Annotated in this window: 33 protein-coding genes and 2 pseudogenes; 18 read left to right on the top strand and 17 right to left on the bottom strand. The window is 70.6% G+C overall.

Annotated features, from left to right (window positions below; genetic code table 11):
• The first annotated feature begins 69 nt into the window (after positions 1-69).
• Genes HYE82_RS06705 through HYE82_RS06690 form a run of 4 tightly spaced genes read left to right on the top strand, consistent with a single transcriptional unit; the run spans position 70 to position 4,830 of the window.
• Entirely contained in the window at positions 70-1,575 is a 1,506-nt protein-coding gene (locus tag HYE82_RS06705; protein WP_179173003.1) for a bifunctional cytidylyltransferase/SDR family oxidoreductase, read from the top strand.
• A gap of 2 nt (positions 1,576-1,577) precedes the next feature.
• Positions 1,578-2,384, top strand: coding sequence for a rhamnogalacturonan acetylesterase (locus HYE82_RS06700; protein ID WP_179173002.1), 807 nt, complete (start codon positions 1,578-1,580; stop codon positions 2,382-2,384).
• 12 nt (positions 2,385-2,396) lie between these two features.
• Positions 2,397-3,218: an Ig-like domain-containing protein gene (locus HYE82_RS39215; RefSeq protein ID WP_179173001.1), complete on the top strand. Its 822-nt coding sequence runs from the start codon at positions 2,397-2,399 to the stop codon at positions 3,216-3,218.
• Between the two features lie 13 nt (positions 3,219-3,231).
• On the top strand, positions 3,232-4,830 hold the full coding sequence (locus HYE82_RS06690) for a glycosyltransferase family 2 protein (RefSeq protein ID WP_179173000.1): 1,599 nt from the start codon (positions 3,232-3,234) through the stop codon (positions 4,828-4,830).
• 43 nt (positions 4,831-4,873) lie between these two features.
• Here HYE82_RS06690 and HYE82_RS06685 read toward each other — a convergent pair whose 3' ends face one another.
• Positions 4,874-6,022 carry a hypothetical protein gene (locus HYE82_RS06685; protein WP_179172999.1) on the bottom strand — a complete coding sequence of 383 codons (1,149 nt, stop codon included), beginning with the start codon at positions 6,020-6,022 and terminating at the stop codon, positions 4,874-4,876.
• A 126-nt stretch (positions 6,023-6,148) separates the two neighbouring features.
• On the opposite strand from HYE82_RS06685, the gene HYE82_RS06680 reads away from it, so the two are divergent.
• The gene (locus tag HYE82_RS06680) at positions 6,149-7,219 is read left to right on the top strand and encodes an LCP family protein (RefSeq protein ID WP_179172998.1); all 1,071 of its coding nucleotides are present in this window, start codon (positions 6,149-6,151) and stop codon (positions 7,217-7,219) included.
• 123 nt (positions 7,220-7,342) lie between these two features.
• Here HYE82_RS06680 and HYE82_RS06675 read toward each other — a convergent pair whose 3' ends face one another.
• From HYE82_RS06675 to acnA, 10 genes are all read right to left on the bottom strand, one after another.
• Positions 7,343-8,842, bottom strand: a complete 1,500-nt coding sequence (locus HYE82_RS06675; protein WP_179172997.1) for an amino acid permease — start codon at positions 8,840-8,842, stop codon at positions 7,343-7,345.
• A 196-nt stretch (positions 8,843-9,038) separates the two neighbouring features.
• Positions 9,039-10,955 (bottom strand): 1-deoxy-D-xylulose-5-phosphate synthase, encoded by a 1,917-nt coding sequence (gene dxs, locus HYE82_RS06670; protein ID WP_179172996.1) that lies wholly within the window; start codon positions 10,953-10,955, stop codon positions 9,039-9,041.
• A gap of 253 nt (positions 10,956-11,208) precedes the next feature.
• Positions 11,209-12,468 (bottom strand): sugar ABC transporter permease, encoded by a 1,260-nt coding sequence (locus HYE82_RS06665; RefSeq protein WP_179173008.1) that lies wholly within the window; start codon positions 12,466-12,468, stop codon positions 11,209-11,211.
• 29 nt (positions 12,469-12,497) lie between these two features.
• Positions 12,498-13,286, bottom strand: coding sequence for an ATP-binding cassette domain-containing protein (locus HYE82_RS06660; RefSeq protein ID WP_179172995.1), 789 nt, complete (start codon positions 13,284-13,286; stop codon positions 12,498-12,500).
• 296 nt (positions 13,287-13,582) lie between these two features.
• Positions 13,583-14,704, bottom strand: coding sequence for a sugar ABC transporter substrate-binding protein (locus tag HYE82_RS06655; protein ID WP_179172994.1), 1,122 nt, complete (start codon positions 14,702-14,704; stop codon positions 13,583-13,585).
• A 118-nt stretch (positions 14,705-14,822) separates the two neighbouring features.
• A complete protein-coding gene (locus tag HYE82_RS06650) occupies positions 14,823-16,025 on the bottom strand; it encodes an ROK family transcriptional regulator (RefSeq protein WP_179172993.1) in 1,203 nt (400 codons plus the stop codon).
• Between the two features lie 220 nt (positions 16,026-16,245).
• Positions 16,246-17,169 (bottom strand): carbohydrate ABC transporter permease, encoded by a 924-nt coding sequence (locus tag HYE82_RS06645; protein WP_179172992.1) that lies wholly within the window; start codon positions 17,167-17,169, stop codon positions 16,246-16,248.
• Between the two features lie 12 nt (positions 17,170-17,181).
• A complete protein-coding gene (locus HYE82_RS06640) occupies positions 17,182-18,126 on the bottom strand; it encodes a carbohydrate ABC transporter permease (protein WP_179172991.1) in 945 nt (314 codons plus the stop codon).
• Positions 18,127-18,151: 25 nt separating this feature from the next.
• Complete coding sequence (ngcE, locus tag HYE82_RS06635) at positions 18,152-19,576, bottom strand: N-acetylglucosamine/diacetylchitobiose ABC transporter substrate-binding protein (protein ID WP_179172990.1); 1,425 nt, start codon at positions 19,574-19,576, stop codon at positions 18,152-18,154.
• A gap of 306 nt (positions 19,577-19,882) precedes the next feature.
• Positions 19,883-22,597 (bottom strand): aconitate hydratase AcnA, encoded by a 2,715-nt coding sequence (gene acnA / locus HYE82_RS06630; protein ID WP_309144221.1) that lies wholly within the window; start codon positions 22,595-22,597, stop codon positions 19,883-19,885.
• 287 nt (positions 22,598-22,884) lie between these two features.
• Here acnA and HYE82_RS37735 point away from each other — a divergent pair.
• From HYE82_RS37735 to HYE82_RS06595, 7 genes and pseudogenes are all read left to right on the top strand, one after another.
• Positions 22,885-23,112: pseudogene (locus HYE82_RS37735) on the top strand (hypothetical protein); the annotation flags it as partial.
• 893 nt (positions 23,113-24,005) lie between these two features.
• Positions 24,006-25,133, top strand: a complete 1,128-nt coding sequence (locus HYE82_RS06620; RefSeq protein ID WP_179173007.1) for an AI-2E family transporter — start codon at positions 24,006-24,008, stop codon at positions 25,131-25,133.
• Positions 25,134-25,230: 97 nt separating this feature from the next.
• Entirely contained in the window at positions 25,231-25,908 is a 678-nt protein-coding gene (locus HYE82_RS06615; RefSeq protein WP_179172988.1) for an HdeD family acid-resistance protein, read from the top strand.
• A 223-nt stretch (positions 25,909-26,131) separates the two neighbouring features.
• Positions 26,132-27,046 carry a diacylglycerol kinase family protein gene (locus tag HYE82_RS06610; protein WP_309144220.1) on the top strand — a complete coding sequence of 305 codons (915 nt, stop codon included), beginning with the start codon at positions 26,132-26,134 and terminating at the stop codon, positions 27,044-27,046.
• A 1,046-nt stretch (positions 27,047-28,092) separates the two neighbouring features.
• Entirely contained in the window at positions 28,093-28,755 is a 663-nt protein-coding gene (locus HYE82_RS06605; RefSeq protein WP_179172987.1) for a GPP34 family phosphoprotein, read from the top strand.
• 90 nt (positions 28,756-28,845) lie between these two features.
• Positions 28,846-29,636 (top strand): annotated as a pseudogene (locus HYE82_RS06600) (IS5 family transposase).
• An 844-nt stretch (positions 29,637-30,480) separates the two neighbouring features.
• Positions 30,481-31,821, top strand: coding sequence for an arylsulfotransferase family protein (locus tag HYE82_RS06595; RefSeq protein ID WP_218782323.1), 1,341 nt, complete (start codon positions 30,481-30,483; stop codon positions 31,819-31,821).
• A gap of 426 nt (positions 31,822-32,247) precedes the next feature.
• On the opposite strand, the gene HYE82_RS06590 is transcribed toward HYE82_RS06595, so the two are convergent.
• On the bottom strand, positions 32,248-32,547 hold the full coding sequence (locus tag HYE82_RS06590) for a hypothetical protein (protein ID WP_179172985.1): 300 nt from the start codon (positions 32,545-32,547) through the stop codon (positions 32,248-32,250).
• A gap of 484 nt (positions 32,548-33,031) precedes the next feature.
• Here HYE82_RS06590 and HYE82_RS06585 point away from each other — a divergent pair, with 484 nt between their 5' ends.
• Both HYE82_RS06585 and HYE82_RS06580 read left to right on the top strand, forming a co-directional pair.
• Entirely contained in the window at positions 33,032-33,892 is an 861-nt protein-coding gene (locus HYE82_RS06585; RefSeq protein WP_179172984.1) for an alpha/beta fold hydrolase, read from the top strand.
• Positions 33,893-34,166: 274 nt separating this feature from the next.
• Positions 34,167-35,696 carry a UDP-N-acetylglucosamine 1-carboxyvinyltransferase gene (locus HYE82_RS06580; RefSeq protein WP_179172983.1) on the top strand — a complete coding sequence of 510 codons (1,530 nt, stop codon included), beginning with the start codon at positions 34,167-34,169 and terminating at the stop codon, positions 35,694-35,696.
• 65 nt (positions 35,697-35,761) lie between these two features.
• On the opposite strand, the gene HYE82_RS06575 is transcribed toward HYE82_RS06580, so the two are convergent.
• From HYE82_RS06575 to HYE82_RS06555, 5 genes are all read right to left on the bottom strand, one after another.
• Positions 35,762-37,456 (bottom strand): DUF885 domain-containing protein, encoded by a 1,695-nt coding sequence (locus HYE82_RS06575; protein ID WP_179172982.1) that lies wholly within the window; start codon positions 37,454-37,456, stop codon positions 35,762-35,764.
• 111 nt (positions 37,457-37,567) lie between these two features.
• Complete coding sequence (locus tag HYE82_RS06570; RefSeq protein ID WP_179172981.1) at positions 37,568-38,173, bottom strand: response regulator transcription factor; 606 nt, start codon at positions 38,171-38,173, stop codon at positions 37,568-37,570.
• Between the two features lie 240 nt (positions 38,174-38,413).
• Positions 38,414-38,920: a GNAT family N-acetyltransferase gene (locus HYE82_RS06565; RefSeq protein ID WP_179172980.1), complete on the bottom strand. Its 507-nt coding sequence runs from the start codon at positions 38,918-38,920 to the stop codon at positions 38,414-38,416.
• Entirely contained in the window at positions 38,913-40,199 is a 1,287-nt protein-coding gene (locus tag HYE82_RS06560; protein ID WP_179172979.1) for an MFS transporter, read from the bottom strand. The genes HYE82_RS06565 and HYE82_RS06560 overlap by 8 nt, the downstream gene beginning before the upstream one ends.
• A gap of 9 nt (positions 40,200-40,208) precedes the next feature.
• Positions 40,209-42,392, bottom strand: coding sequence for a YcaO-like family protein (locus HYE82_RS06555; protein WP_256986965.1), 2,184 nt, complete (start codon positions 42,390-42,392; stop codon positions 40,209-40,211).
• Between the two features lie 497 nt (positions 42,393-42,889).
• Here HYE82_RS06555 and HYE82_RS06550 point away from each other — a divergent pair, with 497 nt between their 5' ends.
• The 4 genes from HYE82_RS06550 to HYE82_RS06535 all read left to right on the top strand — a co-directional run.
• Complete coding sequence (locus HYE82_RS06550) at positions 42,890-43,990, top strand: M20 family metallopeptidase (protein ID WP_179173004.1); 1,101 nt, start codon at positions 42,890-42,892, stop codon at positions 43,988-43,990.
• 576 nt (positions 43,991-44,566) lie between these two features.
• A complete protein-coding gene (locus HYE82_RS06545) occupies positions 44,567-44,767 on the top strand; it encodes a ferredoxin (RefSeq protein WP_179172978.1) in 201 nt (66 codons plus the stop codon).
• The gene (locus HYE82_RS06540) at positions 44,764-45,267 is read left to right on the top strand and encodes an NUDIX domain-containing protein (RefSeq protein ID WP_179172977.1); all 504 of its coding nucleotides are present in this window, start codon (positions 44,764-44,766) and stop codon (positions 45,265-45,267) included. Before HYE82_RS06545 ends, HYE82_RS06540 begins: the two co-directional genes overlap by 4 nt.
• A 397-nt stretch (positions 45,268-45,664) precedes the next feature.
• Positions 45,665-46,406, top strand: a 742-nt coding sequence (locus tag HYE82_RS06535) for a cytochrome P450 (protein ID WP_179172976.1), incomplete at its 3' end; no start/stop codon positions are given.

Raw genomic sequence — 46,406 nt, 5'->3', positions numbered from 1 at the left:
GTCCCACCCGCGCGCCCCCACCGCGTCCGCACCGCCACACCGCACCACCAGCTCAGGAAGCAGGAGCCCGTGTCCTCCAGACCCGTCCCCCACCGCACCATCGCCGTCGTGCTCGCAGGGGGCACCGGCCAGCGCATCGGGCTCGAGATACCCAAGCAACTGCTCAAGATCGCCGGAAAGTCGATCCTGGAGCACACCCTCCACATCTTCGAGAACGCGCCGGACGTCGACGAGGTCATCCTCCTCATGACGCCCGCGTACGTGGACGACGCCCGCCGCATCGTCGAGAACGCCCGCCTGCGCAAGGTGACGGAGATCCTCCCGGGCGGCTCCACCCGCAGCGAGACCACCCTGGCCGCCATCCGGGCCGCCACGGCGCGGCTCGGCGAGGGCGAGGACTGCAACCTCCTCTTCCACGACGCGGTGCGCCCGCTGCTCTCCCAGCGCGTGGTGCGCGAGTGCGTCGAGTCCCTGGAGCGGTACCAGGCCGTCGACGTCGCCATCCCGTCCTCCGACACCGTCATCGTGACGCGGACCCACGGCGACGACGGCGAGTTCATCACCGAGGTCCCCGACCGCTCCCGACTGCGCCGCGGCCAGACCCCGCAGGGCTTCCGGCTCTCCACCATCCGCGCCGCGTACGAGCGGGCTGCCGCCGACCCGTTCTTCCAGGCCACCGACGACTGCTCGGTGGTGGTCAAGTACCTGCCGGACGTCCCCGTCCACGTGGTCGCCGGCGACGACTACAACATGAAGGTCACCCAGCCGGTCGACGTCTTCATCGCCGACAAGCTGTTCCAGCTCGCCTCCCACGCCGCGCCCGCCCAGGCCGGCGAGGAGGCCTACCGCGCGCAGCTGTCCGGCAAGACGATGGTGGTCTTCGGCGGCTCGTACGGCATCGGCGCCGACATCTGCCGGATCGCCGAGGGCTTCGGCGCCCGCGTCTTCGCGCTCGGCCGCTCCACCACCGGCACGCACGTCGAGAACCTCGACCACGTCGAGGCTGCCCTCGCCTCCGCCTACGCCGAGACCGGCCGGATCGACTACGTCGTCAACACCGCGGGCGTGCTCCGCGTCGGCCGTCTCGCCGAAACCGACAACGAGACCATCCGGGAGGCGCTGGAGGTCAACTACCTGGCCCCGGTGAACATCGCCCGCGCCTCCTACAAGTACCTCAGCGAGACCGAGGGTCAGCTGCTGCTGTTCACCTCCAGCAGCTACACCCGCGGCCGCGCCGAGTACAGCCTGTACTCCTCGACCAAGGCCGCCATGGTGAACCTGACCCAGGCGCTCGCCGACGAGTGGGCCGAAGACGGCATCCGCGTCAACTGTGTGAACCCCGAGCGCACCGCCACCCCGATGCGCGCCAAGGCCTTCGGCCGGGAGCCCCGGGAATCGCTGCTGACCTCCGAGTCGGTGGCCCTGACCTCCCTGGACGTCCTGGTCTCCGAGATGACCGGCCATGTGATCGACGTCCGCAAGCAGGATCCGACGGCGTCCCCGGCGCAGCGCTCCGGCTTCGAGGCGGCGCTCGCCTCCGTCCTGATCCAGACGTCGGAGGACCAGGGAGTCTAGGCATGTCGTACGCATCCGTTCCGCAGCAGGGCCGCCGCCCCAGGATCTACGTGGCCGGCGGCTCCAACGCGGTCAGCCGCCCGTACAGCTTCCTGCCGATGGCGGGCTGGACGCAGGCGCTGCCGCTGTTCCTCACCGACGCGGTGGAGGTGGTGAACTGCGCCCGCGCGCGGGCCAGCTCCAAGAGCTTCCGCGAGCGCGGCCGGCTCCAGTGGATCCTGGAGGACATGGCGCCGGGCGACTACCTGCTGTTCGGCTTCGGCCAGAACGACATCAAGCCGGACCCGGGCCTGCACACCGAGCCGTTCTCCACCTTCACGGAGCAGATGGCCGCGTACGTGCACGGCACCCGGGAGCGGCAGGGCCACCCGGTGATCCTGCTGCCCTACGAGCGGCGGCGCATCGACCGGCACGGCAACGTCGCCCGCTTCCTCGGCGACTACCCGGTCGCGGCCCGGCAGCTGGCCGAGGACGAGCACGTGCCGGTCGTCGACCTGTACGAGCAGAGCCTGCTGTGGTGGGAGGAGCTCGGGGCGGAGGCGTCCAAGGCCGCCTTCATGTACCTGCGCCGCGGAGAGCCCCTGCAGAAGCACATCCTGGACGGGGACAACGTGCACACACGGGCCGAGGGCGCGATCGAGTGCGCCCGGTTCATCGCCCGCAGCATGCTGGAGCAGGGCGTCATCCCGGCCCACTGGGGCCGGGACCTGGACCGCACGCGCTTCGACTACGACGAGATGGGCTGGCTGGACGAGGAGACCTTCCGGCACCGCACCACGTCCCGCGTCTCCACGTTCCCCGGCGCCTGAGGAGCCCCGTCCGTGAACAACCTCCTGTGCCGGGGCCGGGCCCTCGGCGAGACCCCCGACGGGGGCGCCGTGTACGCCGCCCTGTACTGCTCGGCCGACCCGCGGCGCGGCGTCGCGCCCGGGGAAACGGTCCAGCTCGGCCTGTCCGTGGCCCCCGACCAGGGCGCCTCGCGCGGCTGCGGCTACCTGCTGCAGGCACCGCTGGCCGAGTCCGCGGACATCGTCGGCGTGCAGGGCCTGGAGTACTTCCCGCGGCAGGGCTGGTTCCGGGTCCGGGCCGACTCGGGCGAGACCGGCACCGGCATCCTGCAGCTGCGCGTCCACGACACCGCCTCGGCGCCGCGGATCCGGCCGCAGATGATGGTGGCCGTCCCCGACGCGACCGGCCGCAAGCTCGTCCGCACGGCCCGGCTGGACGCCGAGGCGCTGCCGGTCCGCCGGGCCACCGCCCGGGGCCTGCGCCTCACCGCCGAGCCGGGCGGGTCCGGTTCGGTGAACGTGCTGTCCGCGTGCCCGGCGGGGAGCACCGCCGTGGCGGTGACCGCGCCGCGCCACGGCGAGGCGCAGCTGTCGTACGACGGCTGGGTGACGTACAGCCCGGCGCCCGGCTTCACCGGCTACGACCGGTTCGCTTACACGGTGGGCACCCCTGCGGGGGAGCAGCTGACGTCCCACGTGAACGTGTTCGTGGGATCCCTGGACTTCGCCCCGGGCGCCTTCCCCGCTCAGCCCTCGGGCGTCGCCTTCCGGCCCTGGCAGTGGCCCGAGCTGACCGGGGAGATGCCCTGGCCCCGCCCCGACCGCCCCGCGTCCGCGCCCCGTCCCACTGCCTGAGGAACCCACCAGCATGAACACCGCCGTCGCGCTCCCCGCCGACCTCAAGGACGTGTCCGTCGCGGTCCGGGTCAGCAACCAGGCCCAGGCACTGGAAGCCTGCCTGGCCTCGGTCGCCGCCCAGACCATCGGCACGGACCGGCTGGAGATCATCGGCGTCGACGACGGTTCGACGGACGAGAGCGGCTCCGTCCTGGCCCGGGCGGCGCACCAGTACCCCGGGTTCGTCCGCATCGGGCAGGTCTCGCACGGGCTGAGCCCGGCGGCGGCCCGCAACTGGGCCCTGAGCCAGGTGCGCGGACGGTACGTCATCTTCCTGGAGGCCACGGACCGGCTGGCGCCCGACGCACTGCAGCGGATGGTGGCCGCCGCCGATGCCAACGAGGCCGACGTGGTGCTCGGCAAGCTGGAGAGCTCGGGCCGGCACACGGTCCCGACGGCGATGTTCCGCAAGAACCAGGCCTACACCGACGCCTTCAGCTCGCGCGTCTACTGGTCGCTGACCCCGGACAAGCTGTTCCGCACCAGCCTGCTGCACCGGCGCGGCCTGGTCTTCCCCACCGACATGCCGACGGGGGACGAGCAGGTCTTCACCGCGGGCGCGTTCATCGGCGCGGACAACGTCTCCGTCGTCGGCGACGCCACCTGCGTGGTCAAGGGCCCCCCGCCCGTCCAGGGGGCCCCGGCCGACCGGGTCGCCCTGGCCTCCCGGATGCTGGCCCTGGTCGCCTCGCAGCTGCCTGAGGGGCCGCGCCGGGACCGGCTCCAGTCCCGGCACCTGGAGGTGGAGCTGGGCGGTGCCACCGCGCAGGCGCTGCTGTCGGCCGCCGACCCGGCGGAGCGGGACCAGACGCTGTGGGCCGCGTCCGAGGTGTTGCGCACCCAGGCCTCCCCGGGGGCGCTGGCGCTGCTGCCGCGCATGGTCGCCGTGCGGTTCGCGCTGCTGGCCCAGGGCCGGTTCGCCGAGGCCGGGCAGATCGCCGCCTTCGAGGCGGACAAGGCCCGGCCGGTCGTCCGCAAGACGGTGGAGTACGGGCGGGTGTTCACCACCCTGCCGTTCTTCCGGGACCCGCAGGTCGGGCTGCCCGACGAGCTGTTCGACATCACCGGTGACATGACGGTCTCCCAGCAGTTGCAGAAGGCCCGCTGGGACGGGCCGATGCTGCTGCTGGACGGGTACGCCTTCTTCGAGCAGCTGTCGACGAAGGACCGCGCGACCCGGGTGGTGCTGCGCGAGCGGACCAGCGGCACCCAGGAGACCCACGCGGTGACGGCCCGCCGGGACGACACCCTCACCAACGCCAAGGGCAAGACCCGGGCGATGGGCCGGTTCTCGGCGCGGATCAACCTGGCGCAGACCTCCAGCGGCTGGCCGCTGCCGCCGGGCACCTGGGACCTGTACCTGTCGGTCAGCTTCGAGGGCGTGACCCAGGAGGTGCGGCTCGGCACCCGCCGGGCGGCCGACCTGGACACCACGGCCCGGATGCCGGTGCGGATCTCGGACGCGCCGGGCACGCAGGGCATGGAGCTGACGGCGACCCCGTACTACGCGGAGGACGGCGGCCTGACCATCGAGGTCGCCCAGCGGGTCCCGCTGCCGGGCCGCGCCTGAGCCCGCTCCACCGCGCGGGCGGCCGGGCGGCCGGCCGCCCGGATCAGACGAGGAACTCCCAGGGGCCGAACGCGAGTCCCTGGACGCTCGTGTCCTGGCGGGCGCACAGGGGTGTGCCGCTCTCGTCGAACGCGGCGACGACGACCCGGCCGGCCGCGTCGACGTCCACCTGCGGGGCGTACGCGCCGCGGCCGCCGATGGAGGCCCACCAGATGCCGTAGCCCTCGTTCTCGGTGACGTAGGCGGTGACCTCGATGTCGCCGTCGGCTCCGGTCTGCGCGAGCACCGTGCAGTCGTAGCCGCCGAGGACGGCCCGGGCGACGCCGGGCGCGCCGCGGCCGCCCGCGCCGCCCAGGCCCACGAGGCCGCCCTGGACCCCCTGGCGGGCGGCCCGCCAGGCGACCAGCGAGCCGTCGCCCGGGTAGCGCCAGAAGTAGGTGGCCCGGCGCGGGCCCGTCTCGTACGCGACCGGGGTGCCGGGGACGACCGGCGTGGGGATGCGGTCGGCGAGGCCGAAGCGGCCCTGGCCGACGCCGCTCCAGCGGTCGGGCCCCGACGGGCCGACGGCGAGCACCTCCAGCACGCCGCCGGTCGGCATGAGCGGCACCACCTCGCCCGGGTAGGGCTGCGCGGTCACCTGCTTCCAGGCGCCCCACGCGCCCTCGGCGTTGCGGCTGCGCCGCAGGATGCCCGAGTGGCGCAAGGACACGAGGACGTGGGTGGAGCCGGAGCGCTGGTTGACGGTGATCCGCGGCGGGCCGGTCAGCCGGTCGCCCTCGGGGCCGCCGCGCAGGGCCGGGGCGCCGAGGCCGTACCAGTCGATCATGGGGCGGCCGGGCTGGAACTGGGTGGAGACGATGACCTCGGGCAGGCCCGAGCCGTCCTCGGCGGCCCGCAGACCCGCGAAGTGCACGTACCCCTCACGGGTCCGCGCCATGGAGGCGGCTCCCAGCCAGCCCGGGACCTCGAAGGCGTCGGGGCCGGTCCAGCCGGTGAGCGGGGCGGCCGCCTCGGTCCAGCGGAGCAGGCCGCCCGGGGTGCAGGCGTAGGCCGTCAGACGGCCGTCACCGCCCTTGAACAGCCAGGTGCCGGCCGGCGGAGTGGACTGGCGTTCCCCCGGTCCGCCGGTACGGGCGTCCTGCGCCCCGCGAGCCGAAGAGGCGGCTCGGCTACCGTCTTTGCCGCGGATCACACCGCATACCACCCTTCTGCCCGATATGTTCACGTCCGAGGGGCGGGGCCGTTCACCCGACAGAACCAGCCACTCGAAAGGGTGTCCTATGATGCACCCCATCGATAATAGAAGGGCACTCCCTCCATGACCGACCGCCCCTCGGCCACCCCACCCTCCACCCGGCGCAAGCCGCGGCGCGGCGGACGGCGCGTCCTGCGGATCGTGCTGCTGGTGGTGGCGGTGCTCATCCTCGCAGCCGGCGGCGCGGGCTGGTGGGCGTACAGCCACCTCAACGGCAACATCGACAGCGTCGACCTCGACCAGGCCATCGGCGACAACCGCCCGAAGAAGGTCGTCCCCGGCGCGCAGAACATCCTGGTCCTCGGCTCGGACTCGCGCGACGGCGCCAACGGCGACCTCGACCACGGCAACGTCAGCGGCGCCCGCTCGGACACCGCGATGCTCGTCCACCTCCCCGAGGGGCGGTCCCGCGCCACCGCCGTGAGCATCCCGCGCGACACCCTCATATCCCGGCCCGATTGCAAGGACGGCGACGGCAAGACCGTCCCGGCCGCCGACCGGGTCATGTTCAACTCCGTCTACACGCTGGCCGGGCCGGCCTGCGTGGTCAAGACCGTCGAGCAGTTGTCCGGGATCCGCGTGGACCACTTCGTCGAGGTCGACTTCGCCGGCTTCAAGGGCCTGGTCGACGCGCTCGGCGGAGTCACCGTCACCCTGGACAAGCCGATGACCGGCGCGAAGGGCGGCCTGAAGCTGGACGCCGGCACGCACCGGCTGAACGGCACCGACTCCCTCAAGTTCGTCCGTACCCGCTACGGCTACGGCGACGGCAGCGACCTCGGGCGCATAGGCCTGCAGCAGCAGTTCATGATGGCGATGCTGTCGGAGATCAAGAAGCAGGACGCCCTCGGCAACCCGGCCCGGCTCTACAAGCTCGCGGACGCCGGCACCAAGTCGCTCACCACCGACTCCGAACTCGCCTCCCTCACCGCGCTCGCCGACTTCGCGCAGAGCATGAAGGGCGTGGACCCGGACACCATGGAGACCCTCATGCTCCCGGTGGCCTACGACAAGATCGACCCCAACCGGGTCGTCGTCGCGCAGCCGCAGGCCGACCGGCTGTGGGAGGCGCTGCGCACCGACCAGAAGATCCCGGCGGACGCGAAGAAGTCCCCCGCCACGGCCAAGGGCTGAGCCCGGCCGCCCACCGCCGCACGCGTCGGGCCCGTACGGGGAGCCTCCCGTACGGGCCCGACGCTGAGCGGTGCCGGGCGTGAACTGCAGGGACGGTGCCGGACGTGGAGGGCCGGCGGCCGGTCAGTACTTGGCGTTCGCGCCGAGCCTGCCAAGGCGGCTGTTGCGGCGGCTGTAGGCGAAGTACACGATGATGCCGATGACCATCCAGATGCCGAACCGGGCCCAGGTCTCGGCCGGCAGGTTGAGCATCAGCCAGAGCGAGGCCGCGATCGACAGGATCGGGATGAACGGCACCCACGGGGTGCGGAACGCCCGGTGCAGGTCGGGGCGGGTCCTGCGGAGGATGATGACGCCCAGGGCGACCACCACGAACGCGAACAGGGTGCCGATGTTCACCAGTTCCGCGAGGTTCTCCAGGCTGGTGAAGCCCGCGACGACGGCGATGACCACACCGAGCAGGACGGTCGCCCGGTAGGGGGTGCGGTACTTCGGGTGGGTGACGGAGAAGACGCGCGGCAGCAGCCCGTCCCGGCTCATCGCGAAGAACACCCGGGTCTGGCCCAGCAGCAGGATCATGCACACGGTGATCAGGCCGACGGACGCCCCGAGGCTGATGGCGCCGGCGAAGAAGGGCTGGTTCACCGACTTGAAGGCCTCGGCGAGCGGGGCGGTCGGCGACATCTCCGTGTACTTCTGCATGCCCGTGACCACCAGGGTCACGGCGACGTAGAGGATCGTGCAGATGAGCAGCGAGCCCAGGATGCCGCGCGGCATGTCGCGCTGCGGGTTCCTGGTCTCCTCGGCCGCGGTGGCCACGACGTCGAAGCCGATGAAGGCGAAGAAGACGAGCGAGGCGGCCGTGAAGATGCCCATGATGCCGAAGTTGGTGGGCTCGTAGCCGAACAGCAGCTGGACCAGCGGCGCCTTCCAGCCGCTGACGCCCTCGGGCTGCGGCTGGGCCGGAGGGATGAACGGCGCGTAGTTGTCGGACTTGATGAAGAACAGCCCCGCGATGATGACCAGCATCACGACGGTGACCTTGATGGCGACGACGATCGCGGTGATCCGGGCCGACAGCTTCGTCCCGATGACGAGGATCGCGGTCAGCACCAGGACCAGCAGGAACGCCAGCAGGTCGAAGGTGCCGCCCGCATCGGGTCCGGAGAGTGCGACGGGCATGTCCCAGCCGAGGTTGGTGTTCATCAGGTGCCGGACGTACCCGGACCAGCCCACGGCCACGACGGCGGTGCCGAGCGCGAACTCCAGCACCAGGTCCCAGCCGATGATCCAGGCGGGCAGCTCGCCGATCGAGGCGTACGAGAACGTGTACGCCGAGCCCGCCACCGGAACGGTGGACGCGAACTCGGCGTAGCACAGGGCCGCGAGGGCGCAGACGACGCCCGCCGCCACGAAGGCGAGGGAGGTGGCCGGACCGGCGTTGTTGCGGGCGGCGATGCCCGTCAGGACGAAGATGCCGGTACCGATGATGACACCGACACCGAAGACGGTCAGGTCCCAGGCCGAGAGCGACTTCTTGAGGGCGTGTTCCGGCTCCTCCGTGTCGCGAATGGACTGCTCCACCGTCTTGGTGCGGAAGGGGCTGTTGATATCCGTTCTCACCGACGCACCTCCGAACAGGTGTCGACGCACACGAACGGGCCGGGAGGCCCACTCTCCAAGAGTGATCTCCCGGCCCGTGACGTGCAACCGCGCCTCGCTCCACGCAGCGTGCGCGGGCCGGTTTCCGGACAGGCCCGCCCGGGCGGCCGGACGGAGGCGACCGAACGGACGGAGGCGACCGGCCGGACGGAGGCGGCTAGTCGACGGCGGCGGCCGGCTCGCTGTCGAGGCGCCCGTCCAGCTTGGCGACGAGGCCGGTGACCTGCCGTGCGATGGCCGGGGCGGTCAGCCCGATCTCGGCCAGGATCTCCTTGCGCAGGGCGTGGTCGAGGAAGCGCTGCGGGATGCCGAAGTCCCGCAGCGGCACGTCGACGCCCGCGTCGCGCAGCGCCTGCGAGACCGCGGAACCCACACCGCCGGCGCGGCCGTTGTCCTCGACGGTGACGACGACGCGGTGCCGCTCGGCCAGCGGGGCGAGGGCCTCGTCCACCGGCTTGACCCAGCGGGGGTCCACGACGGTGGTGCTGATGCCCTGCTTGTCGAGGAGGTCGGCGATCTCCAGGCACATCGGGGCGAGCGCGCCGACCGAGACGAGCAGCACGTCCGGCCGGGTGACCTCGGGGGCCGGCTCGCGCAGCACGTCCATGCCGCCGATGCGGCCGACGGCCGGGACGGCCGGGCCGACGACGCCCTTGGAGAAGCGCACCACGGTCGGGGCGTCCTTGACCTCGACGGCCTCGCGCAGCTGGGCGCGCAGCTGCTCGGCGTCGCGGGGCGCGGCGAGCCGCAGGCCGGGGACGACCTGGAGGATCGACATGTCCCACATGCCGTTGTGGGAGGCGCCGTCGTCGCCGGTGACGCCGGCCCGGTCCAGGACGAAGGTGACGCCGCACTTGTGCAGGGCCACGTCCATCAGGACCTGGTCGAAGGCGCGGTTGAGGAAGGTGGCGTACACGGCGAAGACCGGGTGGACGCCGCCCGTGGCGAGGCCCGCGGCGGAGGTCGCGCCGTGCTGCTCGGCGATGCCGACGTCGTAGATGCGCTCGGGGAAGGCCTCGGCGAACTTGTTGAGGCCGACCGGGTGGAGCATGGCGGCGGTGATGCCGACGACGTCCGGGCGCTCGTGGCCGATCTTCACCATCTCGTCGGCGAAGACGGAGGTCCAGCTGGCGGCGGCGGTCTTCACCGGCAGGCCGGTGTCGGGGTGGATGACGCCGACCGCGTGGAATCGGTCCGCCTCGTGCTCCAGGGCCGGGGTGTAGCCGCGGCCCTTCTGGGTGAGGCAGTGGACGATGACGGGGCCGCTGAAGCGCTTGGCGCGCTGCAGCGCGGACTCCAGGGCCTCGATGTCGTGGCCGTCGATGGGACCGATGTACTTCAGGCCCAGGTCCTCGAACATGCCCTGCGGGGCGATGAAGTCCTTCAGGCCCTTCTTGGCCCCGTGCAGGGTCTCGAAGAGCGGCTTGCCGACGACGGGCGTGCGCTCCAGGATCTCCTTGCCGCGGGCCAGGAAGCGCTCGTAGCCGTCCGTGGTGCGCAGGGTGGCCAGGTGGTTGGCGAGGCCGCCGATGGTGGGGCCGTAGGAGCGCTCGTTGTCGTTGACGACGATGACCAGCGGGCGGTCCTTGGCGGCGGCGATGTTGTTCAGCGCCTCCCAGGCCATACCGCCGGTCAGGGCGCCGTCGCCGATGACGGCGGCCACGTGGTGGTCGGCCCGGCCGAGCACCTCGTTGGCCTTGGCGAGGCCGTCGGCCCAGCCCAGCACGGTGGAGGCGTGGGAGTTCTCGATCACGTCGTGCTCGGACTCGGCGCGCGACGGGTAGCCGGACAGACCGCCCTTGGTGCGCAGGCCGGCGAAGTCCTGGCGGCCGGTGAGCAGCTTGTGGACGTAGGCCTGGTGGCCCGTGTCGAAGAGGATCCGGTCCTTCGGCGACTCGAAGACCCGGTGCAGGGCGATCGTCAGCTCGACCACACCGAGGTTGGGGCCGAGGTGCCCGCCGGTCTTGGAGACGGCGTCGACGAGGAAGGACCTGATCTCGGCGGAGAGCTGAACCAGCTCCTCCTGGCTGAGCCGGTCCAGATCGCGCGGTCCCTTGATGCGGGTCAGCAGCACCCGTGCCTCCTTGCAGTTGCTTGCTGGTCTGTCGAGTCTAATGTTCCGTCGGCGACCCCGGTCATCGGGCTGCCGCATGCAGGTCACAGCTTTGTCATTCCTGTGCACGTCCACCCGAGGTCATACATCACATTCGGGCGCATATGCACACAGTTGCCCACAGCGGTCAACGAACTGATGTACGCACAGGTGCCCGGCGCCACGAGGAGTGGCACCGGGCACTGTGACCGGTCTTACCGCGCCGGGCGTGCTGTCAGACGCGTCCGGCGGTCTTCTGGGTCTTGCGGGTGACCGAGTCGATCACCACGGTGGCCAGCAGCACCGCACCGGTGATCATGTACTGGACGGGAGTGGCGATTCCCTCGAGGGCCAGACCGTACTGGATCGAGGTGATGACCATGACACCGAGGAGGGCGTTCCAGGTCCGGCCCCGGCCGCCGAAGAGGCTGGTGCCGCCGATGACGGCCGCGGCGATGACGTTCATCAGCAGGTCGCCGCCGCCGGCGCTCTGGTTCGCCGCCGCGATCTTGGAGGCCCAGAAGAGCCCGCCGACGGCGGCGAAGGTGCCCGCGATGGAGAACACCGCGATGCGGATGCCGGTGACGTTGATGCCCGCGCGGCGGGAGGCCTCGACGCTGCCGCCGAGGGCGAAGACGTTCCGGCCGAAGGTGGTGCGGCGCAGGAGGAAGTCCGTGCCGACCAGGACCACCACGAAGAGCACCACCGCGAGCGGAAGGCCCTTGTACTGGTTGAACACCGCGGCGGGGCCGAAGGTGAACACCGCGAGCAGGCCGGCGCGCAGCACCAGCTCGCTCATGGGGCGCGACGGGACGCCCGCCTCCGCCCGGCGCTTGTTGTCGGTGAACGCGGCCAGGAAGTACCCGGCCGTGGCGACCGCGGCGAGACCGTAGGCGGCGGCCACGTCCGTGAAGTAGTACGTGGTCAGCTGGCCCACGACACCGTCGGGGTCGATGTTGATCGTGCCGTTGCTGCCGAGGATCTGGAGCATCGCACCGGACCAGAACAGCAGGCCCGACAGGGTGACGGCGAAGGCCGGCGCGCCGATCTTGGCGAAGAAGAAGCCGTGGATCGCGCCGATCAGGGCGCCGCCGGCGACCGCCGCGAGGATCGCGAGCCACTCGTTGACCCCGTTGGTGACCGCCAGGACGGCGAACAGGGCACCGGAGACACCGCTGACCGAGCCGACCGAGAGGTCGATCTCGCCGAGCAGCAGCACGAAGATGATGCCGACGGCCATCATGCCCGTGGCGACCATCGTGATCGCGATGTTGGTGAGGTTCTCCGGGGAGAGGAAGTTCGAGTTCAGCCCTTGGAAGATGCCCCAGATCACGATCAGGCCGATGACGACCGGGAGGGACCCCAGGTCGCCCGCCTTCATCTTGCGGCGGAACTCGCTGAGGTAGCCGGCCAGGCCCTGCTCGCGGACGAGCAGGCGGGGGTCCACCGCCGGGATGGCGTCCGCCGGGGCGGCCGGGTTGGCCAGCTGGGCCACCTCTTCCGCATGGGTGTGGTGTTCGGTGCTCACTTGCGAGCCTCCCCGGTGCGGGCCGCCCGGCGGGTCACGGCGTTGTCCGTGGCGCCCGTGATGGCGGAGATGATCTCTTCCTGCGAGGTGTCGGCGACCTTGAAGACACCGTTGTTGCGGCCCAGCCGCAGGACTGCCACGCGGTCGGCGACGGCCTTCACATCGGCCATGTTGTGGCTGATGAGGATGACCGCGTGGCCGCGCTCGCGCAGCCGCTCCACCAGGTCGAGGACCTGCGCGGTCTGCTCGACGCCGAGGGCGGCGGTCGGCTCGTCGAGGATGACGAGCTGGGGCTCGCCGAGCATCGAACGGGCGATCGCCACCGTCTGGCGCTGACCGCCGGAGAGCGAGGCGATGGGGATCCGGACGCTGGGGATCCGGATGGACAGGGTGGTCAGGAGTTCGCGGGCGCGGCGCTCCATCTCCACCTCGTCGAGGACACCGCGGCGCTTGAGCTCGCGGCCCAGGAAGAGGTTGCCGACGACGTCGATGTTGTCGCACAGCGCGAGGTCCTGGTAGACCGTCGCGATGCCCAGGTTCTGGGCGTCGTGGGGCTTGGTGATCGTGACCGGCTTGCCCTCCCACTCGATGACGCCGTCATCGATGGGGTGCACGCCGGCGATCGTCTTGACGAGCGTGGACTTGCCGGCGCCGTTGTCGCCGACGAGGGCGACCACCTCGCCGGAGTGGATCTCGAGGTCTACGTCGGTGAGCGCCTGGACGGCGCCGAACCGCTTCGAGACCCCTCGCAACGCCAGCACGGGCGCAGCGGTCACATGAACCATCTCCTTCGCCGCCTGACCGGCGGGGATGTCGTGCAGTAAGTGCAGGAGCGGGGTGGGGTGGGGTGGGAAATCGTTTCTGCCCGGCGTCCCGCCGTTGGCGGGGGTGAGTGGGCGGGGCGCCGGGCAGGCGCGGGGGTCCCGGTGGACCGGAGGCCGCGGAGCGGGCCCCCGGCCGGCGGGACGCTGGGGCCTCGCACGGCCGGGAGGTCCGTGCGGGGCCGCGGCCGGCCCGGGTGGGCCGGTGCGGACTGCGGACGGCCTTCGTGGATCTCGTGGATCGCGGAGGCCGCTGCGGCCTACTTCAGGCCGAGGGCAGCGCAGGCGGCCGCGTACTTCTCGGTGCAGATCTCGTCGGCCGTGTAGACACCGTCCTTGATGACAGTGTCCTTGATGTTGTTCTTGGTGAGCGAGACGACCGGGACCAGGAGGGAGGGGACGCCCTTCGTGGTGGGGCTGTCGACCGTGGAGGTGGTCAGGCCGTCCAGCTTCTCGCCCTTGGCGAGGGCGACGGCCATCTTCGCGGCGGCCTCGGCCTCGGGGGCGTACGGCTTGTAGACGCTCATGAACTGCTCACCCGCGACGATGCGCTGCACGCCCGCGAGCTCCGCGTCCTGGCCCGTGACCGGGGGCAGCGGGTCCATGCCGGCCGCCTTCAGGGCCGTGATGATGCCGCCGGCCATGCCGTCGTTGGCGGAGTAGACGCCGATGATCTTGTCCTTGCCGAGCGCCGAGATCGCGCCCGCCATGTTGGTGTTGGCGTTCTCCGGCTTCCACTCCTTGGTGTCGTACTCCTTGCCGACGTTCACCTTGCCGTCGAGGACGGAGTGGGCACCCTTCTTGAAGAGGGCGGCGTTCGGGTCGGTGACCGACCCGTTCATCATCACGATGTCGCCGTTCTTGGCCTTGTCGCCCAGGGCCTCCAGCAGCGCCTTGCCCTGGACCTTGCCGACCTCTTCGTTGTCGAAGGAGGTGTAGGCGTCGATCGGGCCCTCGGCGAGGCGGTCGTAGGAGACGACCGGGATGCCGGCCTCCTTGGCCTTCTTGACCGCGCCGGCGATGGCCTTGGAGTCGACCGCGTCGACGATCAGGACGTTCACCTTGTTGGTGATCATCGTGTCGACCTGGGAGTTCTGCGTGGTCGCGTCCTGCTTGGCGTTGGCGTAGACCACCTCGCCCTTGCCGCCGGTGAGCTCGGCGACCTTCTTCTCGATGAGCGGCTTGTCGAACTTCTCGTAGCGCGCGGTCTGGTTCTCGGGCAGGAGCAGACCGACCTTGATCGCGCCGCCCGCGGCGGCGGCGGAGGTGCCGGACTGCTTCGGCTTCTCGCCGGCCTCCTTGGCGCTGCCACAGGCCGCGAGGGACACGGCCATGGCGCCCGCAGCGACGACTACGGCGGCTCTACGCATACGCGTGTTCATTTCCTGAACCTCCCTGACGAGGCCGCGACGGTGCGGCCGAGGTGTGATGGAGTCAACCTCGGCCGCGAGTTTGTCGTCAAGGAGTGAATCCTTAACGAGATGACAACGGTGCCATCCGTTATCTAACTGAAGGCAAGAGCTTCAGCGACGACGAATCGGCCAGAAGGGTTGAATCACCCATCTCGCTGAGCACCAGGGCCAGCGCCCCCAGCACCTCGGCACGACTGCCCAACGAGCCCGTGAGAACGGAGAGTTGACGCGCCGCGCTGGGGATCGCGTACCGTCCCACGGACTCGCGTATGGGGGCCAGGACCAGCTCGCCGGCATCGGCCAGGGAACCTCCGAGGACGACCCGGCTCGGGTTCAGGACGTTGCAGAGGTTCGCGACACCACTGCCCACGTGGCGGCCCACGTCGGCGATGACCCGGCGGCATCCGGGGTCGCCCTCCCGGGCCAGTTCCACGACCCGCTCCATGGTGAGTCCGGGCCCGTGCGTGCCCTGGAGCAGCGGCAGGACGTAGCGGGCGGCGGCGAAGGTCTCCAGGCAGCCGCGGTTGCCGCAGCGGCAGACCGGGCCCGACTCGTCCAGCGTGATGTGCCCGATCTCCCCGGCCGTGCCGCCGGGCCCCCGGTAGATCTGCCCGTTTATCACCAGGCCGGCACCGACGCCGCTGGCCACCTTGATGTACGCCAGGTCCTTCACCCCGCGGCCGCTCCCCCACACCAGCTCGCCGAGGGCGCCGAGGTTGGCGTCGTTGTCCACGTACACGGGCACGCCGAGGCGCTGGGAGAGCTCCTGGCGGGGGTTGATCCCGGCCCAGCCCGGCAGGATCGCGGTGGAGCCGAGCGTCCCGGACTCCACGTCGATCGGTCCGGGCACGCCCAGGCCCACGCCGATGACCTTCTCCAGGCCCACCCCGATACTCGCGATCAGCTGTCCGACCAGCGCTTCCGCCCGGTCGAAGCCGTCCGCCCAGGACGCGTCCACGTCCATCGGGGCGGACTCCTCGGCCAGCACCCGGTGGGCCAGGTTGCCCACCGCCACCCGCAGGTGGGTGTGGCCGAAGTCCACGCCGATCACGATGCCCGCGTCGCCGCTGAGGGAGACGCTGCGCGCCCTGCGGCCGCCGGACGAGGTGTCCGTGACCTCGACGGTCCCGCCGTCCTTGAGTTCGCGGACGATGTTGGAGACCGTGGCCGCCGACAGTCCGGTGGACCGGGCGATCTCCGCCTGGGTCAGCGAACCCGCGAGCCGCACCGCCCGCACGACCCGCTCGAGATTCGCACGGTGCAGTGAAGACTGCGATCCGGGAGTCTGCACGACTCATCCACTCCTGCCCATAAGCGACGGCCGGCCGTCGCCCCCCGGCCGGCCATCGCGGACTGGAGTCTCCGAGACGCCGGCGTCTCTCCAACTTGTGAACCCTAAGTCGAGCTCTTGGGCATCCACACGTCAAGAGGCGGACACAGCACGATTCTGCCCTTATCGGTCATAAGTATGAGAGACATCCTTCTAGATCGTGCTGTGACGGCCTCATGTGCTACTTGAGGGTGGAGGAGGTCAGGCCGGCCTGGATCTGGCGCTGGAAGGACAGGTACACCACGAGCATCGGGACCATGGCGATGGTCACACCGGCGAAGAGCACCGGCAGGTCCGTCTCGTAGCCCATCTGGTACTGGAGCTGGATCAGGCCCTGGGTGAGCATGTAGCGCTCCGGGTCCGATCCGGTCTGCGGCTGCATCAGCACGGACGGCAGGATGTACTGGTTCCACTGGCCCAGTACGTTGAAGATCCCGACGCTGATCAGGCCCGGCTTGGCCATCGGCAGCATCACCCGGAAGAAGATCCGGGTGTCGGAGGCCCCGTCGATCACCGCCGCCTCGTGCACGGCCGTCGGCAGCGTGCGGAAGAACGAGTGCATGAAGAAGACCGTGAACGGCATCGAGTAGGCGACGTAGACCAGGATCAGGCCCTGGTGGGTGTTGAGCAGGTCGAGGCGCTTGACCATGAAGAACAGCGGGACGAGCGCCAGGAAGACGGGGAACATGGCCCCGCTGACGAAGAAGTAGTAGACGACCCGGTTGCCCGGGAAGGGGTAGCGGGCCAGCACGTACGCGGCCATCGAACCGAGCAGCATCGTCAGCGGCACCGAGAAGGCCATGACGATCAGCGTGTGGGCGAAGTAGTCGCCGATGCCCTTGTCCCAGGCCCGGGAGAAGGCGTCGAGGTGCCAGTTGGAGGGCCGGCTGAGGGCAGAGCCGCCGATCTCGGAGTCTGTCTTGAACGACCCGAGCGCCAGCCAGACCAGCGGCAGGACGATCAGCACCGCCCACAGGGCCAGGAAGCCGTGCGAGAAGACGTTCAGCGCCATGCCGTCGGAGCCGCCGCCGGAGCCCTGCTCCGGCCCGGCGCCGCCGGCCCGCTCGTCCGAGCGCTCACCGGGCGCCTTGATCACAGTGGTCATCGGGGCTCCCGCTCAGAACTCGATGCGCTCGCGGCGGGTCGCGCGCAGCGTGACGACGGAGAGGACCAGGGTCAGCAGGAGCATGACCACGCCCATGGCGCAGGCGTAGCCGCTCTTGCCGAAGTACAGGAAGTTGCGCATCAGCACCGTGGCCATGACCTCGCTGTGGTGGTCGGGCCCGCCGCCGAACTGACCGGAGGTCATCGTCGAGACCAGGACGAACATGTCCATGGCGGCGATGCCGAGGTAGACGGCGGAGGTCTGCACGGCGTCCCACAGCAGGGGGAGCGTGACCTTCAGGAAGGTCTGGGCGCGCCCCGCGCCGTCGAGCAGGGCGGCCTCGTAGATGTCCCTGGGCACGGACTGCATGGCCGCCGAGAAGAGCACGAGGTAGAAGCCGACCCCGTGCCAGACGACCACGGACAGCAGGCACCACAGCACCAGGTCGGGCTCGTTGAGCCATTCGACGGGGTGGGCCGGGTCGACCAGTCCCAGCCCGACCAGGAGGCCGTTGAGCAGGCCGCCCTCGTCGCTGCGGTACACCGCGCCGAAGAGGACGGCGAGGATGGCGAGGGAGAGGACCTGCGGGAAGAAGTAGACGATCTTGTACACGGACGAGCCGCGCACGCCCCGCACCCCGCCGGCCCCGCTGCGCCCTCCCGCGTTCACCATGAAGGCGAAGAAGAGGGCCAGCAGGATGGTGAGGGCCGGGACGAGCAGCAGGAGCAGCAGGTTGTGCCAGAGGGCGCCGAGGAAGACCTCGTCCTGCAGCAGGGCCGTGTAGTTGTCCCAGCCGACGAAGCCGAAGGTGGGCGACTGGCCGGACCAGTCGGTGAAGGAGTAGCCGAAGGTCTGGACGTACGGCCAGATGACGAAGGTCAGGTACAGCGCGAGCGGCAGGAAGAGGAAGCCGCTGATGAAGCCGGCCCGCCCCCGCCCTCTGGCTACGTGGCTCATGGTGTCCGTCCGTCCGTCGGTGGCGTCAGCTGCGGCGGTTGTTCTTCGCGTTCGGGTCCTTGGCGGCCTTGTCCACCGCGGCCTGGGCCCGCTTGATCCACTCCTTCGGCTGGATGCGTTTGGCCATCAGCTCATTGGACGCGTTCTGGATCTCGGTGTCCATTTCGCTGTACCAGTCGGGGTACAGGTAGTTGAAGGTGTGCGTACCGGCGGCCTTGACGGCCTCGACGGCCGACTGGGTGCCCGGCCGCAGCGTGACGGCCGGGTCGACGCCGTCCTTGACGACGGTGAGGGAGTTCGCCTGCCGGGCGAAGAGGGTGGACCATTCGCGTGACAGCATCGACCGCAGGAACTCCAGGCCGCCGGCCTTGTTGGCGGCCTTCTCGGGGACGATGAAGGGCTCGCCGGCGCCTGCCCGGATGGCCTCGACGGGCAGCTTGCTGTCGGCGAGGACCGGCACCGGCAGGAACTTCATGTCGAAGTCGTCCGGGGTCTGCTTGAGCTGCTCGTTCTCCAGCCAGGAGCCGGAGGGGACGAAGGCCGCCCTGTACTGGTTCCAGGCGGTCTGGGCCTCGGTGTGGGTCAGCCCGTTCGTGCCGGCCATGAGCAGGCCCTTCTCGACGACCTCGTAGACCGCCTCGACGGCGGCGAGGGCGGCCGGATTGCCCTCGAAGGCGCCCGGCTCCAGGTTGTCGATGGCTTTCACGGCCTCCAGACCGCCCTTCTTGGCGATCAGGTCCATGATGACGACGTTGATGTAGTACGGGTACTTGCCCTGGTGGGCGAGGCCGCCGAGGCCGGCGTCCCGGGCCTTGGTGCAGATGTCGAGGAACTGGTCCCAGGTCTTCGGCGCGGCCCAGCCCTTGTCCTTGAAGAGCTTGCCCGAGTACCAGAAGCCGTAGACCGTGTAGACGTAGTTGAGGGCGACGAACTTGCCTCCCTGGGTGCCCTGTTCGACGGTGCCGGGGATCAGGACGTCACGGATCCGGCGGTTCGGGTCGTCGAGCGAGGGGGCGTCGAGGAGCTGGGTGAGGTCGGTGAGCTGGCCGCCCTTGGCCAGTACGTCGATCTTGATCTGCTGGGCGCCGGCGTCGTCCACGACGTCCGGCGGGTTGCCGACGTTGAAGCGGGGCTGGAGCTTGGCGGCGATCTCCTGGGTGCCCAGGTGGGAGCTGGTGGTGCCCCACTTCTTGTCGAAGGTGGCCTCCCAGGACTTCGCGTAGTCGTCGCCGAAGCCGCCCTTGAAGATGACGACGTCGAGCTTGCCGCCCTTGCCTACGCCGAAAGGGTTCTCCTTGGTGACGGGCCCTTTGGCGGGGCCGTTCGCCGAGGCGTCGCCGCCGGAGGCGCAGCCGGACAGGAAGCCCATCGCCGGCACCGAGACCAGTCCGAGTGCGGCCAAACGCTTGATCAGATCGCGGCGGGCCGGGCCCTCGCCAGTGGATCCCATGCTCTTGTCCTCGCCTTCGTCCGAAGTGTGAAGGAGGCCGGGATTCAAGGCGGTTGTGGCACGCGCGGACGCTGCCGCAGCCTCCCCGCCCATCCCCCCGTCCGGCGCCGCACGGCCGCGGCGAGCCGGACGCGCACAGGTATAGTCCACTTTCGTTCATGTGAGCAAGATCATGCGCAGCCATGTCTGGCAGCTTTTCCGAGTTGAGACCTCGCCGAAACCTGGCCCTGCCCCCGGACGGCCGAAGGGCCGTACCCCCGTGGCGGGGATACGGCCCTTCGGTGGAGCCTGGGTCCGTCGCTGTGGTCAGCCGCGGATCAGGTTGCGGAGCACGTACTGCATGATGCCGCCGTTGCGGTAGTAGTCCGCCTCACCGGGGGTGTCGATGCGGACGACCGCGTCGAACTCCACGCCGGAGTCGGTGGCGACCTTCACCGTGCGCGGGGTGGTGCCGTCGTTCAGCTCCTCCACACCGGTGATGGCGAAGGTCTCCTCGCCGGTCAGGCCCAGGGAGGAGGCCGAGGCGCCCTCCGGGAACTGCAGCGGCAGGACGCCCATGCCGATCAGGTTCGAGCGGTGGATGCGCTCGTAGGACTCGGCGATGACGGCCTTGACGCCGAGCAGCGCGGTGCCCTTGGCGGCCCAGTCGCGGGAGGAGCCGGAGCCGTACTCCTTGCCCGCCAGGATCACCAGCGGGATGCCGGCGGCCTGGTAGTTCTGGGAGGCGTCGTAGATGAAGGAGACCGGGCCGCCCTCGACGGTGAAGTCGCGGGTGAAGCCGCCCTCGGTGCCCGGCGCGATCTGGTTGCGCAGGCGGATGTTGGCGAACGTACCGCGGATCATGACCTCGTGGTTTCCGCGGCGGGAACCGTACGAGTTGAAGTCGCGGCGCTCGACGCCGTGCTCGGTCAGGTACTTGCCGGCCGGGGTGTCGGCCTTGATCGCACCGGCCGGGGAGATGTGGTCGGTGGTGACCGAGTCGCCCAGCTTCGCCAGCACGCGGGCGCCGGCGATGTCGGAGACCGGGGTGGTCTCCATCGTCATGCCCTCGAAGTAGGGGGGCTTGCGGACGTAGGTGGACTGCGGGTCCCACTCGAAGGTGTTGCCGGTCGGGATCGGCAGCGCCTGCCACTGGGCGTCGCCCGCGAAGACGTCCTGGTAGGACTTGGAGAACATGTCCTCGCCGATGGCGTTGGCGACGACGTCGTTGACCTCGGCCTCGGTCGGCCAGATGTCCTTGAGGAAGACCGGGTTGCCCTCGGTGTCGGTGCCGATGGCGTCCTTGGTGATGTCCACCTTCATGGAGCCCGCGATGGCGTACGCGACGACCAGCGGCGGGGAGGCCAGGTAGTTCATCTTGACGTCGGGGTTGATGCGGCCCTCGAAGTTGCGGTTGCCCGAGAGGACCGAGGTGACCGCGAGGTCGTGCTCGTTGATCGCCTTCGAGATCTCCTCGTCCAGCGGACCGGAGTTGCCGATGCAGGTGGTGCAGCCGTACCCGACGAGGTTGAAGCCCATCTTGTCGAGGTACGGGGTCAGGCCGGCCTTGTCGAAGTAGTCGGTGACGACCTTCGAGCCCGGGGCCAGGGTGGTCTTGACCCACGGCTTGCGGGTCAGGCCCTTCTCGACCGCCTTCTTGGCCACGAGCGCAGCGGCGACCATGACGTAGGGGTTCGAGGTGTTGGTGCAGGAGGTGATCGCGGCGACGGTGACGGCGCCGTGGTCGATCTCGAAGGAGGTGCCGTCGGCGAGGGTGACCGGCGTCGGCTTCGACGGGGCGCCGGCCGAGATGGCCGGGGCGTCGGAGGCCGGGAAGGACTCCTTGCCCGCCTCGTCGACCTCGTCGACGTAGTTGCGGACGTCCTGCGTGAACTGCTCGGCGGCCTGGGCCAGGACGATGCGGTCCTGCGGGCGCTTCGGGCCGGCGATGGACGGGACGACCGTGGAGAGGTCGAGCTCCAACTTCTCGGAGAAGTCCGGCTCGGCGGCCGGGTCCAGCCAGAGGCCCTGCTCCTTGGCGTACGCCTCGACCAGCGCGACCTGCTGCTCGGAGCGGCCGGTCAGGCGCAGGTACTTCAGGGTCTCGCCGTCGATCGGGAAGATGGCGGCGGTGGAGCCGAACTCCGGCGACATGTTGCCGATGGTGGCGCGGTTCGCGAGGGAGGTGGCGGCGACGCCCTCACCGTAGAACTCGACGAACTTGCCGACGACGCCGTGCTTGCGCAGCATCTCGGTGATGGTGAGCACCAGGTCGGTGGCGGTGGTGCCGGTCGGCAGCTCGCCGGTCAGCTTGAAGCCGACGACGCGCGGGATCAGCATGGAGACCGGCTGGCCGAGCATGGCGGCCTCGGCCTCGATGCCGCCGACGCCCCAGCCGAGGACGCCGAGGCCGTTGACCATGGTGGTGTGCGAGTCGGTGCCGACGAGGGTGTCGGGGTAGGCCTGGCCGCCCCGGACCATGACGGTGCGGGCCAGGTGCTCGATGTTCACCTGGTGGACGATGCCGGTGCCCGGGGGGACGACCTTGAACTCGTCGAAGGCGGTCTGGCCCCAGCGCAGGAACTGGTAGCGCTCCTTGTTGCGGCCGTACTCCAGCTCGACGTTCTGGGTGAACGCGTCCGGCGTGCCGAACTTGTCGGCGATGACGGAGTGGTCGATGACCAGCTCGGCCGGGGCCAGCGGGTTGATCTTGGACGGGTCGCCGCCGAGCTCCTTCACGGCCTCACGCATCGTGGCGAGGTCCACGACACAGGGCACGCCGGTGAAGTCCTGCATGATCACGCGCGCCGGCGTGAACTGGATCTCCTGGCTCGGCTGGGCCTGCGAGTCCCAGTTGCCGAGGGCCCGGATGTGGTCGGCGGTGATGTTCGCGCCGTCCTCGGTGCGGAGCAGGTTCTCCAGCAGCACCTTCAGGCTGTACGGGAGGCGGGCGGAGCCCTCGACCTTGTCCAGCCGGAAGATCTCGTACGACTCGTCGCCCACCTGCAGCGTGGTGCGGGCGTCGAAGCTGTTCGCCGACACGACAGTCTCCTTCATGCATGATTCGCGCGTGTAACCGCAATCCTGCCGCCACGCCCTGTGGCCAATCCGCTAAGGTAAGGCTAAGTTAGGTAATCCTTACCAGCAGGGGCGGCTGCGGTACGCCTTCGGCAGATATCTCGATGTCGAGATAACCCTAGTGCATCGGCGCGTCCTGGTACATGCACGGCATGGCTGATCCCTCGCAGCGAAGGTTGAGCATTCTCGGCGAAGGCTGGTGGCAGCTCGATATTCTCAGCGAAGGTTGCGTGGCCGCAGGGGCGTGACCGGAGCGGGACCGGCTGATTCTGCTGGACTTCGCCCCGGACGTGGTGGGGATCGCCTCCCAGCCGTTCTGGCTGCACTGGCGCGAGGAGGGTGAGGGGCGGCGGCACGCGCCTGACTACTTCGTTCGGCTGGCCGACGGCCGTGCTCGGGTGGGCGATGTCCGTGCCGAGGGCCAGGTCGATGGGCGGACTGCGCAGGCGTTCGCCGCGACCGAGCGGGCCTGTTCCGCGTTCCGCATCGCGGCCGCACCGCCCGTGCCAGGAGCGGCGGCCTTCTGCTCGGCTCCCTCGCGGCGGAGTTTCTCTGCCCGCTGTTCCGTCTCCCGCTGAACCTGTTCGATCGCGGCCGCCAGATCCTCCTGATCCTTGGCGATGGCACTCTGCACCTGCTCTTGTGCGTGCTTCGACCAATCCGTCAGTTGGGTGATGCGGTCCGTCATCCGCGTCATGGTCCTACCCTTCCGATTGCTCTGAAAGGAGGATTCTCATCAATTCGAACATGTCAGGCAGGGGGCTGCCGCTCGCGTGGCAGCGCCCTGGCAGCGGGCAGGTCAGGACAGCGCGGGACGTGGCCGTAGTCGCCACGCCCCAGGGCGGCTCGTCACCGGGCGCCCGATCGGCGGACTGAGCCTCCTGCAGCGCGATCCCACAAGCGCGGTCGGCCATACCGCGCCGTTGTGCGCCGCCGGTCTCGGTCACGCTGCGCCGCGGACATGCGCGGGGGCGTGGCAGAGGTTAGACAAGAAGGGTGATGGTCAGCAGACCGAAAGATGTCGGCATTCCACCGGAACTGTCTGTTCTGTGCGGACCGTTGGCCTGTGGCCGGTCGGACACCCGCGCGCCTGTGCCGGATTCGTCGTCCATACGCACTCGTGAGCCGGGCCACGACGGCACGCTGGTGGCCGTCGTGTTCTCCCGCGAGCACGTGTCCGGTCTGGTCAGGCAGTCGGTTCGGGTGGGGCCCCTCCGCTCGGTGCAGCCAAGGCCGCCCAGCGGGCTGTTGCGCCCCCTTGTCTCCTCTGTGACCGTCGATGACGCAGCCGGACCCCGGCCAGGAGCCGCAGCCGCGTGACAGGCCCGCGCCTTCCGGGGCGGAGGCCGCAAAAGCGGGGGGTTCCGCCCGGATGCCCCGGTGGCTTCCGCGTGCGATGGTGCTTGCCCTTGCGTTGGCGGCTTCCTTCCAGCTTGGCAGTTGGGCGTTCCACAGGCTTACTGGTCTGCTGGTCGGCATTCTGATCGCGTCTTTCCTGGCGCTGGGAGTCGAGCCGCCGATCGGGCGGATGGTGGCCCGGGGGATGCGCCGGGGCCTGGCCGCCTTTCTGGTGTGTCTCGCCGTGGTCCTCGGGGCGGCGGGGTTCTTCGTGCTGTTCGGCTCGTTCCTGGCGGGCCAGATCAGCGGCATCGTCGAGCACTTCCCGCGGTACTTCGACTCCGTCATCGGCTGGATCAACCGGACGTTCCACACCGATCTGTCGCGGGTCGACATCCAGGGCCGACTGTTGCGCCCCGACGGGCTGCGGACGTACGTACAGAAGAGCGCGGGCGGCGTGTTTGATTTTTCGGCTTCAGTGCTGGGCGGTCTGTTCCGACTGTTGACGATCTTCCTGTTCGCTTTCTACTTCGCCGTGGACGGCCCCCGGCTGCGCCGCGCGCTGTGCTCTCTGCTGCCTCCGGCCAAGCAGACCGAGGTGCTACGGGCCTGGGAGATCGCGGTCGACAAGACGAGTGGATACCTCTACTCCCGTGGGCTGATGGCCGCGCTCTCCGCGGTCGCCCACTTCGTCATGCTGGCAGCCCTGGGCGTGCCGTACGCCCTGGCGCTCGCCGTGTGGGTGGGCGTGGTGTCGCAGTTCATCCCGGTCATCGGCACCTATTTGGCCGCGGCCGTGCCCATCCTGGCCGCGTTCGCCGTCGACCCCTGGTATGCCGTGTGGGTGCTGGCCTTCGTCGTGGTCTACCAGCAGTTCGAGAACTACCTGATCCAGCCGAAACTCACGTCCACAACCGTGGACATCCATCCGGCGGTGGCCTTCGGCTCCGTGATCGCGGGCACCGCGCTGCTCGGTGTGGCCGGCACGCTGATCGCCATTCCGGTGGTGGCCACGTTGCAGACGTTCTTCGGTGCGTATGTGAAGCGGTACGACGTGGCAGACGATCTGGAGACACAGGACGGCCGGCGTTACCCGCCCGGGGACGGTCCGTCGCTGCGGGCGCGGCTGCGTGGACTGCTGCGCCGCCGCGGTCGGTCCTGACCGGGCTTGCGAAGACCTGTGCCAGGTGAATCAGAGCCGATTGGGTGACGATGGAGGTGTACGGCCCGACCCTGCTTTTCCAGGAGGAGGCAGCGGCATGACTCATCCCTCCGATTCCTCGGGCACCGGCCCCCCGCGCGGCGCCGAGCCACAGGACGCCCCCTTGACCGAAGGCCTGGGCGCCTTGGCGAACATGGGCTGGCAGATCCTGCTCACCACGGGCCTGGCCACGATCGCCCTGGGCGTCGTGGTCTTCGCCTGGCCGGAGGAGACGCTGCGGGTCGTCGGCGTACTCTTCGGCATCTACCTGCTGGCTACCGGCGTTTTCCAGCTGGCCGCCGCCTTCGGCACGCACATCCCCCGGCATCTTCGGGTGCTGCACTTCCTCACGGGCGCGCTCTCCGTCCTGCTGGGGCTGATCTGCTTCCGGGGCACCCTGCAGTCGATCTTTCTCCTCGCCCTGTGGATCGGCTTCAGCTGGCTGCTGCGCGGCATCATGGTGACGGCTGCGGCGGCCTCCGCCAAGGACATGCCGGCACGCGGCTGGCAGCTGTTCTACGGGGGCGTCAGCACTCTGGCGGGCATCGTGCTGATCGTCTCGCCGTTCACCTCGATCGCCGCACTCACCCTGGCGGTGGGCGTCATGGCCGTGGTCCTGGGGGTGATCGAAGTGTTCCAGGCCATCAGGATGCGCGTCGAAGTCGGTCGCCTCGCTCCGGGCGGCACTGCCGCCGAGCGGCGGCCCCTGTTCCACCGCCCGCACCCCCAGCACTGATCACGGCGGAGACCCCGAGCCCCCGCTTGGGGCGGCACCCCTGGACCCGGTCGTGTGCGGCGCGCAGCGTCTGCCCGGCTGCCGCAGCGCACGGATGCGCCGTCAACCTGCCTGCGCGGGGACGCCGCCACACCGTTGTTTTCTACGTCGACCGGGCGGCCGAAGGCCGGCCTGAGCAGCGAGAGGGGGTGTGGTGGTGGCCGATGCCCGGACCCGTGCCCGAGTGGTGATCGTGACGAATCCACGCTCGGGTGGCGGCAAGACCGCTCGTTACGGCCTGGTACAGCGGGCCGAGGACATGGGAGCCCAGGTCTGGATGACCAGCGCGGAAGGGGACGCGACGTCGCTCGCGAGGAACGCCGTCGAGGCGGGTGCGCAGGTGCTGGGGGTCGCGGGCGGTGACGGCACCGTGTCGGCAGTCGCAGCGGTGGCCGCCGACACGGGCCGGTCGCTGGTCGTGGTCCCGGCGGGCACCCGCAACCACTTCGCCCGGGACCTGGGCCTCGATCTGCGCGATCCAGGGCGGGCGCTGGACGCCCTGGTCGACGGTGAGCCCGTGCAAGTGGACCTGGGCGTGCTCGGCTCGCGTGTCTTCATCAACAACGTCTCTTTCGGCGTGTACGCCGATGCCCTGCTGGAGCCCGGGTACCGGGAGGACAAGCCTCGCGCGTTCGCCGCAGTGGCACCCGACTATGCCAAGGGCAAGCAGTGGGTCGAGGCCCGCGTGGACACGCCATGGGGGACCGTCGAGTTCCCGCAGGTGGTGCTGATCTCCAATAACCCGTACCACCTGGCCACACCGCGTTGGCTGGGGCGTCGCTTCTCCTTGAGCACTGGACAGCTGGGCGTCATCGTCCTCAAGCGCCGGGCGCAGGCTCCCCCGGATCTCCTGCGGCATCTGCGCGGCGAACTGCGACAGCACAAGCGCGGTGCCGGGTCGGCGGGGGATGGGGCCGCCATCTGGTCTGCTCCCAACATCACGCTGCACGGCGAGGTGCGGCACCTTGACGCGGGCATCGACGGCGAAGCGGTGCGGCTTCCTCTGCCCGTCGTGTGCAGTATCCGGCCGCGTGCCCTCCGTTTGCTGCTGCCGAAGGACCGCCCGGGGATGCCGCCGGAGCGACCGATGCGCCACTGAGGGGAAGTCCCTGAGTGCCAGACTCCCGTGTCCCTTTCCCCACCGGAGTCGGCCCAGCGTGACGTCCGCGCTGCACTCCGCTCGCCCCATCCGCCTTCGCGGATCATCTGATGGACATCCCGCTTCATGAAAGCGCGGGCTGACGGGACCCTGACCGTGTGGTGCAGGCGCTGACCGAGGTGCCGCCCACTGCCCGGCGCGCATCGTAAAAATCGCTGGTCACTGGGGCTGGTGTGCGCGTCTTGCCGTGCGCGCGCTGGTCGTCTGCGGGTGTCCACGGTGAAGATCGTCTGACTCGGAAGCCGGGCTGTTCTCGCGCTTCCGATGCGCCTGTCGCGAGGGTCCGCTGACGATCCGTCACCGCGTGTATACGCCACCAGATCGCGGGGAGGGAGCCGCGATGTCCGAAGTGGAGCGGATCACGGCTCGCCGGAGCGAGCTGGACGTGTTCGCCCAGGAGCCGGGCAAGCGGCTTGGGAAGTCGAGGCGGAGCGGGAGGAGTTGGTGATCGCCGAGCGGGTGCTGCACCGTCTGGCCTATCAGGACCGCACCGCAGCGATGATCTTGACGAGACGCGGCCCGGTGGCTACCGCCGGATCCTCTCGATCCTTCGGGCCGCCGATGGCCCGGTGCAGGTCAAGGCAGAGGGCGAGGAGCTGGGACTTGAGGTGGCAGTGCGCGGGAAGCTGGAGCCGCTGCGGGCGAAGATGACCAGGCTCGCCGCTCGTGGCCGGCTGCACAGACGGCCCGACGGACGGTTCACCACACGCCGGTGGCTCGCCCCTCGATCTACGCGGGGCATCCACGAGCACATGAGCCCGCTTCAGATCGGAGGTGCTGTGGGCTGCTGGAACAGCGCGACAGTGAGCCCTTTCCAACCTGACGCTCTGGTCCGCCAGGCCTTTTCGTTCGGATCAGTCAGTGGACCAGGCATGAGGTGAGAGGGCCGGGCCGTGCCGGCCCGGAATCGACGGGGGAACCCCTTAGCGGTTCCGGGCGTCTGATCAGGAGAAAGCGATCACGGGGCGGACACTGGGATAGTGGGTATGGCGATCACGCTGGCCGAGGAGATCATGCTGTTGTCCCTGGATGATGAGTCCGGGTCGACGAAGCAGCGGCAAGCCGCTGGGTGGGCGGTGGCGGGAGGGATCCTGCTCGAACTGGTCTTGGCAGGGCGGGTGTCCGTTGCGGGCAAGCACCTCGAACTGACAGACACGACGCCGACCGGAGACCATTTGCTCGACAGCCGGACGGCACTGATCGAGACGTGGCTGCACGGTCGCAAGAAGCGACGGGTGACGGAGTGGCTGACGAAGGACCAAGCCAAGGCCGTCGGTGCGGCTCTGGAGAGCTTGTGCAAGCGCGGAGTCGTGTTGGAGGAGAAGCACAAGGCACTCGGCGTGTTCCCGATACGACGCTATCCCGCGGCCGATGGCACCGTCGAGGCTGAGTTGCGGGAACGGCTCCGCGCCGTCGTACTGGGCGGTGCCGAGCCGGACACACGGACGGCGGGCTTGATCGCGCTGATCCACTCCGCCAAACTGCACCGCCTGGCCTTCCCCGACAGCCCGCGCAAGCAGGTCGCCGCGCGGATGGCGGAGGTGGTCGTCGGGCAGTGGGCCGCCGAGAGCGTACACGCTGCCATCCGCGACATGCAGGCGGCGATGGTCGCAGTCACCGTGGTCACGGCCGCCACAGCCGTGAGTTAGAACGCCTAACACAATGAGGTGGATCGGTTCTGGTGGCCGTGTCCGGTCAGCGAGTTCGGCGTTGTCCGGGCCAAGGGGGCTTCGCCGTGGATCGTGTCGGATGACCTGTGGGAGCGGATCGAGCCGCTCCTGCCGAAGCGAGAGAGGCGGTTCAGGTACCCGGGCCGCAAGCCGGTCCCGGACCGGCAGGTGCTGTGCGGGATCCTGTTCGTGCTGCACACCGGCATCCAGTGGGAACACCTCCCCCAGGAACTCGGCTTCGGGTCCGGTATGACGTGCTGGGGACGGCTGCGGGACTGGAACGAGGCCGGGGTCTGGCAGAGGCTGCACGAGGTGCTGCTGGCCGAGCTGAATGCCGCCGCCCGCCTCGACTGGTCGCGAGCGGTCGTCGACTCCAGCCACGTCAGGGCGTTAAAAGGGGGCTCCAGACAGGCCCGTCGCCAGTCGACCGGGGGCGGGCCGGCTCCAAGCACCACCTGATCACCGACGGCCACGGCACCCCCCTCGCGGTCATCCTCACCGGCGGCAACCACAACGACGTCACCCAGCTCATGCCCCTGCTCGACGCCGTCCCGCCAGTCCGCGGCAGGCCCCGGCCCCGCCGCACGCCCCAGTCGGTCTTCGCCGACCGAGGCTACGACCACTACGTCCACCGCGACCAGGTCCGGGCCCGCCGGATCCTCCCCGTCATCGCCCGACGCGGCACACCCCACGGCAGCGGCCAGGGCGTCTACCGATAAGTGGTCGAGCGCACCTTCGCCTGGCTCCACGGCTTCAAACGACTCCGCGTCCGCTGGGAGCGACGGGCCGACGTCCACGAAGCCTCCCTCAAGCTCGCCTGCTGCCTGATCACCCATCGCCAGATCAACTCATTGCGTTAGGGGTTCTAAGTCCCCGTTTGTCCGGCTCCTTCGGGAGAGCGGCGCGGAGGGCCGGATCGGGCGGAGGAGTGTGTATGTCTGAGTCGCTCATAGCCGAGTCCTGCTTCGACTTCTTGTCGTCCGGTGCTTCCTGCAGTGCGCCGGGGCGTGCGTGACTCCGCAGCCCAAGGACGGTGAGGCTGCCTGTTCATCACTGAACGTAGGGGGCAAGGGGGGTCTGCGCCTGCTGAGGGCCGGATCGGTGCGCCATTCGGGTTGATGCGCGGATCAGGTGACTTCACCGTTGCAGAGGGAAGGCTTGACCGGGCGTAGTCATCCGATGGAGCTGCTCACCTACCCGGCTTGGGGTCGCACCTGCCGAATGGTCTATTTGAGTGGCCCTCAGCAGGCGCAGGCTTCCCATGCCGCTTACCGCCACCTCAGGAAGATCCATAATCGCTCTGGTCCGAAAGACGAAAACCTCACGAAAACTTCAAAAACGTAGCGACACCGCCGTCGGAGAAAAGCGGGCCGGACGTCAAGGAGGTAGGCAATGGTGACACGAGAGCGCCGGACAGGGAGAAGAACCCGTCGTACGGTCGGGGCCTGCACACTCGCTGTGGGGTGTGTGGTCGCAAGCTGCGTGCCGTCGGCCGCGTCGAGTTCCCAAGAGAGCGCGTCCGGCCTGTGCGCGACGTCGCCCTTCCCTCCATCGGAAAGTACTCCGCCCCCGATCCTGTCGGGCAGGGATGTGTGGAGTTTCGTCTCCGAGCCGGGCCTGCATCCCACGCGGGTGAAGGTACTCGCGAACAGACCGGGAACGGCTCGCGGAGACATCTTCGTCGCCCCGTTCAGCGCGGACCAAATGGTCGGCCAGACCGGGGCACTGATCAATGACAACGCCGGAAATCCGGTCTGGTTCCGCCCCCTGCCCTCCACCAACCTCCAGAACGCCGACTTCAAGGTCCAGACGTATTACGACAAACACCGGCGCGGGGGACAGCCGGTGCTGACATGGTGGCAGGGGACCCTCGCCCTTCCCCCCGCCTATACGAACCTGCCGGCCGGCGCACCGGAACCAGGCGGGTGCTACTACATCTACGACACCCACTACCGCCTGCTGAAGACGGTCTTCGCGCATCACGGCTACTACCCGGACGAGCACGAATTCACCCTGACCCGCAGAGGCACCGCCCTGTTCCTCGCGTCCAAACCGGTGCCCATGGACCTCACGCCCTACGGAGGCCCGGAGGACGGAGCCATCTTGAACAGCGAGGTCCAGGAGGTCGACCTCGCCACAGGAAGACTCCTCTACTCGTGGAACGCGCTGGACCACATCGACCCCGCCGACTCCGAGGAACCCGCCTCGAACGCGTCGTCCTCCGACGGGGTGTGGGACCCCTTCCACGTCAACTCGATCGACGAGGGCCCTGACGGCCAGCTGCTGCTCTCCTTCCGGAACATGTGGGCCATCTACGGCATCTCCAAGAGTTCCGGGAAGATCCGCTGGCAACTCGGAGGCAAGAAGAGCGACTTCACCTTCGGCCCGAACGCGGACTTCTACTGGCAGCACGATGCCCGCTTCCGGCCGGGAAACCGGATCAGCATGTTCGACGACGGCTGCTGCGAACTGCCCGACGGTGAGCCCGAACAGCAGTCACACGGACTGATCCTCAACCTCGATTTCAACAACCGCAGGGCGACCGCGGCGAAGACCTACTACCACGAGCCGCCGCTGTACTCGCCAACCCAGGGAAACACCCAGGCCCTTCCCAACGGCAACGAATTCATCGGGTGGGGGCAGAGCCCGTACTACTCGGAGTACGCGGGTGCGGGCAACACCGAGGGCAACGGCTCACAGAACCTGCTGTACGACGCGAAGCTGCCGGGCAACAACATCTCGTATCGAGCATTTCGCAACGAATGGATCGGCACGCCGTACTACCCACCGCGTGCCGCGGCACGGGCCGACGGCCAGGGCAGCGTCGTCTTCGCGTCCTGGAACGGGTCGACGCTGACAAGAGCGTGGCAGGTGCTGGCCGGACCGGACGCCGATTCCCTGGCTGTGGTCGCGAAACACGCCGAACGGTCCGGGTTCGAGACGGCAGTCAGAACGGACAATCCGGGACCCTACTTCCAGGTAAGGGCACTGGACGCGGCCGGGAAGGTCCTCAGGGCCTCCCACATCGTCAAACTGTCCAGTTGACGCTTGCGAGGGCTGCCAAGACGGACGAACGGCGAAGCACTGAGAATCTGCCGCCTGCGTTGCGACGGGACAGGCATGAATCCCGCTGCCGTGTCGTATCCGACATGGCGACGACATCGCCGCGCGGAATACGACACGGGAAACGGGAACCTACAGCATTTCGGTCCCGCTGTTCGCCAGCCACTCGACCTTCAGTGAGAATGCTCAACCTTCACTGCGACGGAACAGTGGCGCACGCCGCACTCCGGGGTGCCCGGCCGCCCCGGGCGGCGTACGCACAGCCCCTGCCCGCGGGCCGGCTCCCGCGCCCCGGCTGTGGGCGAACGGGGTCGGCAGGGCTTGAGGCCACCACCAGGGCGGGCGCATCCTGATCACCCGGGTGGGGCGTCCCGGCTCCAACGGGACGCCCCACCCGGGTCGCGCGCATCAGACGGTCGCGGCCAGCCATCCGATCGTCTCGGTGACGTGCACGCCGTCGCTCTTGAACGTGCCGGCGAGAAGTTCGTTCATCCGGATCAGGAAGCCCGTGGTGGTGACGTCGTGGATGCGGATTCCCGGCGTTTGAGGGCCGTTGAAGGTTTGGGTCAGCGGAAACACCACTACCTGCGAACCCTGCGGAAACGGGGTGGGAAACGTGACCCTGACGAAGGTCGCGGTGTCTCCGCCGGTCGTTTCCACCGCGTGGGTGGAGTTCAGGTCGATCTTGCCGGTCTGGATCAGGCTCATCGCCCGTCCCTTCCTGCTCGGAGGCTCACTGCCGGCCGTCGACGACAGCCAGTGAAGACTCTGAGCCCCCGGACGGCTCCTCATGCGACGTTCCTACGATCGGGTGATTGCATTCCGGCCAACCGGAAATACCGACACAAAGAAACCGGAGCCTCTCAGGCCACGCCCGTTGGGGACGCAGCCCGAGCAACCCCGGGAACCCCGGGCATCCACTCCACCCGCTCTCGTCGGCGCCAAGACCCACGGCTTGACGCATAACGCATCAGAACCCACCCGATCGCACGCGCGGCCCGCTCGGCGCGCGGGGTGTCCAGGACTGCCGTCCGGCCCCTCCTGCCGCGGCCCGTGCTCCCCGATGCGGCCGCGCCCCGGCGACCGCGCACGGCAGCACTGGGGCCGGGCGCGCAGCCGGGGACCCCGGAGGACAGCCGGCCGCGGGGAAACCCGGTTGCCCGGTGGGGCGCGGGCTGCGAGCGTCCTCCCCATGCCCACCTTCACCTCGTACGACGGCACCCCGCTCGGCTACCGCGTCCTCCCCGGACCGGGCCCGGCCGGCGGCCCGGACCTGGTCTGCCTGCCCGGCGGGCCGATGCTGGACTCCGCCTACCTCGGCGACCTCGGCGGCCTGGCGGCACACCGCCGCCTGGTCCTGCTCGACCCGCGCGGCACGGGCTCCTCGGCCGTACCGGAGGACCCGGCCACGTACCGCTGCGACCGGCAGGTCGACGACGTCGAGGCGCTGCGCCGCCACCTCGGCCTGGACCGGATGGACCTGCTCGCGCACAGTGCCGGCGCGAACCTGGCCGCGCTCTACGCGGCCCGGCACCCGCAGCACACCGGCAGGCTGGCCCTGATCACACCCAGCGTGGCCGCCACCGGGATCACCGTCAGCGGCGAACAGCGGCTGGCCGCGGCCCGTCTCCGCCGGGACGAGCCCTGGTTCCCGGCCGCCTTCGCGGCGCTGGAGCGCATCGTCGCGGGCCGGGCCGGAGCCGACGACTGGACGGCCGCCGAACCCTTCTTCCACGGCCGCTGGGACGCGGCGGCCCGGCGGTTCGCCGCCGACGGCGAGAGCCGGAAGAACCAGGAGGCGGCGGCCGCGTTCGGCGGGGACGGCGCCTACGACCCGGCCGCGCTGCGGGCCGCACTCGGCCGGTTCGAGCCGCCGGTGCTCGTCCTCGCCGGAGAGCTCGACCTGCAGGGCCCGCTCCCGGTGATGACCCAGTACGCCGGCCTCTTCAAGGACGCCCGGCTCACCGTCCGGCCCGGGGCCGGCCACTTCCCCTGGCGCGACGACCCCGCCGCCTTCGCCTCGGCGGTGGCGGAGTTCCTGGCCGCCGGCTGAGCCCGCGCGGGACGCCACGTCGGTGACAACCCCCGCCGCGCGGTGGCCGGTTCGGCCCCGCGCGGCGGCGGCACACGGCCGGTCGACTGCAGCACGGATGACCCCTTTGCCCGTATCGGGAGAATAACGCCCTTTCATACCGTGCCATCCGGGTTCGCCGTCCGGGCCGCCGTGCCGCCCGTCCGGCTGCGCGATCGGGTGAATTGACGGACGGTGACACCCGGACGCCACACCCGACGCATGACTCATCTCATATCTGAGATACGGTGCACCCATGGCAGACGACTACCTCGTACGCATCGGCAAGCTCATCCGTGACGCCCGGCAGCACCGGGGCTGGACACAGAGTCAGCTCGCGGACGCCCTGGGCACCAGCCAGAGCGCCGTGAACCGCATCGAGCGCGGCAACCAGAACATCAGCCTTGAAATGATCGCCCGCATCGGCGAGGCGCTCGACAGCGAGATCGTCTCCCTGGGTTACTCCGGCCCCATGCACCTGCGGGTCGTCGGCGGCCGTCGGCTGTCCGGCGCCATCGACGTCAAGACGAGCAAGAACGCGTGCGTGGCCCTGCTGTGCGCCTCCCTGCTGAACAAGGGCCGCACGGTCCTGCGCCGGGTCGCCCGCATCGAAGAGGTCTACCGCCTCCTGGAGGTCCTGAACTCCATCGGCGTCCGCACCCGCTGGATCAACGACGGCGTCGACCTGGAGCTCGTCCCGCCGGCCGAGTTCGACATGGACGCCATCGACGCGGAGGCGGCCGTCCGGACCCGGAGCATCATCATGTTCCTGGGCCCCCTCCTCCACCGCATGGACCAGTTCCGCCTGCCGTACGCCGGCGGCTGCGACCTCGGCACCCGCACCATCGAGCCGCACATGATCGCCCTGCGCCGCTTCGGCCTGGACATCACCGCGACCGAGGGCATCTACCACGCCAAGGTCGAGCCCGGCGTCAGCCCCGACCGTCCGATCGTGCTGACCGAGCGCGGGGACACCGTCACCGAGAACGCGCTGCTGGCCGCCGCCCGGCACGACGGCGTCACGGTCATCCGCAACGCCTCCTCCAACTACATGGTCCAGGACCTGTGCTTCTTCCTGGAGGCGCTGGGCGTCCGGGTCGACGGCGTCGGCACCACGACCCTGACCGTCCACGGCGTCCCGAACATCGACGTCGACGTCGACTACTCCCCCTCCGAGGACCCGGTCGAGGCGATGAGCCTGGTCGCCGCCGCCGTCGTCACGGAGTCGGAGCTGACGATCCGCCGGGTCCCGATCGAGTTCATGGAGATCGAGCTCGCGGTCCTGGAGGAGATGGGCCTCGACCACGACCGCTCGCCGGAGTACACGGCCGACAACGGCCGCACCCGCCTGGTCGACCTGACGGTCCGCCCGTCGAAGCTCGAAGCGCCCATCGACAAGATCCACCCGATGCCGTTCCCCGGGCTGAACATCGACAACGTCCCGTTCTTCGCGGCCATCGCGGCCACCGCCCAGGGCAAGACCCTGATCCACGACTGGGTCTACGACAACCGGGCGATCTACCTGACGGACCTCAACCGCCTCGGCGGCCGCCTCCAGCTGCTGGACCCGCACCGCGTCCTGGTCGAGGGCCCCACCCGCTGGCGCGCCGCGGAGATGATGTGCCCGCCGGCCCTGCGCCCGGCGGTGGTCGTCCTGCTGGCGATGATGGCGGCGGAGGGCACCTCCGTCCTGCGCAACGTGTACGTCATCAACCGCGGCTACGAGGACCTCGCCGAGCGCCTCAACTCGGTCGGCGCCCAGATCGAGACCTTCCGCGACATCTGACGGAAAAAGCGTCGCCGTAGCCCCGGTTGCGGGGTACGGCGGCGCCTCGGTGCGGGTCTCGCGGCTCAGAGGGCCGAGAGTTCGCCGAGCAGGTCGTCCAGGCCGAGGGAGCCCTGTGAGAGTGCGGCCATGTGCCAGGCCTTGAGGTCGAAGGCCGCGCCGTGCCGGGCCCGGGCCGCCTCGCGGCCCGCGAGCCAGACGCGCTCGCCGAGCTTGTAGCCGATGGCCTGGCCCGCCATGCCCAGGTAGCGGGTGATCTCGCTCTCGACGTAGTCGGCGGGGCGGCTGGTGTGCCGGGCGAGGAACTCCTGGGCCAGTCGCGGTGTCCAGCGCTCGCCCGGGTGGAACGGGGAGTCCTTCGGGATCTCCAGCTCCAGGTGCATGCCGATGTCGATGACGACGCGGATGGCACGCATCATCTGCGCGTCCAGGTAGCCCAGCCGCCGCTCGGGGTCGGTCAGGAAGCCCAGCTCGTCCATGAGGCGCTCGGCGTACAGGGCCCAGCCCTCGGCGTTGGCGCCGACGCAGGCCACGGTGGTCTGGTAGCGGGAGAGGCTGTCGGCGACGTGCGCCCACTGGGCCAGTTGGAGGTGGTGACCGGGTACGCCCTCGTGGTACCAGGTGGTGACCAGGTCGTAGACCGGGAAGCGGGTCTGGCCCATCGTCGGCAGCCAGGTGCGTCCGGGCCGGGAGAAGTCCAGTGACGGCTCGGTGTAGTAGGGGGCGGCGGCACTGCCCCGCGGGGCGATGTGCGACTCGACCCGGCGTACCCGCTCGGCCAGTTCGAAGTGGGTGCCGTTCAGGGTGTCGATCGTGTCGTCCATCAGGTTCTGGAGCCACTGCCGGGTCTCCTCGACGCCTTCGACGGCCTGGCCGTGGCGGTCGCACCAGGCCAGCGCCTCCCAGGGGGTACCGGCGCCCGGCAGGACCCTTTCGGCCTCGGTGCGCATCTCGCCGAGCAGCCGGTGGAACTCGGACCATCCGTACGCGTAGGCCTCGTCCAGGTCGAGGTCGGCGCCGTTGTGGTGGCGGGCGAGCAGGACGTAGCGCTCCCGGCCGACGACGTCCGGTGCGCTCTCGACGGCCGGGGCGTAGCTGTCGCGGAGCCAGTCGCGCAGTTCCGCCAGGGCGCCGGTGGCGGTGGTGGCGGCCGTGGTGAGTTCGCGCCGCAGCGGCTCGGGGCCGGGGTCGGTGAACTCCGCGAACCAGCTCCGGTCCGAGCCGATCCATTCCGTCAACTGGCCGACGACGGCCGAGACCTGCCGCGGCCCGGCGGGCAGGTCACGGGTGAGGCCGGCGCTCAGGGAGGCCCGGTAGCCCGCCAGGGCGTCCGGCACGGCGCGCAGCCGTCGCGCGATGGCGGCCCAGTCCTCGTCCGTGTCCGCGGGGGTGAGGGTGAAGGCGTAGCGGACCTGGTGCAGCGGCGAGCCGAGGTTGGCGACCGCGCGCAGCCCCTCGCCCGCCTCGTCCACGGCGAGTTCGGCGGTGAGCCGCTCGCGCAGCAGCCGGGCGCAGCGGCGCTCGGCGATGTCGTCCGCACCGGGGGCGGCCTCTGCCGCGGCCAGCTGCCGGAGGGTCGTACGGGCCAGCCCGGCCACCGCGTCCCGGCCCTCGGGGGAGAGGTCCGGGAGCCGGTCGGAGCTCCCGGCGACGCCGAGGAAGGTGCCGGTGATCGGGTCGAGTTCGACGAGGGCGTCGACATGGGCGTCGGCCACCCGGCGGGGCAGCAGACCTCCGCCGGGACTGCTGGAATGGGGCATGCGATCCGTCCTTGTACCGATGCGTCTGCAATGTCGTTCGGGCATGAGCGGCGGGTTTTCACACCGCGGTCGGTGTACCGCGAATTCTTCGCCGTGTTTTCTGCACGCGGATCAGATCCATTCGTTGCGCCGGGCCGTGCGCAGCGCATCGATGCGATTGCGCGCACCCAGGTTCACCACGACGGTGGAAATGTAGTTGCGCACCGTGCCTTCGGACAGGGACAGCCGGGCGGCGATCTCCTCCACCGTGTCACCGCGGTCGAGGCGGTCGAGCACGGACAGCTGCCGGGGGGTCAGCGGGCAGTCCCCGTTGGCCACGGCCGCGACCGCCAGCTCGGTGTCGAAGGCCCGTTCGCCCCGGTGCACCAGATGGACGGCCTCGAAAAGGCGCTCGGGCGGGACGCTGCGCCGCACCATTCCGTCGATCTCCCCGGCGAAGACCCTGCGGACGACCGGCCGGACACACGCGGTGGCGACCAGCAGCGTGCGGACCTCCGGAAGGATGGCGATCTTCTCGGCGACGTCGACCGTTTCCTCGTCCCTGCCGTCGAAGCTGACGATCACGACATCGGGTCGATTCAGCTCGGCGAACTCGAGTGCGGCATAAATACTGTCCGCCGATCCCACGACTCTGATGTCCGGACGCTGTTCCAGCAATGCCGTGAGCGAATGCCGGGACAGGGCCAGGCCATCGTAAACCAGCACATCGGCGCCCATTCGATTCCCCCTGTGAATTGAGACGATGCAGCGACAGCGTGGATACGGGACACCCTTCCACGCGGACGCGCTCCGGACGTCGAACCGACCGCTGGCTCTGTCAGCTCGCTTCCGGCGGCAGTCCGTGCCCGGGGGAACGGCCTCGGCCCCGGCGGGGGTGCCGGGACCGAACGGAGGCGGTCTCCTGCGGCCGGCGAGGAGGGCCCTCGCACCCGGGGAGTCGGAGCCCCGCGCACCCGGTTACCGCAGCGGCGTCAGAGGGAGGGCGAGGAGGTCCACGCCGTGGGGCGGTCCCGTGAGTTCGCCGACCTTCGTCCAGCCCCACCGCCGGTACATCGCGCGCGCCGACGCCCCGTTCGACGCGGCGAGTACGGCGAACGGCTCGGCGCGGTCGGCCAGCAGCAGGTCCAGCAGTGCCCGCCCGTGGCCGCGGCCCCGCAACTCCCCGACGACCGCGAGCTCGTAGACGTAGAACAGCGGCCGGCGCAGCCACGGCGGCACCGGTGTGGCCGCGCGCGGATGCCACCACCCCTCCTCGCGGTGCACGCCGTAGGCGAAACCGCCGAGCACACCGCCGTCGCGGACGGTGGTCACGCAGAAGCCGGGCAGCGCCGCGTGGCCGGCCAGCTGCCGGGCGAAGCCGTCCGCGGCCGCCGCGTCCTCGTGGTACGGCGGCTCGCGGTAGACCCGGTGGTAGACGGCGCGGAACTCCTCGGGGCGGCGGATCCCGGACGCGCGCTCAGGCATCGACGGTCTCGCGCTGGACGTGTGCGGGCAGCACCCGGTGGAGTCGCCGGAGCAGCACGACCGCCGCGAGGCAGCAGAGGCCGAGCGCGAGCCACGGCAGGCCGGCCCCCCGGGCCAGCAGCCAGGTGAACACCGTCGGAGCCAGCACCTTGGCCAGGCTCCACATCAGCTCCTCCAGCCCCAGGTACCGGCCGCGAAGGTGCCCCGCGGCCATGCCCACGATCAGCGCACTGCTGGTCGGGGCCTGGAGCAGCTCCGCGACCGTGAAGACGACCATGCCCAGCACGAGCCCGCCGAAGGCCAGTCCGGCGTGCTCGCCGGGCACCGCGGCGAACAGGACGAAGGACACCATCCACAGGACGGCCGCCACCTGGAGCACTCCGGGCCGCCGGTACCGCTCGACCGCCCTGGCCAGTGCGGTCTGCGCCAGCACCACCATGACGGTGTTGATGGCGAACAGCATCCCCGGCTGCCAGGCCGGCAGCCCGCGTGCCTCGATCACGTACGCGCTCAGCAGCACGGTCAGCGCGAGGTCGCACAGCGCGAACACCCAGACGGTGGCCAGGACGCCGAGGAACGCCCGGTCGGCGAGCACCTCCCGGTACCCGCCGCGCCGCTGCTCCGGAGCCTCCCCGGCCGGAACGCCGTCCCCGGCCGGAACGTCCGGGCCGGCGGCTCCGGCGGGGCGCGGGGCGGCGGTCCGGCGCCAGGTCGCGACCAGCCCGGCCGCGACGAGGAACGACACGGCGTTCAGCGCGACCACGGCCGTGTAGCCCGAGGTGCCGCCCCAGCCGACGAGCGTGCTGCCCACCAGTCCGCCGGCGCCGATCCCGGCGTTGCGCAGGGACCGGTCCATCGCGTACCAGCGCGCCCGGTGCCCGTCGTCGGCGACCTGCGCCACCAGCGCGAAGACCGCGGGCCGGAACAGGCTGTCGCCCCACAGGGTGGCCGTGACCAGCAGGACCAGCTGCCAGGGCGTGTCGGTGAACACGTAGGCGGTGAAGGTCAGGACCCGGATCAGGTTGCTCGCGACCAGCACGCCCCGCGGCCCGATCCGGTCGATCAGCCGGCCCCCCAGCGGTCCCGCGGGCAGTGAGAGCAGCGCTCCGGCGGACAGCATCAGGCCGACGGTGGTCAGGGGGATGCCCTTGGCTGCGTGGAAGTACACGACGGCGAACGGGAGGAAGAGCCCGGTGCCCAGGGCGTCGACGACCTGCGCGGCGATCAGGGGCCTGCGGCCCTTGGTGTTCGGCAGGCCCAGTGTGTCGATGACAGCCATCGGTATCCCTCACGCGTGGGGTAGTGGGAAGACGTTGAACTCCTCCTCGGACAGCGGCTGCGGCCGCAGGCCGAGCCTGACGCCCGCACGGCCGATCCTGCCGTCGCCCCACATGGGCATGCCGGCGGGGAAGTTCGACACGAGTCCGGGCACGATCGTGTGGGCGGCGCTGAACCCGGCGGCTTCGGCGTCACAGGTCGTCAGGTCGACGCTGATCACTTCGAAGCCGCGGGCCTCGACCCGTTCGCGGTAGGCGTCGAGGCTCCGCCGGGCGAGGGCGGGCAGTCCGTCCCAGGGGCGGGCGGGGAGGTCCTGCAGCCAGGGTGCGACCCGCGCGCCGGCCCGCGGGTCGAGGTGGACCTGCTGCTGGCACAGCAGGTCCCGGACGTCGCCGAAGTCCGGGCGGTAGGAGTCGAGATAGCGGCGGTCGGCGCGGTACGGCTTGAGGTTGCCCAGGTGCGGCAGCTCCGCCACGCCGCCCGCCAGCGCCTTGTCGTCGTCGAGGAAGCGGCAGGTGTGGTGCAGGGTGAACCCCTCGGCGAGGGCCTTCTCCGCCGCCTCCTGCGGGTCGGGGCGGGTGGCGAAGCCGATGGCCAGCCACCCGTGGGCCCGGTCGCGCACGACCGCGGCGAGCACCGGGACGTCGAACTCGTTGTCCAGGTGGATCAGGGTGATGTCGTACGCGTCCAGGCTGTCCGCGACCAGCTCGCGGATCCGGTCGGTCACCGGCAGCCGGGGAAGACGGGCGGCGTTGGCCCACCACAGCATCGTGGTGTCGCGCTCGATCACCTCTTCGAGGCCCGAGGTGACGGCGTGCTCCTCGCTGACGCCGCAGGCCACGCCTGCCACCAGCGGATCGGAATAGGCGACCGGGTCGTGCTCCCCGTGGGCGACGAGGAAGGCGGGGACCCACACCGGCTCGCCGGTCGTCCACGAGCGGCCCTCGACCCAGGCGCACTCCGCGTCCACGGTCAGCGGCGCGAAGGGGAAGCCCTCGCTGCGGTACTGGCGCTGCGAGTACAGGTGCAGCCGGCGCGGGTCGAGGGCGGGCACCCCGGCCCTGCGCAGCTGGGCGTGGCTCCCGAACCGGAGCCGGTCCTCGGGCAGTCGGCTGCCGCAGTAGCGTTCGACCGCCTCGCCGACGGCGCTGCGGCGGGCGGCGTCGAAATCGGACCAGGACGTGCCGAAGGCCTGCCGGTCGTTGGGCCAGTCCGCGACGCGCCGCATGTCGGCGACGTCCACCGCGCACACCCGCAGCCGCGCCGGCATGCCCGGCAGGGGTGCCAGCTCCTGGACGCCGGTCACCACGCCGACCTGGTCGTCGACGAGCAGGTCCGCCTCGGGGTTGCCGCGCACCACGGGCCGCGGCCGCGTCGGAACCGGCAGGATGGTGCGCTGGATCCGGTCGAGCCGGCGCGGGTCGAGCTCGACCTCGTCGACGGCGGCCTCGCCCGCGATCCAGCGCTCCAGGTAGGTGCCGAGCTGTGCCAGGGTCCAGCGGACGTCGCCGTCGCGGAGCCGGTGGCCTTCGGGCCGCGGCGCGGCCCGCATCGCCTCGACGATCCGGGGGTCGTGGGCCGCGGAGAGCCGGCGGTCCAGCACGTCCGCGAAGTCCGCCGTGGCACCGGGGGTGACGGCGGGGCCGAGGACGGCCCGGCCGCGTTCGTGGCGCAGCGGCAGCCAGCGCAGGCCGAGCCGGGCGCACAGCTCGTCGATGCGGGCCAGTTCCCGGTGCGCGGGGTGGGCGAAGGCGGCGACGAGCACGGTGTCGCGGACGTCGACGGCGGACAGGTCCTGCGGGGCCGGCCCGACGTGCGCGTAGCCGGTGGTGCCGAGCGCGAGGGCGAGGGGTGCGGTGAGTTCCGGCGCGCCGGTGACGAGGACCGTGGTGCGCGCCACGCGCTCCGCCCGCTCGGCGTCGCGGGCGGCCTCGGCCGGACGCAGGCAGCCGTCGTGCCGCAGGACGTCGAGCACTTCGGCGTATTCGGGGGCCGTTCCCGCGAGCAGTTCGCTGCGGGACCTCGTTCCGTCGCAGCGCGCCAGCCAAGCGCGGAACTCGGACGGCGGGGCGGAAATGTAGAACTCCCCGCCGTTCGGAGTGACGAGAAAGCACAGATCCTGTTCGAGGTCGTATACCTCTGCGCCGACGAGTTCCAGAGCGGTGGTGTCGTCCGCCGGCATATCAGCCCCCATGGGAAATGACTCCTTGTGCAAAGTGCCACGGTCCCGGGAGGAACCCGGGACCGTGGTGGAAGGACCTCAGAGGGTCACCTTCACTTGGCAACCGAGCGGTTGTGCACGACGGCGCGGTTGTGCACGACCGCACGGTTGTGGACGACGGCACGGTTGTGGACGACGGCGGTGACGACGTTGGCCTTGACGGTCGAGATCATGGAAATACCTCCCGTTTCGCTGTCAGTGACGAGAAAAACGTTACGGGCATCAAATGTCGCCGCCCAGGTGCATTCCTCACGAACCTTCATGGATACTGCACGGTTCGGGGGAGCCGCGGTCCGGAAATACGTCAGGTCCAACTCGCCCGCGCCAGCGTGTAGTTCGGCCGTCGCGAGAGCGGCGGGGGCGAGCACGGCAGGCACTGCGCGGGGCCGGCCCGCGACCGCGCGGCGTGTGCCCCCGCTGCGGCGCTCGGGCGGCGCTGCGGGCGTGCGGATTAGGCTTTGCACATGACGATGACGACGCAGAAGACAGGCCGTGTGAGTGTGGAAGCAATGCTCGATGACCTCAGGACGCTCGTCGAAACCGAGTCGCCGTCGCGTGACCCCGATGCCCTGACGGCTTCGGCGAAGGCCGTCGCCGGCGTCATCGAGCACCGCCTCGGCGGGCACGCCGTCCTCGTCGAGAGCGAGGCCGGGCCGCACGTCCACTGGTCGGGCGGCGGCGAGCCCAAGGTCCTGATCCTCGGCCACCACGACACGGTGTTCCCGCTCGGCACCCTGGAGCGGCGCCCGTTCGCCGTCGAGAACGGGCGTGCGACCGGCCCCGGGGTCTTCGACATGCTCGGCGGCCTCGTGCAGGCCGTGCACGGGGTGGCCGCGCTCGGGGACCGGTCGGGCGTGGAGATCCTGGTGACCGCCGACGAGGAGGTCGGCTCCCGCTCCTCGCGGGCCCTCATCGAGGAACGGGCCGTGGCCTGCGGGGCGGTGCTCGTGGTCGAGGGCGCCGCGGACGGCGGCGGCCTCAAGACCGGCCGCAAAGGCTGCGGTTCCTTCCGCGTCTCCATCACGGGCCGGGCCGCGCACGCGGGTCTCGAACCCGCCGCCGGGGTGAACGCCCTGGTGGAGGCGGCGCACCAGGTGCTGGACATCGCCGCGCTCGGCCGGCCCGGCATCGGCACCACGGTCACCCCGACCGTCGCCGCCGCGGGCACCCTGGACAACGTCGTCCCCGCCGAGGCGACCGTCAGCGTCGATGTGCGGGTGGAGTCGAACGCGGAGAAGGAACGCATCGAATCGGCCTTCGCCGCCCTGACCCCGCACCTCGACGGGGCGGAGATCACGGTGGAGGGCTCCATCGGCCGGCCCCCGATGCCCGAGTCGGCGTCCGCCGAACTCTTCGCGCTGGCACAGCGGTTGCGCCCCGGTATCGAGGGCCGGGCGGTCGGCGGCGGCAGCGACGGCAACTTCACCGCCGCCCTGGGCGTGCCCACCCTCGACGGCCTCGGCGCGGTCGGCGGCGGCGCCCACGCCGACCACGAGTACGTGGTGGTCGAGGCGATGGCCGAGCGCGCCCACCTGGTCGCCGACCTGGTCGCCGCCCTCCGGAACGCCTGACCGAAGCCCCGCGGACCGGCGGTACGAGCAGGGGCGGGATGCCCCTGCGGCGGACGGACTGCTCGCGCAGGACGGCTGCGCTGCCGCGGCCGACCGTGCGGGCGGTCTCCTCGACCGGCAGGTCCGTCGTCCCCGGGAGCTCCCCGGCGCCGCTCAGCCGCAACTCCCTCAGTCAGGCGTGCGGGGTGGTGCCGGTGGCCGCGCCGAACCGGCGGGCGGAGGACCCGGGTACCGGGCCTGCCCGCCGTCGCCGTGCGAGGGCAGCACCATGTCCCGGGCGATGCGGTCGACCACGGCGGCACCGTGCTCGCGCCTGATCAGGTGCAGGCGCCCGCCGTCGTGCCGGTACGGTGTCCGCCCCTTCCCGGCGGCCGCCCGGTTCCTTCGTCTGCGCCACGGCCACTTCGCCCCCTGCCCGGGGCTGCGATCGCCCGCGGTTCATGGCGCCGAGCGGGCGCCCCGGCTCGGCCGAAGGGGTGATTGTCGGGGCGACTCGCCGATCCGGGCGCCCCTGGCGGCGATCATGAGCAACGCGCATGCGACCGCGTGCACCGGGATGCCAGAAGGGCCGGATCCATGTCCGACAGGATCAGCATCGACACCGACGTCTGCATCGGCAGCAGCCAGTGCGCCCTGCGCGCGCCCGCGGTGTTCACCAGTGACGACGACGGGTTCGGGATGGTCATTCCCGGGCAGGAGGACGGCGGCGGCGACCCCATGCTGAAGGAGGCCGCCCGGGCCTGCCCCGTGCAGGCGATCACCCTGCCCGGCGCGTGACCTCCACCTGGCTGCCGCCCGAGGAGTTCGCCGCGACCCTGCCGAAGGCGACCGCCTTCGCCTGCCTGTTCTTCACCGACGAGCAGGAACGGCCGGTGCAGCTGCGGGCGGTGTACTCGCGCAGCCACCCGTGGCAGTGGCCCGGCGGCGGCATGGAGGAGGGCGAGCGGCCCTGGGAGACCGCGCTGCGCGAGTGCCGGGAGGAGACCGGCATCGTCCACGACGGCCCGCCGCGGCTCCTGACCACGGTCTTCGGGCTGCCGGGCAGGAAGTGGCCGTACAGCTCGATCGGCTTCGTCTTCGACGGGGGCCGGCTCACCGCCGGGCAGATCCGGCGCATCGCCCTGGACCCGGCCGAGCACGACGACGTACGGGCGCTGCCGCTCGACCGGTGGCGGAACCTGATGCCGCCGCAGGACTTCGCGCGGCTCGAAGCCGCCATGGAGGCACGCCGGACCGGGACCGCCACGTACTTCGACACCTGGGACTGGGGGGACTGAAGCCGGCCGGGTGGCCTGAGAAGGCGTCGCGATGCGGCGCGTGCAGTGGTCCGTGTGCTTCCGGACCCGGGCCGCCCGGAGCCCGGTAAGCCCGGCCACGGCCGTCGAACTGCCGCTGGTGGCGCCCCGCACGCCCTGCCCGCGCAGGCGGGGGCCGACGCCGCACCCGCCGAAGGCGGGCGCGGCACGATCCGGCGCGGCCAGTCGGTCTGCAGCCGCAGCCTCGACCGCGACACCGACGGCATCGCCTGCGGCAATCAGCCCGAACGGGATGGGGGCCGGGAGCCGGGCCACGGAAAGGGAATGGCCGGTTTCGGCCGGATGGGGTTGCAGATCTCGCCACCGCAGGCCGGACCGTGCAGAATCGATCCGTCAGCACGGTGTCGAGGGGGCGGCCATGGCAGCAGTGGAATCACGGGCACGGGCGGACGGCGGAGCCGGCGCGGAGGTGCCGTCGCTCGCGGGGGTCCCGCTGCTGGGTTCGCTGTTCGACCTGAAGTCGGACTCGCTCGGCACCTACCTGCGCGCCCAGGCGCAGCACGGCGACGTCGTACGGATCACCGCCGGCCCGCCCGGTCTGCGGGCCGAGCTGTACTGCGTGTTCTCCGCGGAGGGCGCCCAGCAGGTCCTGGCCGCGCAGTCGGCCGATTTCCGCAAGGACAACAGCTTCTACCAGGAGATCCGGGACTCCTTCGGCAACGGCCTGCTGACCAGCCAGGACGAGGACTACCTGCGCCAGCGCCGACTGGTGCAGCCGCTGTTCACCAAGCGGCGCGTGGACGGCTACGCCGGTGCCGTCGCCGACGAGACGCAGGCCACGCTCACCCGGTGGGCCCAGGCCCCCGGCGGGGTCGTCGACGTCTCCGACGAGATGATGCAGCTCGCGCTGCGCGCCGTCGCCCGCATCCTCTTCGGTACCGACGTGGACGCCACCGTCGATGTCGTCGACCGGTGTTTTCCGGTCATCACCGAGTACGTGCTCCGCCGCGGCTACTCCCCCGCCAACGTCCCGCGGAACTGGCCCACGCCCGGCAACCGGCGGGCCGCCGCCGCGATGGACGAGCTGTACGCCGTGTGCGACCGGATCATCGCCGAGCGGCGTGCCGAGTCCGGGGCCGGGGCGGGCGACGGGGCCGGGG

This window comes from Streptomyces sp. BR123, assembly GCF_013401435.1.
GTDB lineage: Bacteria > Actinomycetota > Actinomycetes > Streptomycetales > Streptomycetaceae > Streptomyces.
This window is presented reverse-complemented; position numbering and strand designations above follow the sequence as displayed.

Coding starts and splice junctions, on each gene's coding strand:
- HYE82_RS06555 (WP_256986965.1), bottom strand. CDS start 42,392: ATGGGGGCTGATATGCCGGCGGACGACACCACCGCTCTGGAACTCGTC.
- HYE82_RS06620 (WP_179173007.1), top strand. CDS start 24,006: ATGCCCCGGTGGCTTCCGCGTGCGATGGTGCTTGCCCTTGCGTTGGCG.
- HYE82_RS06655 (WP_179172994.1), bottom strand. CDS start 14,704: ATGAACACGCGTATGCGTAGAGCCGCCGTAGTCGTCGCTGCGGGCGCC.
- HYE82_RS06570 (WP_179172981.1), bottom strand. CDS start 38,173: ATGGGCGCCGATGTGCTGGTTTACGATGGCCTGGCCCTGTCCCGGCAT.
- HYE82_RS06550 (WP_179173004.1), top strand. CDS start 42,890: ATGACGACGCAGAAGACAGGCCGTGTGAGTGTGGAAGCAATGCTCGAT.
- HYE82_RS06585 (WP_179172984.1), top strand. CDS start 33,032: ATGCCCACCTTCACCTCGTACGACGGCACCCCGCTCGGCTACCGCGTC.
- HYE82_RS06595 (WP_218782323.1), top strand. CDS start 30,481: ATGGTCGGCCAGACCGGGGCACTGATCAATGACAACGCCGGAAATCCG.
- HYE82_RS06560 (WP_179172979.1), bottom strand. CDS start 40,199: ATGGCTGTCATCGACACACTGGGCCTGCCGAACACCAAGGGCCGCAGG.
- HYE82_RS06700 (WP_179173002.1), top strand. CDS start 1,578: ATGTCGTACGCATCCGTTCCGCAGCAGGGCCGCCGCCCCAGGATCTAC.
- HYE82_RS06545 (WP_179172978.1), top strand. CDS start 44,567: ATGTCCGACAGGATCAGCATCGACACCGACGTCTGCATCGGCAGCAGC.
- ngcE (WP_179172990.1), bottom strand. CDS start 19,576: ATGGGATCCACTGGCGAGGGCCCGGCCCGCCGCGATCTGATCAAGCGT.
- HYE82_RS06640 (WP_179172991.1), bottom strand. CDS start 18,126: ATGAGCCACGTAGCCAGAGGGCGGGGGCGGGCCGGCTTCATCAGCGGC.
- HYE82_RS06645 (WP_179172992.1), bottom strand. CDS start 17,169: ATGACCACTGTGATCAAGGCGCCCGGTGAGCGCTCGGACGAGCGGGCC.
- HYE82_RS06590 (WP_179172985.1), bottom strand. CDS start 32,547: ATGAGCCTGATCCAGACCGGCAAGATCGACCTGAACTCCACCCACGCG.
- HYE82_RS06605 (WP_179172987.1), top strand. CDS start 28,093: ATGGCGATCACGCTGGCCGAGGAGATCATGCTGTTGTCCCTGGATGAT.
- HYE82_RS06580 (WP_179172983.1), top strand. CDS start 34,167: ATGGCAGACGACTACCTCGTACGCATCGGCAAGCTCATCCGTGACGCC.
- HYE82_RS06660 (WP_179172995.1), bottom strand. CDS start 13,286: ATGGTTCATGTGACCGCTGCGCCCGTGCTGGCGTTGCGAGGGGTCTCG.
- HYE82_RS06575 (WP_179172982.1), bottom strand. CDS start 37,456: ATGCCCCATTCCAGCAGTCCCGGCGGAGGTCTGCTGCCCCGCCGGGTG.
- HYE82_RS06615 (WP_179172988.1), top strand. CDS start 25,231: ATGACTCATCCCTCCGATTCCTCGGGCACCGGCCCCCCGCGCGGCGCC.
- HYE82_RS06565 (WP_179172980.1), bottom strand. CDS start 38,920: ATGCCTGAGCGCGCGTCCGGGATCCGCCGCCCCGAGGAGTTCCGCGCC.
- HYE82_RS06680 (WP_179172998.1), top strand. CDS start 6,149: ATGACCGACCGCCCCTCGGCCACCCCACCCTCCACCCGGCGCAAGCCG.
- HYE82_RS06690 (WP_179173000.1), top strand. CDS start 3,232: ATGAACACCGCCGTCGCGCTCCCCGCCGACCTCAAGGACGTGTCCGTC.